Genomic DNA, 57,263 nt, shown 5'->3' with positions numbered 1-57,263 from the left:
CGATGATCTGCTTGGACGGCAGCTCTTGTTCCAGATCGATAGCACATACTGCCATACGGTGACCATCGGTCGCGACGGAGCGTAGGTGCTTACCCTCGGTTTCAAACAACATACCATTGAGGTAGTAGCGAACATCCTGATGCGCCATCGAGAACTGGGTGCTGTCGATTAGCTGACGCATCCGCCCCTGAGGCAGGGAAAGTTCAACCTCGCTCTGCCAGTCGTCAATGTTCGGGAAATCCGCCGCCGGCAATGTCGATAATGAATAGCGGCTACGGCCGGAGCGAATAATGACGCGATCACCTTCCAGCGTCACGACGATATTGGCGCTGTCTGGCAGACCACGGCAAATATCGAGAAACTTACGTGAAGGGACAGTTACTGCCCCCGGCTCAAAATCAGCTTCCAATGCCAGCTTAGCAACCAGCTCGACTTCTAAATCGGTACCTGTCATCGACAGGCAGCCTTCTTCCACCTGCAACAAGATATTGCCCAAGATCGGCAGAGAAGGACGACCGCCTAATGCACCTGAGACCTGTTGCAGCGGTTTTAATAAATGTTCGCGTTCGACGGTAAATTTCATATCAAGATGACAGCGTTCTAATTAGGTTTGAATAATCTTCTTTTATATCGTGGCTTTCTTCACGCAGCTGCTCGATTTTACGGCAGGCATGCAGCACCGTAGTATGGTCGCGGCCACCAAAGGCATCGCCGATTTCCGGCAAGCTGTGGTTGGTCAGCTCCTTCGCCAGCGCCATCGCCATCTGACGAGGACGGGCCACAGAGCGAGAACGGCGCTTCGACAGCATATCGGCCATCTTTATTTTATAGTATTCGGCCACGGTCTTCTGAATATTATCAATGGTGACCAGCTTTTCCTGCAGCGCCAGCAAATCACGCAGCGCTTCACGGACGAAGTCTATGGTGATGGCACGGCCGGTAAAGTTGGCATTGGCGATCACGCGATTCAACGCCCCTTCCAGCTCTCGCACGTTGGAACGCAGGCGTTTGGCAATAAAGAACGCCACTTCGTCAGCCAGACGAATGTGGTGATCTTCGGCCTTCTTCATCAGGATCGCGACCCGAGTTTCCAATTCTGGCGGCTCAATCGCCACCGTCAGGCCCCAGCCGAAACGTGATTTCAGGCGGTCTTCAACGCCGTTGATCTCGCGCGGATAGCGGTCGGAGGTCAGGATAATTTGCTGATTGCCTTCGAGCAGCGCATTGAAGGTGTGGAAAAACTCTTCCTGCGAGCGCTCCTTGTTGGCGAAGAACTGAATATCATCGATCAGCAGCGCATCGACACTGCGGTAGTAGCGCTTGAACTCTTCAATCGCATTATTCTGCAGGGCCTTAACCATGTCTTGGACAAAACGTTCCGAGTGCATGTAAACCACACGGGCATTCGGCTTGCGATCTGCGATCGCATTGCCGACAGCATGCAGCAGGTGCGTTTTACCGAGGCCAGTCCCCCCATAGAGGAACAGCGGGTTGTACGCCGCTCCTGGGTTGTCCGCCACCTGACGACAGGCAGCTAATCCCAGCTGATTTGACTTACCCTCAACAAAGTTATTGAAGTTGTGTTTCGGGTTAACGTTGGACCGGTAACCGGCCTGAGACTCCGGCTGTACCGGTGACGGCGCGGGTTCCCAGGTACGGGAGGGCGCATCGGCACGGGACACGCTCGCCGGCTCGACCACGGGTGCGGCTGCCACCGGTTGCGGTGGTGGCGCGCTGACCGGGCGGCTTCCCACTTCAAAGCGCAGGATCGGCAGGTCGTTGCCGCAAAATTCATTCAGCAGCCGGTTGATATTATTGATGTACTTATCGCGTACCCAATCAAGCACAAAACGGTTAGGCGCAAACAGGGTCAGCGTATTATCGTTTAACTCGGCCTGAAGCGGTCGAACCCACATACTGAATTCTGTCGCAGGGAGTTCTTCCTGAAGGCGTTGAAGGCACTGCAACCAAAGCGAAGATGACAAGCTCGACTCCACACTGAATAACAAAATACGAAAAGGGATGCAATTTTATACCTGCTGGCTCAGGATCGCCAGCAAAGAGATCGCAGATCCGGTGAATAAGATCCGACTTATTCACATAGATCGCACAACCAAGCCCTAGATCAGCACAATTTTACCAACCCTTACCCACAAAGCTATTAACAGCTCTGACATCCTCGATGCAAACAAATAGTTATTTGAAATAACTCCAAGTTATTTAAAAAAGTCAGATATAACCATATAGGATGAAGAAAACAGAGAATCATCACAGCTATCTGAGGAGTAAACAGGATGAAAAGCTGGGTAAAAACAACATTCGCCGCTGTTGCACTAACATTAACTGCCAGTCAGGCTGCTATGGCTGCAACTGACGTGAAAGTTGGCATGTCAGGACGCTATTTCCCGTTTACTTTTGTGAAACAAGATCAGCTGCAGGGATTTGAAGTTGATTTGTGGAACGAGATCGGTAAGCGCAACGACTATAACGTCGAATTTGTCACGGCAAGCTTTTCAGGCCTGTTCGGCCTGCTAGAGACCGGCCGCATTGATACGATTTCCAACCAAATCACCATTACCGAAGAGCGCCAGTCCAAATACTTATTTTCACAGCCATACGTAATTGATGGTGCGCAACTTGTCGTCCGTAAAGGCAATGACAGTATCAAGACAACGGCAGATCTCGATGGCAAAACCGTCGGCGTCAACCTCGGTTCGAACTACGAGCAGCTGCTGCGTGAACTGGACAAGGACGGCAAGATCAACATCAAAACCTACGATACCGGTATCGAACACGATGTCGCCCTGGGCCGTACCGATGCCTTTGTCATGGACCGCCTGTCATCTGTCGAGCTGATCAAGAAGGCCAACCTGCCGCTACAGCTAGCCGGCGAACCGTTCGAAAAAATTGAAAACGCCTGGCCGTTTATCGACGGGGACAAGGGCAAGAAACTGCGCGACGAAGTCGACCAGGCCCTCGAAGCCATGCGCAAAGACGGCACCCTAGCTGAAATCTCGGTGAAGTGGTTTGCTGCCGATATCACGCAGTAACCTGCCGATGTAAGCATTGTTCGCTAAACATCCATATACTTAAAGGCTCACCGCAAGGTGGGTCTTTGTCGCTTATTCACCCTGAAAACGGAATGCTTATCCACTATGGGTTTTGATTTTGACTACATGCTATCGCTGTTGCCCATTCTACTGAAGTACCTGGGCACCACACTCAGTATGGCTATCTGGGGCCTGCTGTTTGCCTTGGTCATCGCCATCACACTGGCGTTGCTTCGAGTTTACAAAGTACCGGTCCTGGACCAGCTAAGCCAGCTCTATATCAGCTTTTTCCGCGGCACTCCGCTGCTGGTACAGCTGTTCTTGCTCTACTATGGCCTGCCCCAAGTGTTCCCGGTATTTATCGGCCTGGACGCCTTCAGCGCTGCCGTCATCGGCCTGAGCCTGCATTTCGCCGCCTACAAAGCCGAAAGCATCCGGGCAGCCATTATTGGCGTCGATCGCAGTCAAATGGAGGCCAGCCTGTCTATAGGGATGACGGAGATGCAGGCAATGCGCCGGATCATCCTGCCCCAGGCCACCCGCGTTGCCCTACCATCGCTGATGAACTACTTCATCGACATGATCAAATCAACCTCGCTGGCCTTTACCCTAGGGGTAGCCGAAATTATGGCCAAGGCGCAGATGGAAGCCTCCTCGAGCTTCAAGTTTTTTGAAGCCTTCCTGGCAGTAGCCTTGGTGTACTGGGCAATGGTACTGGTACTGACCCGTATCCAGAACTGGGCAGAAATGAAACTGAATAAGGCCTATACACGATGATCAACATTACGAATCTCGCCAAGCGCTTTGGTGACGCCACCATTTTTTCCGGGATCGATCTGACAATCGACAAAGGGGAGATCGTGGTGGTTATCGGCCCATCCGGGACGGGTAAATCAACCTTGCTGCGCTGTATCAACTTTCTCGAAACAGCCAACCGCGGCCAAATCACCATCGGTGATGTCTCAGTCGACAGTCAGCAGGCCAAAAAAAGTGATATTCTGGCACTGCGACGAAAAACCGGGTTTGTATTTCAGAACTATGCCCTGTTTGCCCACCTGACAGCGAAACAAAACATCGTCGAGGGCTTGGTTACCGTGAAGGGCTGGAAAAAAGAAGAAGCCAACCAACGCGCCCAGCAGATCCTTGACGATATCGGCTTGGGTGACAAAGGCGAGCACTACCCGGCAGCCCTGTCCGGCGGCCAGCAGCAAAGGGTCGGTATCGGCCGGGCTATGGCACTGGAGGCCGAGCTACTACTATTTGACGAGCCGACATCCGCGCTGGATCCCGAGTGGGTCGGTGAAGTGCTGACCTTGATGCAGAAGCTTGCCACCCGCCATCAGACCATGCTGGTGGTGACACATGAGATGCAATTTGCCCGCGAAGTGGCCGATCGGGTGATCTTTATGGCCGACGGCGAGTTTGTCGAGCAGGGAACGCCCGAGCAGATCTTCACTAAACCGCAAGATCCGCGGCTGAAAAAGTTCCTAAACAAGGTTGGGATCTTCGAAGGATCCTTGCACTCAGCGCCACAAGAAGTATAATTCAGCGCCCGTAGTTCTCTGCGGGTATTATTATTGACTATTTATGGGTCAGTGATTACAATTCCGCCTCTTTGTTTAGAGGTACCGATTGTTCGCAGTCGGAAACTCAGTAACAAACTTAAAAACTGATCAGTTAATTTAAGGTAAAACCATGAAACGCACTTTTCAACCTTCAGTTCTAAAGCGCAAGCGTAGCCACGGCTTCCGTGCTCGCATGGCAACTAAGAACGGTCGCGCAACAATCAATGCACGTCGTGCAAAAGGCCGTAAGCGCCTTTCTAAATAATCTCTGATTATTTTGAATAAGCTCGCTTTCTCTCGGGAGTTACGTTTGTTAACTCCCGAACATTATAAAAAAGTCTTCCAGCAAGCTCACCGTGCTGGCTCTCCCCATTTAACTATTCTTGCCCGCTCTAACGATCTCAATCATCCTCGTCTCGGTTTGGCTGTTCCCAAAAAACAGATCAAAACTGCTGTCGGCCGAAATCAGTTTAAACGCATTGTGCGCGAAAGCTTCCGTCTGAAACAAGATGATCTGCCAGCCAAAGATTTTGTCGTCATCGCCAAGAAAAGTGCCAGTGAGTTGAGCAACGAAGAGCTCTTTAAGTTGTTAGATAAATTATGGCATCGCCTGTCTCGCCCTTCGCGTGGCTAGTCGTCGGACTAGTCCGCTTTTACCAACTGACAATAAGTCCGCTCATTGGACCACGCTGTCGCTTTACCCCTACATGTTCTCAGTACGCAATTGAAGCAATAAAAGCGCATGGAGCGATAAAAGGTTGTTGGTTCGCGGCGAAACGTCTATTAAGATGTCATCCTTTAAACAACGGTGGTTACGACCCCGTTCCGCCAACCAAGCATAACGACAGAGATAATTAACGATGGATTCCCAACGCAATATTCTGTTAATTGCCCTACTGTTCGTCTCGTTCCTACTGTTCCAACAGTGGAATATGGACAACAGCCCACAGCCACAAGGCCAGGGCGTAGAGCAACAAGTCAACACAAGTGGTGATGTTCCTTCACATTCTGGTGACGGCCAGCCGATTACTGACCAAAGCACTTCCAACAACCTGATCACCATCGATACAGATGTACTGGCGCTAACTGTCGATACGCTTGGTGGTGATGTTATTGAAGCCAAACTGCTGGCGTACGATAACGAACTCGATTCTGAAGACCCATTCGTTCTTCTTAAAAACGAAGCGGGCCACAGCTATACCGCGCAATCAGGCCTTATCGGCGCTAACGGCATCGATACCACAGCAGGTCGTGCCCAGCTGTCTGTTGATGCATCCAGCTTCGCGCTAGCTGACGGCCAAGACGAACTACGTGTACCGATGACGTTTGAAAAAGACGGTATCTCATACACCAAAACCTTCGTTCTGAAACGTGGCAGCTACGCGGTAGATGTTGAATACAGCATCAACAACCAGTCAGACTCAGCGGCAAGCGTACAAATGTATGCGCAGCTTAAGCAGAATCTGATGGATGACGGCGGCAGCCTGACGATGCCTACCTACCGTGGTGGCGCATACTCTGCCGACGATACCAAATACAAGAAGTACAGCTTTGAAGATATGCAGGACAAGAACCTTAACCTGACTATCGCCAACCAGGGCTGGGCGGCAATGATGCAGCACTACTTCGTGTCAGCATGGATCCCGCGTACCGAAGAGGCGACGAACCTGTATACCCGTACCAGCAATGGCCAGGGCTATATAGGTGTACGCATGCCTGCAACAACGGTTGCTCCAGGTAGTGAGCAGACACTAACTGCAACGCTTTGGGTTGGCCCTAAGCTACAGGACCAAATGGAAGCGACAGCTGCTAACCTGAACCTGACAGTCGATTACGGCTGGTTATGGTTCATCGCTAGCCCGCTGCACAGCCTGCTTTCATTTATCCAGAGCCTGGTTACCAACTGGGGTATTGCGATTATGATGCTAACTTTCATCGTTCGTGGTGCGATGTACCCGCTAACCAAAGCGCAGTACACCTCAATGGCGAAAATGCGTATGCTGCAGCCTAAACTGCAAGCAATGCGTGAGCGTCTGGGCGACGACCGCCAGCGCATGAGCCAGGAAATGATGGAACTGTACAAGAAAGAGAAAGTGAACCCACTGGGTGGCTGTCTACCTATCTTGCTACAGATGCCAATCTTCATTGCCCTTTACTGGTCACTGATGGAGTCGGTTGAGCTACGTCACTCACCATTCTTTGGCTGGATCCACGATCTGTCGGCCCAGGACCCGTACTATATCTTGCCGATATTGATGGGTGTGTCGATGTTCATGATCCAGAAAATGAGCCCGTCGACGGTAACCGACCCAATGCAGCAGAAGATCATGACCTTCATGCCAGTGATGTTCACCTTCTTCTTCCTGTTCTTCCCGTCAGGCCTAGTGCTTTACTGGCTAGTCTCTAACGTGGTAACGCTGATCCAGCAAACGCTGATTTACCGTTCACTAGAGAAGAAAGGTCTGCATTCCAAGTAATGTGAATACCTGTCCCAAAAGGCGGCCTTAAGGTCGCCTTTTTTGTTTTCCTAATTTCTAACGCAAGTATCCTCCAGGCAGAATGCTTGCGGTGACTAGGTTTTCCCAACTAGTCTGTTTACAATTGCAGCGAATTTACCAAGCTAAGCCAAAATTATGATCGAACATACTGATACCATTGTTGCGCAGGCTACCCCTCCGGGCCGTGGCGGCGTCGGCATTATTCGCGTCTCGGGCCCCAAAGCCAATGAGGTCGCACAAGCGGTCGCTGGCCGTGAACTGAAAACACGTTACGCAGAATACCTACCTTTTAAAAATGAAGACGGGAGCGCACTGGATCAGGGCATCGCTTTATTCTTTAAAGGCCCGAATTCCTTTACCGGGGAAGATGTACTGGAGCTACAGGGCCACGGTGGCCCGGTACTGATGGATATGATGATCAAGCGTATCCTGAAAATCGACGGGATACGTCCGGCGCGTCCGGGGGAGTTCTCCGAGCGCGCATTTATGAACGACAAGCTCGATCTCGCGCAGGCTGAGGCGATTGCCGACCTGATTGATGCCAGCTCCGAGGAAGCCGCCAAAAGTGCCTTCCAATCGCTCCAGGGCGCCTTCTCGACCCGAGTCAATGAGCTGGTGGAAGCCCTTATTCACCTGCGTATCTATGTCGAGGCAGCAATCGACTTCCCGGAAGAAGAAATTGATTTCCTGTCTGACGGCAAGGTTAGCGGCGATCTCAACGGTATTATCGAACGGCTGGATGCCGTGCGCCGTGAGGCCAACCAGGGCGCGATCATGCGCGAAGGAATGAAGGTTGTTATTGCCGGCCGCCCGAATGCCGGCAAGTCGAGCCTGCTCAATGCCCTGTCAGGCAAGGACTCCGCCATTGTGACCGACATCGCCGGTACCACCCGTGATGTCCTGCGCGAGCATATCCACATCGATGGCATGCCACTGCATATTATCGACACCGCCGGCCTGCGTGAGGCCTCTGATGAAGTTGAGCGTATCGGTATCGAGCGTGCCTGGGAAGAAATCCAGCAAGCCGACCGCGTGCTATTTATGGTCGACGGTACCACCACCGACGCCACTGATCCCAAAGAAATCTGGCCGGACTTTATCGAGCGCCTGCCGGAAAACATGGGGCTGACGGTGATCCGTAACAAGGTCGAGCTAACAGGCGAGGAAGCCGGGATCTGCCACGTCAACAACCCAACCCTGATCCGCCTGTCGGCCCGAACCGGCGCAGGTGTCGAGAACCTGCGCGAGCACCTGAAGGAATGCATGGGCTTTGCCGGCACCACAGAAGGTGGCTTCATGGCTCGTCGTCGCCATCTAGAGGCCCTAGAACGCGCTGCAGGCCACCTGGAGACAGGCAAAGACCAGCTTGAAGGGTACATGGCCGGAGAAATCCTGGCAGAAGAGCTACGTCTGGCTCAGCAGCACCTGAGCGAGATCACCGGCGAGTTTACCTCCGATGATCTTCTTGGCCGGATCTTTACCTCGTTCTGTATCGGCAAGTAACCGGATCCACCGCCGATCACAGCACAGGGCCGGAGCCGGGATCCCATTCCCGCCTCCGGCCCTGTTGCTTTTCTAACCTGTGAATAAACCTACCATTTGTCTCTTTCATCTCACAGAGCAGCCAGTACAATCAGGGGAAAACCACTCTGTTTACTCTGAGGATACTATGAGTCATATCACTCTCATTACCGGCAGCACCCTTGGCGGCGCCGAATACGTTGCCGACCACCTTGCCGATCTGCTAGCACAAGAAGGCCATCAGACCGATATCGTTAACCAGGCGGATCTCAGCGAGCTACGCCTTGATTCAGTCTGGCTGGTGGTCTGTTCAACCCATGGCGCCGGTGAGTTTCCGGATAATATCCAGCCATTTGTCCAGCAACTCAGCGAGCTGAAACCAGACTTGTCATCGCTACAATATGGCATCATCGGGCTGGGTGACAGCAGCTACGACACCTTCTGTGCAGCAGCCAAAAACCTCGAACAACAGCTAACTTCACTCGGTGCAACTCGGCTTGGAGAACGGCTGGATATTGATGTTTCGCAGGATCCGGTCCCTGAAGATCCCGCGGAAAACTGGCTGGCAGAGTGGAAAAACAGCCTCTGTGAATAAAAATCAGGCCAAAATTACTCCAAATTTTGGCTTAATTTAAACTTTTTTCTGTGGATAACTATAGATCTAAACGGTGATCAACCCATAGTTATCCATTGAATAAGTTTATACGCCCTCCCCCCCTGTTGATAAGTACCCATTTTGATCCCAGCTAATCCTTGTAAAGATCCAAGCTGCTCCACAGCTAATGATCCTCTCTAAAACCATGATCATTAAGATCATTTATCACTTATCCACATGATCGTGCGATCTATATAATAGATCTAACAGAAGATCTCTTTAAAAGATCTTATATATATTTAAAGAACCCTTTTTTCATGATCAAATGATCTTCACTAAAGATTCTCTCTTCCTCAGAAAAAGGATAGAATGATCCACCTTTGCTCGCAGATACGCACTGGCAATTTCGAATACCTGAGGTAGTTTCATGTTTTACCAGGAAAATTTTGATGTCATCGTGGTAGGTGGTGGTCATGCCGGCACAGAAGCCGCACTCGCCGCTGCCCGAATGGGACAAAAAACCTTACTTTTGACGCATAACATCGATACGCTGGGACAGATGTCTTGTAACCCAGCCATTGGCGGGATCGGGAAAGGACACCTGGTTAAAGAAGTGGATGCTCTGGGTGGCTTAATGGCTCAGGCGATCGATAAAGGCGGGATCCAGTTTCGAACCCTAAATTCATCCAAGGGGCCAGCGGTACGCGCAACTCGTGCCCAGGCCGATCGTGCACTGTACAAGGCTGCAGTACGCGAAAAACTGGAAAACCAACCAAATTTAATGCTGTTCCAGCAATCGGTTGATGATCTGATCGTCGAAAATGATCGTGCGGTCGGCGTTGTCACCGAGATGGGCCTGAAATTCCGCGGTAAGACCGTCGTTTTGACAGTTGGTACTTTCCTTGGCGGTAAGATTCACATTGGCCTGGAAAACTACAGCGGTGGCCGCGCCGGAGATCCACCTTCGATCGCATTGGCATCACGCTTACGTGAACTGCCGTTCCGTGTTGATCGTCTAAAAACCGGTACCCCACCACGAATTGATGCCCGTACGGTGGACTTTAGTCAGTTAGAGGCACAGCACGGCGATAACCCTACACCGTTATTCTCGTTCATGGGCAAAGCTTCGGATCACCCACGTCAGATCCCGTGTTTTATTACTCATACCAATGAGAAAACCCATGATGTGATCCGTAACAATCTGGATCGTAGCCCAATGTATTCTGGGGTTATCGAGGGGATTGGCCCGCGTTACTGTCCGTCGATTGAAGACAAGGTAATGCGTTTTGCCGATAAGAACAGCCACCAGATCTTTATTGAGCCGGAAGGCCTGACAACCCATGAGCTATATCCGAACGGCATCTCCACCAGCCTGCCGTTTGACGTTCAGATGCAAATCGTCCGTTCGATGAAAGGCTTCGAGAATGCCGCCATCGTCCGTCCGGGTTATGCTATTGAGTATGATTTCTTCGATCCGCGTGATTTGAAGCTGACCTTTGAAACCAAGTTTATTGATGGCTTGTTCTTTGCGGGGCAGATTAATGGTACGACTGGTTACGAAGAAGCCGCTGCCCAAGGCCTGCTGGCTGGTATGAATGCCGCGCTGCAGGCACAGGACAAAGAAGGCTGGAGCCCGCGTCGCGATCAGGCATACATGGGCGTACTGATTGATGATTTGTCGACCATGGGAACCAAAGAACCGTACCGTATGTTCACCTCCCGTGCCGAATACCGTTTATTGCTGCGTGAAGACAACGCCGATTTGCGCCTGACCGAAATCGGTCGCGAGTTTGGCCTGGTTGATGACGAGCGCTGGGCACGTTTCAATCAGAAGATCGATAACATGGCGCAAGAACGCCAGCGCCTGAAAGATATCTGGATCACCCCGACCTCGGATCATGCCGAGGCGTTGAACAAGATCCTGAAAACCCCGATCACTCGTGAAGCGAATGGCGAGGATCTTTTACGCCGTCCGGAAGTTACTTATGATCAACTGACGGCATTGGATGCTTTCACTCCTGCGCATGATGATGTCCAGGCACGCGAGCAGGTCGAAATTCAGGTGAAATACCAAGGTTATATTGATCGCCAGAAAGACGAAGTGGAAAAATCACTGCGTCATGAAAAAACCAAGCTGCCATTTGAATTGGATTACAGTCTGGTGAAAGGCCTGTCTAATGAAGTCATTGCCAAACTGAACGATGCGAAGCCAGAAACCATTGGTATGGCATCTCGAATCTCAGGCATTACCCCAGCGGCTATCTCTCTGTTGCTGGTGTATCTGAAAAAACAAGGCATGCTAAAGAAAGGCGAATAGGAGTCACCTGTGAAACAACGTTTAGCGCAATTAATCGCGCAAACTGACCTTGAGGTCACAGAACAGCAAGCAGAGCAACTGGTTGGCTATGTTGCCCTGCTGCATAAGTGGAACAAAGCGTATAATCTGACCTCTGTTCGCGATCCGCATGAGATGTTGGTGAAACATATCATGGATAGTATTGTGGTAAGCCCTCACCTTCGTGGTGAGCGCTTTATTGATGTCGGTACCGGCCCGGGGCTGCCGGGGATCCCGCTGGCCATCATGAACCCGGATAAAGACTTTACCCTGCTTGATAGCCTGGGTAAGCGTATTCGCTTTATTCGTCAGGTGATCCATGAGCTGGGGATCAGCAATGTGACGCCAGTTCAGAGCCGGGTTGAGGAATTTCAGCCGGAAGTTGGTTTTGATGCGGTACTGAGTCGGGCGTTTGCCTCGATGAACGATATGGTGTCCTGGTGCCATCACCTGCCTGCCGAGCATGGCTGCTTTTTGGCGCTGAAAGGGCAATTTAATCAACAGGAAGTGACAGAACTACCTGAATGGTGTTCTGTGACTGAGGTCAAATCTTTGCAAGTCCCTGAGCTTGATGGCGAGCGCCATCTAGTAGTCTTGACTGCAAAGGGTTAATTGATGAGGTTTTTTCGTGGGAAGAGTCATAGCTGTAGCCAATCAGAAAGGAGGCGTGGGTAAAACCACCACTTGCGTCAATTTAGCTGCCTCACTGGCCGCGACGCAACGTAAAGTTTTAGTGATTGATCTGGATCCGCAGGGAAATGCCACTATGGCCAGCGGTGTCGATAAATACCAGGTCGATGCAACAGCCTATGATCTTCTGGTTGAAGAAACCCCGTTTAATGAAGTGGCGATCACCGACACCACTGGCGGCTATCATCTGATAGCTGCCAATGGCGATGTGACTGCCGCTGAAATCAAGCTGATGGAAGTTTTTGCCCGCGAAGTACGCCTGCGTAATGCTTTAGAGGTAGTTCGTGATAACTATGATTTCATCTTTATCGATTGTCCTCCTGCCTTAAACCTTCTTACAATCAACGCTATGACAGCCGCAGATTCTGTGCTTGTCCCTATGCAGTGTGAATATTTTGCGCTGGAAGGTCTGACCGCATTGATGGATACCATCAGCAAACTCACCGCCGTGGTGAATGCCGACCTGAAAATTGAAGGTTTGCTTCGTACCATGTATGACCCGCGTAACCGGTTGGCGAATGAAGTCTCACAGCAGCTTAAAAAGCACTTTGGTGAGAAAGTCTATCGTACCGTGATCCCACGTAATGTCCGTCTGGCCGAGGCACCGAGTCATGGTCGTCCAGCAATGTACTATGACAAGTATTCCAGCGGAGCCAAAGCATACCTGGCTCTGGCCGGTGAAATTATTCGCCGTGATGAACTTGAGCGCAGTGCCGGCGCTGTGGATGCATAAGGGAAAACAATGAACATGAATAAGCGAGGCCTGGGAAAGGGCCTTGATGCGTTGTTGGCTACCAGCTCGGTGGCACAGGCAAAACAAAAGAGTGCCGACCAGGCCCAGTCACTGTCAGCAGACGGCCGATTGCAGGAGTTATCGGTTCAGCAGCTGCAGGCTGGTCAGTTTCAGCCACGTAAAGATATGTCGGACGAAGCCTTGGCTGAGCTGACAGATTCAATTCGTGCCCAGGGCGTAATCCAGCCTATCGTGGTAAGAGAAATTGCGCCACAGCAGTATGAAATTATTGCCGGAGAGCGGCGCTGGCGGGCATCCCGTCAAGCTGGGCTTCAGAAAGTGCCTTGTATCATCAAGACGGTTGACGACCGCGCGACCGTGGCAATTGCACTGATTGAGAATATCCAGCGTGAAGATCTCAACGCGATTGAGGAAGCGCAGGCACTGGAGCGGCTACAGAACGAGTTTTCACTGACCCATCAGCAGGTCGCTGAAGCCGTTGGAAAATCTCGGGCTGCTGTCTCTAACTTACTGAGACTGAACCAATTAGAGTCGCCGGTTAAGCGAATGGTTGAACTAAAACAGCTGGAAATGGGTCATGCCCGTGCCCTGTTGCCACTTGACCCGGAAATGCAGCTAGAAGCGGCTCAAACGATTGTGGCGAAAATGTTAACGGTTCGTGATGCCGAAAGGTTAGTGAAGAAATTATTGGCACCCGAAGTGGAGCCGAAGGTAAAGGCTGTCGATCCCAACGTGGAAGCGGCTGAAAATCACCTAAGTGAACACTTTGGCACCCAGGTGGCGATAAACCAGCAGAAAAACGGTAAAGGAAAGATCGTTATCAGCTTTGATGAAGCTCACAAATTGAAGCAGTTTATTGCAATGTTTGGGCATGAAATGTGACATAAAACGTAGGCGTTATGTTGCAAAAATTACAATGACGTGATCAGGTTATTGTGTTGTAAAATCTTACTCTTTTTTTTGCTGCGATTAGATTGCATTCAATCTAATCCGCCGTATAATTTTCGCAGTTTTCCCAGCACGACGTTTGTGTAGTGGAATGGACTCGAGGAACGAATACATGGTATCGGCGCTAGTTAGACCGGGACGCCAATTGGCAAAGCGGTTACTGTTGCTACAATCTGGCGTCGTTTTAACAACGGCATTATTGGCAGTGTTTGCTGTCAGTATTGACTGGGGAATCTCTGCATTAATCGGTGGCGGCATTTTTGTGATTGCCAACGCTGTCTTTGCTATGTGCGCTTTCCTGTTCAGCGGAGCCCGTAAGGCCCGGTTGATCATGGCGTCATTCTATGGCGGGGAAGTGCTGAAAATTCTCATCACGGTCATCTTATTTGCCATTGTTTACCTGTATGTAGAGGTGGAACTTGTTCCCCTCAAACTGACCTATTTGCTGGTTCTCGGTATTAATATCTTTGGGCCGGTTTTATTCATTAACAACAACAAATAGGATGAGTTATGAGTGCGCCAGGTGAAGCGCTAACGCCGTCAGGCTACATTACTCACCACCTGACTAATTTGTCGGTAGGTGATGGTGGCTTCTGGACGGTTCATATAGATAGCCTGTTTTTCTCTGTCCTGACGGGACTGCTCTTTCTAGGGCTATTCCGCAAGGCGGCGAAAACAGCGACATCAGGAGTTCCTGGAAAACTACAGTGTTTTGTGGAAATAATGGTCGAATTCGTTGATAACAGCGTAAAAGAGACCTTTCATGGCCGCAATAAACTGATAGCTCCGTTGGCTCTGACCATTTTCTGTTGGATCATGCTGATGAACATCATGGACTTAGTGCCTATTGATTTTCTTCCGTACCCGGCAGAGCACTGGTTAGGTATTCCTTATCTTAAGGTAGTACCAAGTGCTGATGTCAACATCACCATGGCAATGGCGTTGGGTGTTTTTGCTTTGATGCTTTATTACAGCATCAAAATCAAAGGCCTTGGCGGATTTGCCAAAGAACTGGCACTTCACCCGTTCAATCACCCGGTAATGATTCCGTTCAACCTGCTACTTGAAGTTGTTTCGCTGCTAGCGAAGCCTATTTCACTTGGTATGCGTCTGTTCGGTAACATGTTCGCCGGTGAGGTGGTGTTTATCCTAATTGCGGCATTAATGCCGTGGTGGGCACAATGGCTGGGCTCGCTCCCGTGGGCAATTTTCCACATCCTGGTCATTACAATTCAATCATTCGTGTTTATGATGTTGACTATTGTGTACCTGTCTCAGGCGCATGAAGACAATCATTAACGATTTTTGTAAATTTTAATTTTTTACTGGCACTTTAGCCGACAACTATAAACTGGAGATAGTGATGGAAACTTTACTAAGCTTTTCTGCAATTGCCGTGGGCATCATTGTAGGTCTTGCTGCACTGGGTACAGCGATCGGCTTCGCACTTCTAGGTGGTAAATTCCTTGAAGGTGCTGCGCGTCAACCTGAGATGGCTCCAATGCTGCAAGTTAAGATGTTCATCATTGCAGGTCTGCTTGATGCGGTTCCAATGATCGGTATCGTAATCGCTCTACTATTCACATTCGCAAACCCATTCGTTGGCCAACTAGCTGGTTAATAAAAATAAACGAACGGACCCATAGCAACCCTTTTTAAGGAGATGCGTTGTGAATATGAATGCAACTTTGCTGGGTCAGGCAATCGCCTTTTTCCTATTCGTGGTGTTCTGCATGAAGTATGTATGGCCACCAATTATGGAAGCGATTGAAGAACGTCAGAAGAAAATTGCTGACGGTTTGGCAGCCGCTGATCGCGCTACCAAAGACCTGAACCTAGCGCAGGCAAATGCTTCTGAGCAACTAAAAGAAGCGAAACACACTGCAACTGATCTTATTGAGCAAGCAAATAAACGCAAAGCTCAGATCATCGACGAAGCAAAGGTGGAAGCCCTTGCTGAGCGTGACAAAATTCTGGCTCAAGGTCTTGCTGAGATCGAAGCAGAACGTAACCGCGCACGTGATGATCTACGTAAACAAGTTGCAACTCTAGCTGTGATTGGTGCTGAGAAAATCATTGAGCGTTCTATCGATAAAGATGCTCATGCTGATCTTCTTAACAAAGTCACTGCAGAACTGTAATTAAAGGGGCAAGCACATGTCTGATATGACTACTATCGCACGCCCCTACGCTAAAGCAGCCTTTGATTTTGCGGTTGAGAAAGGTGAGCTGGCCCAATGGGCTGAAATGCTCACCTTTACTGCTGAGGTAGCCAATAACGATACTATCCAAGATGTCTTGGACAGTGGTTATGCTGCTGAAAAGCTAACTGAAATTTTTATTTCGGTATGCGGCGAGCAACTCAACGAATTCGGCCAGAACTTAATTAAAGTGATGGCTGAAAACGGACGCCTGAAAGCGCTACCTGATGTTTGTGACGAGTTTCTGTTCCTGAAAAATGAACATGAAAAGACTATCGATGCAGAAGTAACCTCCGCGGTTGCCCTGGACGATAGCCAACTTGCCGCGATCAGCGCGAAACTGGAAGAGCGTCTGGAACGTAAGGTTAAGCTGAATTGCAGTGTAGACGAGACCCTGATTGCCGGGGTTGTGATTAGAGCTGGAGACTTAGTCATCGATAACTCAGTACGCGGAAAACTAAACCGCCTGAGCGATACTTTGCAGTCTTGATTTGGGGAATTGGAGCATGCAACTTAATTCCACGGAAATTAGCGCACTGATCAAGCAGCGTATTGAAAAATTCAACGTTGTAAGTGAAGCGCGTAACGAAGGTACTATCATTTCGGTAAGTGACGGTATCATTCGTATCCATGGCCTTGCAGACGTAATGCAAGGTGAAATGATTGAATTACCTGGTGGCCGTTTTGCACTAGCACTTAACCTTGAGCGTGACTCGGTAGGTGCGGTTGTAATGGGCCCATATGCTGACCTACAGGAAGGCATGAAAGTAACGGGTACTGGTCGTATTCTTGAAGTACCAGTAGGCCCTGCTCTACTTGGCCGTGTTGTAAACACGCTAGGTGAGCCTATCGATGGTAAAGGTCCAATTGAAACGGAGACATTCTCTCCGGTAGAAGTCATTGCACCTGGCGTTATCGATCGTAAGTCCGTTGATCAGCCAGTACAGACTGGTTATAAATCAGTTGACTCAATGATCCCAATCGGCCGTGGCCAGCGTGAGCTAGTTATCGGTGACCGTCAGACTGGTAAAACAGCGATGGCGATTGATGCGATCATTAACCAGAAAAACTCTGGTATTTACTCTGTTTATGTTGCTATCGGCCAGAAAGCGTCAACTATCGCTAACGTAGTTCGCAAACTGGAAGAGCATGGTGCACTGTCAAACACGATTGTGGTTGTTGCATCAGCTTCTGAAGCGGCAGCTCTGCAATACCTTGCGCCATACGCAGGTTGTGCAATGGGTGAATACTTCCGTGACCGCGGTGAAGATGCCCTGATCGTATACGATGACCTGTCTAAGCAGGCTGTTGCTTACCGTCAGATCTCACTACTGCTTAAGCGTCCACCTGGCCGTGAAGCATTCCCTGGTGATGTTTTCTACCTTCACTCTCGTCTACTAGAGCGTGCAGCTCGTGTTAACGAAAACTACGTAGAAAAATTCACTAACGGTGAAGTGAAAGGTCGAACTGGTTCTCTAACTGCGCTTCCGATTATCGAAACGCAGGCTGGTGACGTATCTGCATTCGTACCGACTAACGTTATCTCGATCACTGATGGTCAGATCTTCCTGCAGACAGAGCTGTTCAACGCCGGTATTCGTCCAGCCGTTGACCCAGGTATCTCTGTATCGCGTGTAGGTGGTTCTGCGCAGACTAAGATCATCAAGAAGTTGTCTGGTGGTATTCGTACTGCACTGGCACAGTACCGTGAACTAGCGGCGTTTGCCCAGTTCTCGTCTGACCTTGATGAAGCAACCAAGAAGCAGCTTGACCACGGTCAGAAAGTAACAGAGCTGATGAAGCAGAAGCAGTACGCGCCAATGTCTGTCTTCGAGCAAGCGCTTGTTATCTTTGCTGCGGAAAAAGGCTACTTGAACGATGTTGAGCTAACTAAGCTCGCTGACTTCGAAGCTGCGTTGCTTTCATATGCCAAAGCTCACTATGCAGAGCTTGTATCTCAGGTAGATGAAACGGGTGCTTGGAACGATGAAATCGAAGCCCAGTTTGTGAAACTGGTTGAAGATTTCAAAGCGACCCAGACTTGGTAATTGGTTGGTGATCGCTTGCGATCACCTACTAACGGAGAGTAACGATGGCCAGCGCAAAAGAGATTCGTAACAAGATCGGCAGTGTGCAAAACACACAGAAGATCACAAAAGCGATGGAAATGGTGGCCGCGTCTAAAATGCGTAAAACGCAAGACGCGATGGAATCATCACGTCCATACGCACAAACTATGCGCAAAGTGATCGGTCATATCGCCCTTGGTAGCCTCGAGTATAAGCATCCTTATCTCGAAGAACGTGAAGCCAAGCGCGTAGGTTACATCATTGTTTCTACTGACCGCGGTCTGTGTGGCGGTTTGAACATTAACCTGTTCAAGCAAGCCATGAATGACATTCAAGGTTGGTCAGACAAAGGTGCAGAAGTTGATTTGGCGCTTGTTGGCGCGAAGGCTACTGCATTCTTTAACAACTATGGCGGTAATGTTGTCGCTCAGGTGTCAGGTTTGGGTGACTCCCCAACGGTTGACGAACTGATCGGTACCGTTGGCGTGATGCTGAAGAAATATGATGAAGGCCAATTGGATCGCCTGTACTTGGTTTACAACCAGTTTGTAAACACTATGGTTCAGGAACCAGTGATTGATCAATTGCTGCCTTTGCCTAAGTCAGAAGACGAAGAAATGCAGCGCAACCACTCTTGGGACTACATTTATGAGCCCGAGCCGAAAGCCCTGCTGGATACTTTGTTGGTTCGCTATGCCGAATCACAGGTTTACCAGGGTGTGGTCGAGAACCTTGCCAGTGAGCAAGCCGCTCGAATGGTTGCGATGAAAGCAGCAACAGATAATGCAGGAAACTTGATTGATGATCTGCAGCTTGTGTACAACAAAGCCCGTCAGGCGGCGATCACACAAGAACTGTCAGAAATCGTTTCTGGTGCAGCTGCTGTTTAAGGCAAAGAATTAATAAGTTTAGAGGATTAACGATGGCTACAGGTAAGATCGTACAGATCATCGGTGCGGTAGTCGACGTAGAGTTTCCGCAGGACTCTGTACCACAGGTATACGACGCCCTTCACGTTGATGCGAAAGAGAACGGCACGCTAGTTCTTGAAGTTCAGCAGCAACTAGGTGGTGGTGTTGTACGTGGTATCGCAATGGGTACTTCTGATGGCTTACGTCGTGGTTTGTCTGTTGAAAACACAGGCCGCCCAATTGAAGTTCCAGTTGGTACTGCAACTCTAGGACGTATTATGAACGTTCTGGGTCAGCCAATTGATGAGTGTGGTGAGATCGGTGAGCAAGAGCGTTACGCGATTCACCGTGAAGCGCCAAGCTACGAAGACCAGTCTAATGTAACTGAGTTGCTTGAGACAGGTGTTAAAGTTATCGACTTGATTTGTCCATTCGCTAAGGGTGGTAAAATCGGTCTGTTCGGTGGTGCCGGTGTAGGTAAGACCGTCAACATGATGGAACTTATCAACAACATCGCCCTACAGCACTCAGGTCTGTCGGTATTTGCTGGTGTTGGTGAGCGTACTCGTGAAGGTAACGATTTCTACTACGAGATGCAGGAAGCCGGTGTTGTTAACATCGAAAAACCTGAAGAATCGAAAGTAGCAATGGTTTACGGCCAGATGAACGAGCCACCGGGTAACCGTCTGCGTGTTGCTCTGACGGGTCTGACTATGGCAGAGCGCTTCCGTGACGAAGGTCGTGACGTACTACTGTTCATCGATAACATCTACCGTTATACCCTTGCGGGTACAGAGGTATCGGCACTTCTTGGCCGTATGCCATCTGCGGTAGGTTACCAGCCAACTCTTGCAGAAGAGATGGGTGTACTTCAGGAGCGTATCACGTCAACGAAGAGCGGTTCTATCACCTCTGTACAGGCGGTATACGTACCTGCGGATGACTTGACGGATCCATCTCCGGCAACAACGTTTGCTCACTTGGATGCGACCGTTGTACTTTCTCGTCAGATCGCTTCTCTGGGTCTATACCCAGCGATTGACCCACTAGATTCTACATCTCGTATGCTAGATCCACTGGTGGTTGGTCAGGAGCACTATGACATCGCTCGTGGCGTACAGAGTATTCTGCAGCGCTATAAAGAGCTGAAAGACATCATCGCAATCCTAGGTATGGACGAGCTGTCAGAAGAAGATAAGCAAGCCGTATCTCGTGCCCGTAAGATTGAGCGTTTCCTAACTCAGCCTTACCACGTTGCTGAAGTCTTCACAGGCGACCCAGGCATCTACGTATCGCTGAAAGATACGCTACGTAGCTTCAAAGGTCTTCTAGCGGGCGAATACGACGACATTCCGGAGCAGGCATTTATGTACTGCGGCGCGATCGAAGACGTATTGGAAAAAGCGAAGAAGCTTTAAGCTGAGTAGGAGGCGACATGGCAGCGATAACCTTCCATCTAGACGTAGTAAGCGCAGAGAAAAAACTGTTCTCTGGTCGTGCTGAGAACGTTCAGGTGACCGGTAGCGAAGGTGAACTGGGTATTCACGCAGGACACACACCGCTGCTGACCGCTATTACGCCGGGTATGATCCGAATCATTAAGCAGCATGGCGAGGAAGAAGTTATCTATCTTTCTGGCGGTATGCTGGAAGTTCAGCCAAGTTCCGTTACGGTTCTGGCTGACACCGCGATCCGTGGTGAAGATTTGGATGCAGCTAAGGCGGAAGAAGCGAAACGTCAGGCTGAGGAGAATATCCACAACCAGCATGGCGATATCGACTTTGCTCAAGCGGCCAGTGACCTGGCTAAAGCGATCGCTCAGCTACGTGTTATCGAGCTGACGAAAAAAGCGCGTTAATCAGGCGCATGACGCAAAAAAGCGACCCTAGGGTCGCTTTTTTTATACCCAACTACAATTGATTGACTGTATGAATGGTTTCTCGGGCGGGAGATGGGGAAAGTTATGCGATTGGGCATAAGCCCGGCGTTGTGAAATGGCGTTATTACTCGCAAAAAATAATCTATTTCCCTTAAACCTTCAGTGCTGAACCGATACAATGCTGGCAGTTGAATTTTTATATATGCATCAAGAAGGATAATCCATCATGAGCTTTAGTGCTGTGATTCTGGCGGCGGGCAAAGGAACCCGTATGTACTCTAACCTACCCAAGGTGCTCCATACGCTGGCCGGCAAGCCGATGGTCAAGCATGTGATTGATACCTGTGGCGGTGTGGGCGCAAGCAATATTCATCTGGTATATGGCCACGGTGGCGACCAGATGAAAGCTGTGCTGAGTGATGAGCAGGTCAACTGGGTGTTGCAGGCAGAGCAGCTGGGTACCGGCCATGCGGTTAACCAGGCCTGCCCGGATCTGGCTGATGATGAAAAAGTATTGATTCTATATGGCGATGTGCCGCTGATCAGCGCTGATACCCTAACTAACCTTCTTGATGCCCAGCCAGAGGGCGGTATTGCCCTGCTGACCGTCGTATTGGACGATCCGACGGGCTATGGCCGCATTGTGCGCCGCAACGGCCCGGTGGTAGCGATTGTCGAGCAGAAAGATGCGACGGAAGAGCAGAAGCTGATCAAAGAAATCAATACCGGGGTAATGGTCGCCAATGGTGGTGATCTGAAGCGCTGGTTAGCATCCCTGAAAAATGATAATGCGCAGGGTGAATACTACCTGACGGATATTATCGAGATTGCTCATAACGAAGGCCGTGCTGTTGAAGCGGTACATCCGGTTAAAGCCATTGAAGTTGAAGGCGTGAATAACCGCATTCAGCTGGCGAAACTTGAGCGTGCCTTCCAGACGATGCAGGCCGAGCGTCTGCTGGAGCAAGGTGTCATGCTGCGCGATCCGGCGCGCTTTGACCTTCGTGGCGAGCTGCAGTGCGGCACAGACGTTGAGATCGATGTTAATGTGATCATTGAAGGGTGTGTGTCACTGGGCGACAACGTCGTGATTGGGGCGGGTTCGGTGCTGAAAGACTGTGAAATCGACGACAACAGTGTCATTCGTCCGTACAGCGTGATTGAAGGCGCGACGGTCGGTGAAGATTGTACTGTGGGTCCGTTTACCCGTCTGCGTCCTGGCGCAGAGCTGGTGGGCGATTCGCATGTCGGCAACTTCGTAGAAATGAAGAAGGCGCGTCTGGGTAAAGGCTCAAAAGCTAACCACCTGACTTACCTGGGTGATGCCGAAATTGGCGATCGCGTGAATATCGGTGCCGGAACGATTACCTGCAACTACGACGGTGCCAATAAGTTCAAGACTGAAATTGAAGACGATGTGTTTATTGGCTCAGATACCCAGCTGATTGCTCCGGTCAAGGTGGCAAAAGGGGCGACTATCGGTGCCGGTGCAACCATCAACCGTGATATTGGCGAGGGTGAGTTAGTTATCACTCGCGCTCCAGCCCGTACTATCAAAGGCTGGAAGCGTCCGGTTAAGAAAAAATAACCGTCGCGTCGAATGATATGCAAAGGCAGGGGCTCTCCCCTGCCTTTTTTGATCCGGACACTTTTGTATCAGCAACCAGCCTTCTTTTTTATAAAAAATTAATTGCACAATCTTGATCAAGAAAGTTTTGATCTGCTACCATTTCTTTCAAATCGAAACTTTACAGTATCAGTTCGTAACTCATGTCGAAGCGAAATACCCAGCAGCGCCGTCATACCATTGTCTCGATGGTCAATGACAAGGGCGAAGTCAGCGTTGATCAGCTGGCTAAGTTTTTTACCACCTCCGAAGTGACCATTCGCAAAGATCTCGCAGCCTTGGAAAAAAATGGTTTATTGCTACGCCGTTACGGCGGGGCGATTGCGATGCCGTCTGAAATGGTCAGTGAGGTGGAAGAAAATGTTTCGGTTCGTAAGTTAGCAATTGCCAAAGCGGCTGCGGCACGGATCCGTGACCATAATCGGATCATTATCGACAGCGGCAGTACTACCGCCAGCCTGATTGGTCTGCTGGGGGGCAAGCAAGGGCTGATAGTGATGACCAACTCGCTGAGTGTCGCCAATGCGCTGAATGAACTGGAAGACGAACCAACCTTGTTGATGACGGGCGGTACCTGGGATCCGCACTCGGAAGCGTTCCAGGGCCAGGTGGCCGAATCGGTGCTGCGCTCGTATGACTTCGACCAGTTATTCATCGGTGCCGACGGCATCGATATTGCACGTGGTACAACGACGTTCAACGAACTGATTGGACTGAGCCGAGTGATGGCCGAGGTCTCTCGTGAGGTGGTAGTGATGGTTGAGTCGAGCAAGGTGGGGCGCAAGATCCCTAACCTCGAGCTGCCATGGAGCAATATCAGCACCCTAATCACCGACGATGGCTTGAGTGACGAAGCAAAGCAACAGATTGAACAGCATGGCGTACAGGTGATCTGTACGGCATCAGAATAAAACTTTTGGAGAGATACGAATATGTGTGGAATTGTTGGTGCGGTAGCGCAGCGTGATGTCGCTGAAATCTTAGTGGAAGGGCTACGCCGTCTTGAGTACCGTGGTTATGACTCTGCCGGTGTGGCGGTCATTGATAGCAACAGCAACCTGAAGCGCGTACGTCGTTTGGGTAAGGTCCAAGAGTTGGCCGATGCTGTGGACTGCTCACCGATCACGGGCGGTACCGGTATTGCGCATACACGCTGGGCGACGCATGGCGAGCCGTCTGAAGCTAATGCCCACCCGCATATGTCTGGTGACAATATTGCACTGGTACACAACGGCATTATCGAAAACCATGAAGAATTGCGTGAGCTGCTGATTGAACGTGGCTATGCATTTGTCTCGCAAACTGACACCGAAGTGATTGCTCACTTGGTGGAGTGGGAACTACGCACATCGGCAACTTTGCTGGAAGCGGTTCAAAAAACAGCAGCCCAGCTGGAAGGTGCCTACGGTACCGTTGTGATGGATCGCCGTGATCCTGAGCGTGTGGTTGTGGCGCGCTCTGGCAGCCCGTTGGTCATTGGACTGGGTGTCGGCGAGAACTTCTTAGCTTCTGATCAGCTAGCCCTGCTGAATGTAACCCGTCGCTTTATGTTCCTTGAAGAAGGCGATGTAGCTGAAATCACCCGCCGTGAAGTGAATGTCTTCGATATCGATGGCCAGCCGGTTACTCGTGAAGTCCACGAGTCGAACCTGCAGCAAGATGCGGCTGATAAGGGTCAGTACCGCCACTACATGCAAAAAGAGATTTACGAGCAGCCTAGCGCGCTGATCAATACGATGGAAGGCCGTATCAGCAGCGACTCTGTTGTCGTGGAAAGCATTGGTAATGGCACGACGGATATTCTGGAAAACGTCGAGCACGTGCAGATTGTTGCCTGTGGTACGTCTTACAATGCCGGTATGGTGGCACGTTACTGGTTCGAGGCTATGGCTGGTGTGAGCTGTGACGTCGAGATTGCTTCTGAGTTCCGTTACCGTAAGTTTGTCACTCGCCCAAATAGCCTGCTGATCACCCTTTCCCAGTCGGGTGAAACAGCTGATACTCTGGCGGCACTGCGCCTGGCAAAAGAAAAAGGCTACATGTCAGCAATGACAATCTGTAACGTTGCAGGCTCGTCCCTGGTCCGTGAATCAGATTTGGCCTTCATGACCCGTGCCGGTACCGAAATTGGTGTGGCATCAACTAAAGCCTTTACCACTCAGCTAGTTACCCTGCTAATGTTCGTAACGGCTCTGGGCAAGGAAAAAGGTCTGATTGATGCGGCAAAAGAGAAAGAGATTGTAGATTCTCTGCATCAGCTACCGACACAAGTGGAAAAAGCACTGGCATTCGACAAGCCGATTGAGCAGCTGGCTGAAGACTTTGCCGACAAGCACCATGCATTGTTCCTTGGCCGAGGCGAGTTCTACCCGATTGCGGTGGAAGCCTCGCTGAAACTGAAAGAAATCTCGTACATTCATGCCGAAGCTTATGCAGCGGGTGAGCTGAAACATGGTCCGCTGGCGCTGATTGATGCCGATATGCCGGTTATCGTGGTAGCCCCGACCAATGATCTGCTTGAGAAGCTGAAGTCAAATATCGAGGAAGTTCGTGCCCGTGGTGGCCTGCTGTATGTCTTTGCTGATAGCGAAGCTGGCTTTGAAGCGTGCGAGGGAATGAAGATCATCACTATGCCGCGTGTTGATGACATTATTGCTCCGATTTTCTACACCGTACCAATGCAGCTGCTGTCTTACCATGTTGCCTTGATTAAAGGAACCGACGTGGATCAGCCGCGTAACCTAGCGAAAGCTGTTACGGTTGAATAAAGTCGTCATCTGACTTGTCTCAAAAATGAGAAAAGGCGCCTACTCAGGCGCCTTTTGTCGTTTTAGAGCATCAGAGAGTCTACTCTCTAGACATTAGTGACGAACTTATTGCGAAATAGGAAAACAAGTCAGGATCGTAACGAACTGCAACTCAAAATAAAAACGGCGTGCATTGCATCATAGTTAAGTCTTTGATTTTTAGTGTGCGTATGTTGAGTGGCAAAGTTGGCTTATGTTGTGCAACTCTAGGATTGAAAGTTAGGCAGTCTTCATTTAAATCTGTATTGGAGGTTAGACATGACGGATCCCAAAGCGAAAATCGCTGCACGTATCAAGGAAGCACGTGAGTGGAAAGGGCTTACTCAGGTTCACATGGCGCAGCAGTTGCAGGTAGCGCGGCAGACTTATCTGGATTTGGAGACGGGGAAAACAGAACCCAAAGTACGGCTATTATCTGAGATCTCGGAAATTACCGAGCGTCCGCTGACTTGGTTTGTCTATGGCGATGAAGGAATAGAGATCCTGGAAAGTGAATACAAAGAGGAAATTGACCGCCTGCTGCAGTATTTCAGCCGTCTTCCCCACTCGGCCAGAAATGTGATCTTGCAGCAAAGTATTAACCTGGCAGGTTTTATGGCCGAATATACCCGAGCACTGACGCAGAAAGATAAATAATAACAGTGCATCGTTAAGCACCTAGGTACTGTGTTATTGCTGTATGCAATTGCTTACAGTGATAATTTTATATGCCTGCTTTGCCTTACATTAATTGTGTGGTATCACGTTTTCACTTTGTATGCCGTGAACTGATACGATTCTGCTGGATAATTTATTATTCTCCGGCGATTTGAGCCTTAATTTCAAGTGATTGATATCTCAGGGCGAGAGTGGCCATCGATGGTGAACAGCAGATGGTGTGAGATGGAAACCTTAAAACCACAAATAGCGGCTAGGATTCGAGAGGCCAGAGAGTGGAAAGATATTTCGCAGGTTGCCATGGCAAAGTGCCTCGATGTCGCGAGACAGACCTACCTGGACTTGGAGTCCGGAAAAACTGAGCCGCGGGTAACCACCTTGATGAAGATTGCGGAGATCACCGGGCGACCACTGACCTGGTTTATTTATGAGGAAACAGTCTCCCCGCCAGTAGAGCAAAACTATGATTTTTCTCAGTTGCTAGCGCTTTTTTCCAGAGTCCCTGAGCCGACAAGAACGGCGTTGCTCACTCACCATATCGGCCTGATGCGTTGTTATGTCGAGCAGTCGAGCTGATGGAAAGACAAAAAAAAGCAGCCAGAGGGCTGCTTTTTTTGTTGATGTTGCTCCGCCCTGCATTGCCTTATTGGGCGAGAAAAAATTGATAGGCAGGATTATCGGTTTCATCCTTCCAGTGGTAACCCAGTTCACGCAGGTGGCTGGTGAACGACAGCAAGTCCTGTTCTTCCAGTTCGAAACCGCATAATACCCGGCCGTAATCCGCGCCATGATTGCGGTAGTTAAACAAGCTAATATTCCAGTGGGTGCCAAGGGTGCTCAAAAACTTCAGCAGTGCCCCGGGGTATTCCGGAAACTCAAAGCTGTATAACCTCTCTTTGAGCGGTTTGGAAGGTCGTCCGCCAATCATATAGCGAACGTGGACTTTGGCCATTTCATCGTCAGACAGATCCACCACCGGATAGCCGCCTTTGCGCAAATCATGGATGATGCCTTCCAGCTCCTCCTGACCCTGCATGAGGCGGACACCGACAAACACATTCGCCAGGGTATCGTCATTGTAACGGTAGTTGAACTCCGTGACGGCACGACCACCAAGGATATGGCAGAAGTCGAGGAAAGCCCCCGGGCGCTCCGGGATCGTCACGGCCAGTAAACCCTCGCGCTTTTCACCCAGCTCGCAGCGTTCAGAAATGTAGCGCAAGCCGTGAAAGTTGAGGTTTGCCCCTGAGAGAATTGCCGCCAGCTGCTTGCCTTGCAGCTGGTTGTCTTCCGTATACTTCTTGAGCCCGGCTAACGACAGGGCGCCTGAAGGCTCGGCAATGGCACGGGTATCTTCGAAGATATCTTTGACTGCCGAGCAGATTTCATCACTGCTTACCGTGATCACATCATCGATATACTGCTGGCACAGACGGAAGGTCTCTTCACCGATCCGCTTCACCGCCACACCGTCGGCAAACATACCGACCTGATCCAGTGTCACTGGTTCTCCGGCATCTAAGGCGGCACGCAAACAGGCCGAATCCTCAGCCTCAACCCCGATGATCTTGATCTCCGGCATCAGCTGTTTTAGCAGTACGGATACCCCGGCCGCCAGGCCCCCGCCTCCGACGGGGAGAAACACATAGTCGAGGTGGCCGTTTTGCTGGACCAGCTCGATACCGATAGTACCTTGCCCGGCAATCACCGATGGGTGATCAAACGGTGGGATAAAGGTATAGCCATGCTGCCTGGCCAGTGTTTCGGCATGGGCCTTGGCTTCGTCAAAGTTACTGCCGTGCAGGACCACCTTGCCGCCGAAACTGCGCACCGCATCGACCTTGATATCCGGTGTGGTGCGCGGCATCACGATAGTGGCGCTGACGCCGAGGTGCTTGCCAGATAGCGCCAGACCCTGGGCATGGTTGCCTGCCGAGGCGGCAATCACGCCAGCCTGGCGCTGTGCTTCTGTTAGCTGGGCCATCATATTGTAGGCTCCACGCAGCTTGAACGAGTGGACGGGCTGGCGGTCTTCCCGTTTAAGCTGGATGCCGTTACCCATCCTGGCGGTAAGTCGGCTCATGGTTTGCAGCGGAGTAACCTGCGCAACTTCGTAGACCGGCGCCCGAAGAATATCGCGAAGGTAGTCGGCTCCGCTTAATCGCTCAACATCCATGGCCTGTTTCACTTCGCTCATCGTTATTATCCTTCCAGCTTGGTTTTATCTCGGACAGCCCCTTTGTCGGCGCTGGTGGCAAGCAGTGCGTACGCACGTAGCGCGTAAGAGACTTCACGGTGGCGATCGGTTGGCTGCCAGCCTTGTTGATTGTTCACATCACGGCGCTGTGCCAGCTCTTGCTCGTCAACGTGCAGCTCAATGCTGCGGTTTGGAATGTCGATATCGATAATATCGCCATCTTTAATCAAACCGATGGTCCCGCCACTGGCCGCCTCTGGGGAAACGTGCCCGATAGACAGCCCACTCGTCCCGCCGGAGAATCGCCCATCAGTGATCAGGGCACATTCCTTGCCTAGACCCATCGATTTGAGGTAGGTGGTCGGATACAGCATTTCCTGCATACCTGGCCCGCCTTTAGGACCTTCATAGCGAATAACCACCACATCGCCAGCTTTGACTTTGCCGCCAAGAATACCTTCTACGGCGGTGTCCTGGCTCTCGAATACGACGGCTGGGCCGCGGAACGTGAGGCAGCTTTCATCCACCCCGGCGGTTTTAACAATGCAGCCATCCAGTGCCATGTTGCCTGATAGCACGGCAAGGCCCCCGTCTTGGCTGAAAGCATGCTCTTTGCTGCGGATACAGCCATTTTCGCGATCGTCATCGACGCTATCCCAGCGGCAATCTTGTGAGAAGGCTTTGGTGGTACGAATACCGGCAGGGCCGGCACGGTAAAAGTCCCTGACTTCTTGCGAATCGGTAACGGCAATATCGAATTGTGCCAATGACTCTGCGAAGGTCTGTCCTAAGACGTTATGGCAATCGCTATGCAATAAACCGGCACGGTCGAGTTCGCCTAGAATGCCGTAGACGCCCCCGGCACGATGCACGTCTTCCATATGGTACTGCTGGGTCGACGGAGCGACCTTACACAGGTGCGGTACCCGGCGTGACATGCGGTCGATGTCTTCCATGGTAAAATCAACCTCACCTTCCTGTGCCGAAGCTAGGAGGTGCAAGACCGTGTTGGTCGAGCCGCCCATTGCGATATCGAGTGCCATCGCATTCTCGAAAGCTTTCTTACTGGCGATACTGCGCGGCAGGGCGCTGGCATCATCTTGCTCGTAATAGCGTTTGGTCAGTTCGACGATGCGCTTGCCGGCATTGATAAACAGCTGTTCCCGATCGGCGTGGGTTGCCAGCATTGAACCGTTGCCCGGCTGGCTGAGGCCGAGCGCCTCGGTCAGACAGTTCATCGAGTTGGCGGTGAACATGCCTGAACACGAACCGCAGGTCGGGCAGGCGGAGCGCTCAATCTGCTCGCTCTGCTCGTCAGAAACCGTTGGATCCGCCCCCTGGATCATGGCGTCGACCAGATCCAGTTTGAGGATCTGATCGGACAGCTTGGTTTTTCCCGCTTCCATCGGGCCGCCGGAAACAAAGATCACCGGAATATTGATCCGCAGGGCTGCCATTAGCATCCCCGGGGTGATTTTGTCACAGTTGGAAATGCATACCATGGCATCGGCACAGTGGGCATTGACCATGTACTCGACGGAATCGGCGATCAGCTCACGTGACGGCAGAGAATAGAGCATGCCGCCGTGGCCCATGGCGATCCCATCATCAACCGCGATGGTATTGAATTCTTTGGCAATACCGCCCGCTTTCTCGATCTCACCTGCAACCAACTGTCCCATATCTTTTAGATGGACGTGGCCAGGTACAAATTGGGTAAATGAGTTCACCACCGCGATGATAGGTTTGCCGAAATCTTCATCTTTAACGCCAGTCGCTCGCCATAAAGCACGCGCCCCTGCCATATTTCGTCCATGAGTTGTCGTTGCACTACGATATTGAGGCATTGTTGAGTCCTTTATTTAGCTGATGGTGCATTTTCTGAGTATACGTAATCTAGCCAGCCCCACTTATCTTCTGTGGTGCCGTTAAACAGGCCGAAGTAGGCCGCTTGGATATCTTTGGTGACGGGGCCGCGTTTACCTTCGCCTACGGCGATTTGGTCTACGCTACGTACTGGGACGATTTCGGCCGCAGTACCTGTCATGAAGACTTCATCAGCCAGATATAACGCTTCGCGGGCAATGTTTTCTTCACGGACTTCGTAGCCCAGCTCTTTTGCCAGCACCATAATCGAGTCGCGGGTAATACCCGGCAGAATAGCGCTGGTGGCCGGCGGTGTTGAAAGCACACCATTACGTACCACAAAGATATTCTCCCCGGCACCTTCTGAGAGGTAGCCGTCCACGCTGAGAGCGATCCCTTCGGCATAGCCGTGACGACGGGCTTCGCTGCCAACCAGTAGCGACGAGAGATAGTTCCCTCCGGCCTTGGCGGCGGTAGGAATCGTGTTTGGCGCGGCGCGATTCCAGCTGGAAATCATGGCATCGACACCATTCTCGAGGGCTTCTTCACCCAGGTAAGAACCCCACGGGAAGGCCGCGACGATAAGATCCATTTCGGTATCAACCGGCGGGCAGACACCCAGGCCGACATTGCCGACATAGCCCAATGGGCGGATATAAGCGGATTCTAGCTTGTTGACGCGAATAGTTTCGCGGCAAATTTCCATCAGCTCTTCAGAGGAATATGGGATGGGAAAACGATAAACTTTTGCTGAGTTTTTCAGGCGATCCATATGTTCCTTATGGCGGAAAACGATCGGACCTTTTGGCGTGTTGTAGCAGCGAATCCCTTCAAAAACCGATGTACCATAGTGCATAGCATGGGTTAGGACGTGTACGTTCGCCTCTGCCCAGGGAACTATTTCACCATTAAACCAAATATAATCTGCTGTGTTTGCCATATCGTGTTCCTTCCTTATGCGCTAATCTCGGTTTTCCAATATTGTTGTTTCGACAGTACGAATATCCCAAAGCTTTTCTATTTGATTGATCAGCGTACTGATCGGGCGGTCACTGTCGACGATTATTTCTACACTGGCTATCTTGCTTTCATGATTCTGGGTTGCCGTCACTTGCTTGATAATAAAACCACGGTGACGAATGACGCGCAGCACGCGCTCTAGTAATACTGGCTTATCATCCGCTTTGATGTCGAGTAAATATCTTTCCATTAAGTGTTCTCCAGCATATCTTGGTTTGCAGCACCGGGCGGAACCAGAGGCCATACATTTTCTTCTTCTGAGATCAGCACGTGGAGCAGGTATGCCGTTTTGCTGGCCAGCATCTCCTTGAGGGCGGGCTCAACCTCTGCCTTTGTCGTGATTGTCTTACCCGGAATACCGAAAGCACTCGCCAGGGTGACGAAGTCCGGGTTGTCATCGAGGATGGTTTCGCTGTGGCGGCCGTCAAAGAACAGTGATTGCCACTGCCTTACCATGCCAAGGCGCTGGTTGTTGATCAGTACCATCTTCACCGGGATTTGCTTGCGCTTGAGGGTGCCCAGCTCCTGAACATTCATCATGAACGAGCCATCGCCCGAGATCAGAATCGACTCATCGTCAGGTCTTGCCACTTTGGCGCCCATAGCCGCCGGCAAGCCAAAGCCCATCGTCCCCAGGCCGGCCGAGGTGATATAGTTTTGCGGCTCACGCGGCTGGGTATGCTGCGCGGCCCACATCTGGTGCTGGCCGACATCGGTTGAGATCATCGCACTGTCAGGCATCATGTCCGACAGTTGCTTCAGCAGCAGCGGGGCATAGATAAGATCGCCCGGATGGTCATATCGCCATTTGAAATCAGAGCGTAAGCTTTCACTGTGCTGTACCCAGTCCGTGATGTCCTGTGACAGCTCAAGCTGCGGCAGGATCACATTGATATCGCCGCGCAGCGGCGCGTGGGCGTGGCGTAGTTTGCTGAACTCTGCGGCATCGATATCGAGGTGGATCACTTTGGCATGCGGAGCAAAGGTATCCAGCTTGCCGGTCACCCGATCATCAAAACGGGCCCCGACGACGATCAGCAAATCCGCTTCCTGTACCACCAGGTTGGCGGCTTTGGTGCCGTGCATTCCCAGCATCCCAAGGTAGTGCGGGTCATGGCGCTCTATGGTGCCCAGTCCTTTCAGCGTACTGACTGACGGCATTGGGTTTATCTTGAGGAAGCTGCGTACCGTGTTGGTGGCTTTGGCCAGCTGGACGCCACCGCCGACATAAAGTACCGGGCGCTGGCTTTCAGATAAGATTTGCTGGGCTTTCGTGACGGATTCTGCCGTGGTTACGGGGATCGCAGGCGGTTCAAAACGAGGCAGTGCCTCGACGGGAGCCTGGGCTAGCTGGACATCTTTGGCGATATCAACAATAACAGGACCGGGGCGGCCGGTTTTGGCGACTTCAAAGGCCTCGGCCAGGGTTGGGGCAAGCTCGTCGATATCAGTGACGAGATAACTGTGCTTGGTACAGGAGAGCGACATGCCGATCACATCCATTTCCTGGAAGGCATCGGTACCGATGTGCGAGCTGGCGACTTGTCCGGTGATTGCCACCAGCGGCACCGAATCAAGAAAGGCATCGGCCAACCCTGTGACCAGATTCGTCGCTCCCGGGCCTGACGTAGCCATGCAGACGGCGACATCCTGGGTGGCTCGGGCCATGCCGATGGCGGCCATTGCCGCCCCTTGTTCGTGGCGGCAAAGAATGTGCTCGACTCCCCCATCATAGAGCGCGTCATAGATGGGCATGATTGCGCCACCCGGATAACCAAATACCGTTGCTATCCCCTGCTGCTGCAGCGCTTTAACAACTAACTCTGCTCCTGTCATCGCTGCTCCCCTGTTCCTTGCTTGCGAGTTGCTGAAACCTGTGTTGGTGATTCTTTCAGCATATTTACGTCCAGTGTTTAAAAAAAAGCCCCCGAACCGGTTTGGTGCGGGGGCTTTTCTGCGTGTGTTGTGTTTGTTGCTACCTTACGCCTGCCAGCCCCTCTCGCGGTGAAATAATCACCACGATGACGTTGATAATGAGTGCAATAGCTTTGGCGTTAAATGGCATCGACTGTCTGTCCAGTTTTATTGTTTATTTGTTGCTCTTCTTAAGTGGTAACACAGACATGAGTCGCATGACAAGCAAAAAGTGAAGATTATTTTGCAATCCATCTGCATAAATAGGCTATTTGTGAAACGATTTTAATAACTTTTGTTAACGTGTTTGTGTGAAATATCATCAAAGGTGATTAATTATGAGCCTTGCAATTGTTCACAGCCGAGCTTGTGTTGGTGTTGATGCCCCGCCTGTGACCGTGGAAGTGCATATTAGTAACGGGATGCCTGCCCTGACTCTCGTCGGGCTACCGGAAACGACTGTCAAGGAGGCTCGGGACCGGGTACGCAGTGCGATCGTTAACGCCAATTTCGAGTTTCCCTCCAGGCGGATCACAGTGAACCTGGCTCCGGCTGATTTGCCCAAGGAAGGAGGGCGTTTTGACTTGCCAATAGCACTTGGGATCTTGGCTGCTTCCGAGCAGATACCCGCAAAAAAGCTACAAAATTATGAATTTTTAGGAGAGTTGGCCCTTTCTGGCGAACTGCGATCGGTGAAGGGAGCATTGCCGGCAGCACTGGCGGCGAAACAGGCCGGACGTTGCCTGATTGTTCCGGATAACAATGGGGAACAGGTTGCCCTGGTGGGAAAGGCGATCCATAAGTCAGCGCCGGATCTTCTGGCCGTATGCGGCCAGTTGTGTGATCAGCGGCAGCTGGATCTGTACTGTGGTAGGACGGTGATGGGCGAGGAAAGGCAACCTGGTGTGTCCCGTGACATGCAAGATATTATTGGCCAGCAACAAGGCAAGCGGGCACTGGAAATTGCCGCAGCGGGTGGCCATAACCTGCTATTTCTTGGCCCACCTGGTACCGGTAAGACGATGTTGGCCTCGAGATTGGGTGATCTCTTACCGGAGATGGCCGTGGAAGAAGCATTGGAAACGGCAGCGGTGGCTTCGCTGACCCAGCAGGCATTGCACGAAGGTAATTGGCTCAAAAGACCATTCCGTACCCCACATCATTCGAGCTCGATGGCGGCGTTGGTAGGTGGCGGCTCGGTGCCTAGACCGGGAGAGATCTCGCTGGCCCATAATGGCATCTTGTTTCTGGATGAAATGCCGGAGTTCGAACGCAAGGTACTGGACTCACTACGTGAACCTCTGGAGTCCGGCGAAATCGTGATTTCCCGCGCCACCAGCAAAACCTGTTTTCCGGCGCGGTTTCAGTTGATCGGCGCACTAAATCCCAGTCCGACGGGGTATTACGAAGGCAATCAGGCTCGTACCAACCCGCAGGCGATCCTGCGCTACCTCGGGCGATTGTCCGGTCCGCTGCTCGACCGCTTCGATATGTCGATAGAGATCCCTTTGCTGCCTCGCGGCACACTGGCGGAAGGGGGAGACCGTGGAGAGTCAAGTGCTGTTATCAAAGCGCGAGTCCTGCGGGCCAGAGATAGTATGCTCGCCCGTTCAGGGAAGGTTAACGCCCTGTTGACGACCCGGGAGCTCGACTCGCACTGCGCGCTGGCCAAGGCCGATGCGCAGTTTCTTGAAACTGCCCTGCACCAGCTTGGGTTGTCAATCCGTGCCTATCACCGGATCATCAAGGTCGCGAGGACGATTGCAGATCTGGCCGGCCAGGAACAGATCGAGCGGGGACATCTGGCGGAGGCGTTGGGTTACCGCGCGATGGATCGGTTGCTGAAGCAGCTTACGGCCCAGGTTGTTTAGGAAAAAGTCTGGATCCTAGTTCCTGGGGTTGAGGGCTTCCAGGGTGGAAAGAGCGGCTGTCAGCTCGTCAATCTGGTGCTCGCTGAATACTTGTATATCGTTGTCCTTCAGGGCGGCGGCGGTAAGGCCTTGCCCTGGTATTTTTGTTCCGCTGAACTGGCCATCGTAGATGAAATGGCTGCCGCAGGACGGGCTGTTTTCTTTGAGCAATGCCAGCTTGATATGGTGCTGACGGCAAAGCTCGACCGCCTGTTGTGCCCCGGCCTGAAATGCGGCAGTACAGTCATCACCTACTATGCTGATCACTTGGCCATTGGGCTGGCACTCCGCTGGTGGCCTGGGCGTCGGAAGACCGCCGCTGACTTCGGGACAGAGTACCACCAGCCGTCCCTGCGCCTTCCAGGTCTCAAGCTGCGGATGATTGATGAGGTTGTCCTGGCCATCGTAACGGACGGCATGGCCGTACAAGCAGGCACTGATCAGGATTTTTTCCACGGAAAGGGCTCCTTGTGGGGAAAAAAAGTCTTAGGTAAAAAATAAGGGCCACATAGGCCCTTATCAATCAAATCTGACAACTTACTTTTTCAGCAGGAAGTTAACCAGCTCGAAGTACTCATCGGCCGATTTGATCTTGCCGGTCTGTACCAGGTATTTGTTGTTGACGATAACGGCTGGTACACCTGTTAGCCCGCTGTCCTTGAAGGCTTTGTTTGAGCGGTTGACCATCGAGTTCACCGCAAAGCTATTGTAGGCACCGTCAAAGTCTTCGGCTTTAACACCTTCATCGATGAAGATCTGACGCAACTCTTCGTCGTTGCGTGGTGGTTTTTGCATATTGTGAACACGGCCGAACAGTACCGGCACCATCTTGTCTTCGACATCCAGCACCACCGAGGTCGCATAGGCTTTACTCATAGAAGGTCCCATAGCGCCTCCCATGAAAGAAACATGGTTTTTCTGGAGCTTGGCATTGTCAGGCAGTTGTTTTTTTAGCTGCTGAATCATCGGTTCGAAGGTATTACAGTGCGGGCAGAAAAACGAGAAATACTCCGAGACCACAGGAGTGCTGGATTTAGGCAGATCCAGTACTTTGTAGTAGTCACCTTCGGTGAACTTGGCTGCCTGTACCGAGAAAGACAGTAGGGCAACGCTTGCCAGCGCGATTAGTTTCTTAAACATGTTACGAGTTACTCCCTGATAGAAGGACTGAAATAACCGGAGGTTATTAGTTCCGTTAGTGTTTTTGTGTTGTTACCACTGCGGCATCAGTTGCAGTGGTGGTTCATTAAGTGCAGCCAGTTGTTCTTTGAATGCCAATACCTGCCCTTCCCAATATTTGTTATCCGCAAACCAAGGGAAGGCGCGAGGAAACGCCGGATCCTGCCAGCGTTTGGCCAGCCAAGCCATGTAGTACACCATTCTAAGACCGCGCAAAGGCTCGATTAGTTGCAATTCTTTCTGATTGAAATCGGCAAACTCGCTGTACGCTTCCAGTATGGTATCTAACTGGGCCAGCTGATCGTGGCGCTCGCCGTTCAGCAGCATCCACAAATCCTGCACGGCCGGGCCGTTGCGGGCATCGTCAAGATCGACAAACAGCGGACCGTCACGCCATAAAATATTGCCCGGGTGGCAGTCGCCATGCAGACGCAGTGACTGCCAGTCGTTATGCCAGCGCTGATCAAGCTCCCTGATCAGCAAGTCGAGATCGGCAAAGAAAACATTTTTCAGGTGTTCAGGGATGAAGCTGGCGTTTTCCAGGATCTGACGGGGCTGGTGGAGGTACTCCTCCAAACTGATCGTCGGGCGGTGCTGAAATGGCTGACGTTGACCGACCTGGTGAATACGTCCGAGATAACGTCCTACCCATTCCAGTTGGTCAAAGTTATCGACCTCAAATTGGCGTCCACCGAGGCTTGGAAACAAGGCAAAACGGTGTTCCTGGAAGTGATGCAAGGTCTGGCCGCCATGGATAATTGGGGCGGCGACGGGAATATCTTGCTCGATCAGTTCCTGGGTAAAGTCATGCTCTTCCTGGATTTGCTCATTGCTCCAGCGGTGAGGGCGGTAAAATTTGGCGACATAACGGGCACCGTCCTCGGCGCTAAACTGATAGACCCGGTTTTCATAGCTATTTAGGGGCAGTAATCCTGACTCTGCGCGTACACCGATGCTGTCGAGGGCATCGAGCAGCAGATCGGGAGTCAGATCAGAAAAACTAAAACCATCTTGTTGTGTCATATGACAAATTCCGCAGCCAGTGATTTGAGCCAGCCAGTATATACCCAAGCTACCTCAAGATGCTCGTTTCAGCGAGATTTACTTGGATATAGCATCATAATGAAAAAGGACCGTTATCGGCCCTTTTTTACATAACTTTGCTTAACGCACAGCTTAGCTGTTTAATCTCTTCGCTAGCGGAGTTCGCCAATGAAGCGGCTTTCGGTTCTTAGCTCGGTTTTCTCATCCCCTTTGCCTTTCTCCATGATGAAGGTGATATCGGCAATCGGAGACTGCAACAGATAAGGGTCAACCCCAAGGCTGACTGGCAGGGTATAGACTTCACCAGCTGCTACCGTGACTTGCTGCGGGCCGTACCACTCAATCTCCTCCAGACCTTCTACAGTCAGGGTGTAAACGGCTTGCTGCTGGGTTTTGTTGAGAAGCTTCAAGGTATAGGTATTTTCGACCAGCCCCTCGGCATTTATCCTGAACAGTTGATTGCGGTCACGGATCACATCCAGCCCCATTGGCTGTACCGAGGCCAGCAAGAAGAAGAACAGGCCGATCATGGCTATCATAACAGCACCGTAGCCGAGCAGTTTCGGACGCATAATATGGGTTTTGTGGCCTTCCATCTTATGCTCGGTGGTATAGCTTATCAGACGTTTTTCATAGCCCATTCGCTCCATGGTTTGGTCGCAGGCATCGACGCAGGCACCGCAGTTGATGCACTCGTACTGCAGACCGTCACGGATATCAATTCCGGTCGGACAGACCTGAACGCATAGGTTGCAGTCGATGCAGTCGCCGAGGCCGAGCACCTTCGGATCTTTCTTGCGCGGACGCGGCCCCCTCGCCTCGCCACGAGCAACGTCGTAGCCGACGATATAGGTGTCTTTATCAAACATCGCTGACTGAAAGCGGGCGTACGGACACATGTGAATGCAGACAATCGAGCGCATCCAACCGGCGTTGGCATAGGTACAGCCGGTGAAGAACAGTACCCAGAATCCGGCCCAGAAACTGGCATTGAAAGTGAAGAAATCGCTCACCAGTGTCTGGATCGGGAAGAAATAGCCGACAAAGGTCAGGCCAGTCGCGAGGGCTACCGCCAGCCATGCCGCATGTTTGGCTATTTTCCTGCCGAGCAGCTTACCCGTCAGCTTCATGCTGTCTTGTTTGCGTCGCTTATTGGCAGAGCCTTCGAGTTTTTCTTCAAACCAGATATAGATAAAGGTCCACACGGTTTGCGGGCAGAAGTAGCCGCACCAGACCCGGCCCAAAAAAGTGGTGACAAAAAAGAGGGCAAAGGCCGCGATCATAAACAGGGTCGCCAGCAGAGTAAGATCCTGAGGCCACAGTGTGGTGCCAAAAAAGTTGAATTGCTGCTGACCGATATCCAGCAAGATAGCCTGGCGGTCGCCGTAGGGGATCCAGGGCAGGCCTATAAAGAGCGCCATGAGCAGCCAGCCCATCTTTTGTCTTAGCTTTTGGTAGATCCCTTTAACTGCTCGGACATAAATACGGTTGCTGGGGTTGAAACGGTCGGAATTGCCTTTGTGGGTCCTGGGGTTGAATTGTTGCGGTGTGACATCCTTTATTTTGATTTTCTCTTGGCTCATGACATTACTTTCCTTGGGTGCCTCTACTTTAAATATAGTTAGAGGTGTCGGCCGGTACATTGCCTGACCGATAATGTTGTAATTAGCAAACAGATGTTATCAGGAGATTATATAACAGGTGCTTTTGTTATTACTCTAACAAGGTCATAGTTTGAGTAACAGGTACAGATGGAGTGTTGGCAGGCTATAACAGATTGGAAAGCAGTGACCGAACCCATGAGCATTGGGCTCGGCCATTGGGGGGATTACTTGATGATGCCGCGAGCACGCAGGATAGCGGTTTTGAAGTCATCTTCGCAGTCTTTGGCGATACCCGGGATCATTGCTTCTTTATCGCTATTGCGCATTTTCAGGTGGTAGATCAGCACGTCATCGGTCAGCTCTTCCAGTTTGCCTTGGTATTTTGCTTCTTCAGCCAGTTTCAGCAGGAACTCGACGAGGTTGAGATCCGGATCTTTTTGCCATTCAGGATGTAATAGTTCAATCAGTTCGTTGACGCGATGGGTTTTCATTCTTAACTCCACAATTTGGGCTGAGTGAATCGCTGGCGATTCTATAGTCATAGTTTTAGTACGGGTAAACTACCCCAAACCGGGCATTGATACAAACTGCCTTCGGGAATAAAAGAAAAGGCAGCCTGTCGGCTGCCTTTGAGCAAAGTATGTGAACCGTTAAGCAGCTTGTTCGTTGTCTGAACGGGCTTCGGCAATCACAGGTCCTGGGGCTGGCATCGTATGAACATCTGCAGTGTGTAGTGGCGCTTTCTTTGTCTTGAAAGTGGGCGCATGGGAGGTTGCACGTAAACGTGATGGACTACGAGGGGTACTTACATACCTGACGGAAGATGCTGGGCGCATTATTCACCTATTGTCAGGCGCATCCGTGGCCATAATTAAATTAAATATATCCGCAGTGCTTGTTTGTTGGCAAAGCCGATCCTATGCGGAAATATTGGGCTGTTTGATTATTTTTCGCCGGCGAGGATAGCAGCAAGCTGATCTGAAGTCGAGTGAATATTAATCAGTATTAATTTATCCCTTAATGGTACTTTTTCACCTGCTGGAAACGAAGGGAAAGCAAGAAAGTGTTAGTTAAATCGGCAACTGTGAAGATAAGCCGTTTCACAACGGTGGCTTTGTGGTCTAATGCGCGTAGTTGGCAAAAATACCCAATGACCTCAAGGTGCTTGTTTCTGCAACTTGAAATTACTTGGGTATATTATAAGAACAGCCTTGGAGGGAATGAATGGATCGGGATCAGCAGCAGTTGGTAACCAAGCGCAACTTATCTTATAAACTGGCAGAATCTATTGGCCAAGGAATTTTACGTGGTGAAACGGTGCCGGGTGATATCTTGCCGGGGGAAGTCGAGCTGGGCGAGATGTATGGGGTGAGCCGTACCGCCGTCCGTGAAGCGATCAAAATGCTGGCGGCAAAAGGCATGGTACTTCCGCGCCCGCGTATTGGAACCCGGGTGTTACCCAAAAGAAACTGGAACTATCTCGATCAGGACTTACTGGCATGGCTGAATTTTGATCAGCATGCTGAACTGGTCAATGAGTTCCAGCAGGTACGAATGACGTTAGAGCCGGAAGCGGCAGCTTTAACCGCTATTAATGCCAGTGACGAAGACCGCGCTGAGTTACAGGCGTTGATGGAAGAAATGTATAATCTGGGTGAAGAATTCGATCAGGAAAAGTGGATTGAAGTGGATACCCGCTACCATCAGCTGATCTATTTCGCTTCGGGTAACCACTTTATTAGCCCGTTCGGTAATTTGTTCAAGGCGGTGTTTGAAAGCTATTTCCGGATCATTACCCGTGATCGCCTGCTTAAGCTCGATATCCACCAGCGGATTGTCGACGGTATCTTGGCCAGAGATCCAGAGATGGCGCGCCAGGCAACAATAGACTTGCTGAAATAATATTGATGTTAGTGAAAACGGAGCAGAGGCTCCGTTTTTTTATGTCTACTCATCCAGACCTTTGACTGTTTACTACTTGCAGCTGAATGTCATTCACTGCACTATAAACTAGTTTCATAGCTTGGTTTGTGGATAGAGGAGTCAGTATGTCTTTGTTTAGAAAAAGTCTTGCCAGCCTCGGAATCGGGGCGGCGAAGGTGGATACTGTATTGCAGCGTGACGTGTTGATCCCTGGCGAGAGTTTGCCTGTGGTGATTCAGGTCAAGGGAGGAAAAACAGCACAAACGATCGATAACATTCACTTGTTCCTGTGTTGTAGTTATGAAGAGGAAGTCGAATCCAGCCGGGGTGATAGCCAACACCGCAAAGAAATCGTCCAGCAGACCTGTACCCTAGCAAGCTGGTCGCTACCCTACGCGTTTACCCTCGAAGCCGATGAGGATCGTCATTTTGATGCTGAGCTGGCACTGCCGTTAAATACCCCGATCACTATAGGTGATGCCAAGGTATGGCTGGAAACCCACCTCGATATTCCGTTGGCCTTTGATCCCAAAGATAAAGATATTTTGACTGTAAGACCGGATCCGTTGATGGATGGCATATTCTCGGCGCTGGAGCAGGCCGGTTTGCGCATTCGCCTGGTGGAGTGCGAAGCGGCCAGCGGTTTTGCCCTGCCCTTTGTTCAGGAGTTCGAGTTCGTTCCGGTATCGGGCCCTTACCACGGACGCTGGCGAGAGCTGGAAGTCGTGGCCTACCGTGACAGTGACGGCCTCCAGTTGTGGTTCGAGGTTGATCGTCGCCTCAATGGTCTTTCCGGCATGTTATCTGGCTTTCTTGGTCGCGGCGAGCTTGAGCGCTACTGTCATGTCCCGGCGACGGCCAGCCCGGATCAAGCTGGCAAGCAAGTACTGGATTTCCTGGATCAGACCACTTGATACGATGTGAAAGTATCGAGCGCAGCCGGTATCCGCAATATTAGTGACTGCCTTGGTTAATTTCGGCTTACACTTGTACGCCAAACTGTGCCATACTTGGTTATATGTTGAGCTTTAACTCTATTGTGGGAAGGCAAAGATGGCTAAGAGTATGGCATCAGAATCCGGGTATTCTGTAGCTGAAGAAGTGGCGAACAGTATCAGCCATGGATTAGGGATGGTGTTTGGGATCGTCGGGCTGGACTTGCTCTTGAAGCAGGCCATCGATGCCAATGCTGATTTACTGAGCATCACCAGTTTGAGTATATATGGCGGCAGCATGATCCTGCTGTATCTTGCCTCAACCTTGTATCATGCAATCCCTTTCGAGCGGGCCAAGCGCGCTCTTAAAACACTTGACCACTGTGCAATCTATTTGTTGATTGCCGGTACCTATACCCCGTTTTTGCTTATTTCGCTGCGTACCCCGCTGGCTATCACCCTGATGGCGGTGATCTGGGGGCTGGCGTTTATCGGTATTGTGCTGAAGATTATCTTTGTCTATCGGTTCAAGCGGCTGTCCTTGGCTACCTATCTGACCATGGGGTGGCTGTCGCTGGTGGCGATTTACCAGCTGGCCCTGTCATTGTCGACTGGTGGGCTGATCCTGCTGGCCGCCGGTGGCATTATCTACTCGCTGGGCGTTGTGTTTTATGTCAATGAGCGACTTCCCTACAACCATGCTATTTGGCACTTGTTTGTACTGGGCGGAACCGTGTGTCATTTCCTGGCGATTTATTATTACGTCCAACCGATATAGGTCGATAAGCACAATTAAAAAAAGAGAGCCAATGGCTCTCTCTTTTTTTTTGCTATCAACCTACAGACTAGTTGCGCCAGAAGGCGGGGAAAAACACCACCAGCACGGTCAAAATTTCCAGCCTACCCATCAGCATCCCAAAGCTCAGGGTCCATTTGGCCAAGTCTGGCAGGGTGGCAAAGTTACCGGTCGGGCCGATCACATCCCCCATCCCCGGGCCGACATTGGCCACGGCGGTGACTGCCCCGGTAATGCTGGTCACAGCATCAAGTCCTTGCAGGCCGAGTATCGCAGCCACAATCACTATGGTAATGATGAATGTCAGGGCGAAGGCGACAACCGAGCGGACGATCCCGTCGGTGACCGGGCGGCCGTTATAGCGCTGGATAAATACCCCTGATGGATGGATCAGCTGCATCATCTGCTTGCGCAGCAGGGCAAAAGCGACCTGAAAACGGAATATTTTAACCCCGCCTGCCGTCGAGCCGGAACAACCGCCAACTAGCATCACGAAGGCAAAAATGATGGTCGGGAACGGGCCCCAGGCCGTGAAGTCCTCGAGACCGAATCCGGTAGTGGTTACCACCGAGATGATATTGAACAGCGAGACCCGGAAGGCATCTATGAACCGGTAGTCAAGCTGCCAGGTTAGCCACAGCGCAACGGCGAGCCCGGCACTGAATACCAGCAGGGTGAAACCGCGTACCTGGGCATCGCTAAGCAGCGCCGTCGGCTCTTTCTTTCTAAGTGCCTGGACGAACAGCAAGAATGGCAGGCCGCCGGCAAACATGAACACGATTGCAACCCAGTGGGCACTGTTGGAAAAGTGATTCATTGAGCCGTCGGAGGTGGAGTAGCCACCTGTCGACAACGTGGTAAACGCATGGTTGATGGCATCGAAGGTATTCATCCCCGCCAGCATGAAGCCGAGAATACACAGCCCGGTTAGGGTTAGGTAGACATTGACGATGTTCTTGGCCACGCTCTTGGTTCGCGGTGAGCTTTTATCGGACCAGTCGGAAGACTCGGTCTGGAATAGCCGCATACCACCGACATTCAGCATCGGTAAGATAGCAACTCCCATCACGATAAAACCGATCCCGCCTAGCCACTGCAAGGTGGAGCGCCACAGCAGAATACTCGGTGCCATATTATCCAGTCCGCTGAGCACGGTGGAGCCAGTCGTGGTGATCCCCGACATGGTCTCGAAATAGGCATCGGTAAAGCTGATATGGTTAATGAACACAAACGGCAGGGCGGCAAAGGCGCTGGCAATGGTCCATACCAGGGTAGTGATCAGGAACATATCCCGTACCCCCAGTTTGAACTCGGTAGTCCGGCCAAACGTCAGGCACAGAAAAGCGACTGAATGGGTGATCAGCACTGCAGCGGCAAAATCAATGAACCCCCCGGTCCCGGTGAAAAAAGCTACCAGGGTCGGTACGTACATAAACAGGGCGATCTTGGATAAGACCAGCCCTATGACAAATAAAATGGGACGGTAATTGACCATAATTTTTTACAGGAAGAACGGGCTTGGTTGGAACAGGCGCTCTACGTCTGGGATATATTTCTTATCAACCAGGAACATCACGACGTGATCGTCCTGCTCGATAACTGTACGGTCGTGGGCGATAAGTACTTCATCACCACGAACCACGGCACCGATGGTGGTACCCGGTGGGAGCTTGATCTCACCAATGGCCTTGCCAACTACTTTCGAGGTGCTCGAATCGCCGTGGGCGATGGCTTCAATGGCTTCTGCCGCACCGCGACGTAGTGATGATACATTGACGATATCAGCTCTGCGCACGTGGGTTAGCAGCGCGGAAATGGTGGCTTGCTGTGGCGAGATCGCAATATCAATCGTACCGCCCTGAACCAGGTCGACATAGGCGCCTCGCTGGATCAGTACCATGACTTTCTTGGCACCCATCCGCTTGGCCAGCATCGCCGACATGATGTTGGCTTCGTCGTCGTTGGTGACGGCAATGAAGACATCAATCTGCTCGATGTGCTCTTCGCTTAGCAGTTCCTGATCGGAGGCATCGCCACAGAAGACAATGGTATTTTCCAGCATCTCTGACAGGTTCTCGGCCCGCTCCGGATTGCGCTCTATCAACTTCACGCTGTAGCTCTGTTCCAAGCGGCGAGCCAGGCCGGCCCCAATGTTACCGCCGCCAACAATCATCAGGCGTTTGTAAGGCTTCTCCAGGCGTTGCAGCTCGCTCATTACCGAGCGGATATGGTTGCTGGCCGCGACGAAGAAGACCTCGTCATCGGCTTCGATAATGGTGGTACCGCGTGGACGGATTGGCCGCCCCTGACGGAAAATCGCGGCAACTCGGGTATCGACATGCGGCATATGCTCGCGAAGGGCCGAAAGCGCATTACCGACCAGCGGTCCCCCGTAATAGGCTTTTACCGCAACCAGGCCGACCTTGTCTTCGGCAAAGCTGACAACCTGCAGGGCTCCCGGGTATTCAACCAGGCTTTCGATATAGTCCGTCACCAGCTCTTCCGGTGCGATCAGGTGATCGACTGGAACGGCATCAGATTGGAACAGCTGTTCTTTTTCTTTCAGGTACTCGGGAGAGCGAATACGTGCCACTCGGTTCGGGGTATTGAACAGGGTAAAGGCAATCTGGCACGCGATCATATTGGTTTCGTCAGAGTTGGTGACCGAAACCAGCATGTCAGCATCCTGAGCTCCGGCTTCCCGCAAGGTACGGGGGTGGCTGGCAAAACCCTGTACTACGCGCAGGTCATATTTGTCCTGCAATTCGCGCAGACGCTCGGGATCTTTATCGACGATGGTTATATCGTTGTTTTCACCGACGAGGTTTTCGGCCAGTGTGCCACCGACTTGTCCCGCGCCAAGGATGATAATTTTCATAGCATGTGCCTGATTGTTTTCTGCCTTAGGGCCTGTTTATCTTTCAACACCAGAAAAGGCGAGGAAAGGTTAACTGGCCCTAGATTACTACGCTTCTCGTCAGAGGCTATACACAAAGCCTCTGATTTAGAAGGATTTAGTTTTTTCTATTAGGCTTTACGTAATACGGCGTAGTAAAAGCCATCCATATCATGTTCGCCAGGCAGGATCTGACGACCTGGCTGGGCGATATCGCTGCCAATTAGCTCGGCGTCAGCCGTGCGGCTGAGGAAGGCTTTGACCTGCTCGCTGTTTTCCTGTGGGGTGATTGAGCAGGTCGCGTATACCATAGTGCCGCCAGACTTTAGCTGCTGCCACATTGCATCGACAATTTCTGCCTGCAGTTGAGCCAGCGCATCAATGTCATCGGCACGGCGTAGCCATTTGATATCCGGATGACGGCGGATCACGCCTGTCGCGGAACACGGCGCATCCAGGAGAATACGGTCAAACTGCTCGCCCTGCCACCATTGTTCTGGGTGACGCGCGTCGGCACACAGCACCTGGGCTTCTAGGTTAAGGCGCTGGAGGTTATCGTGTACGCGGGCCAGACGGTGTTCGTCACAGTCAATGGCGACCACCTGGGTATCCGGCTGGCGCTCCATGATATGGGCGGTTTTGCCACCCGGGGCGGCGCAACAGTCGAGGATCAGTTCGCCGGCTTGCGGGGCTAGGTACTCGACCGAAAGCTGTGCAGCCGCATCCTGAACCGAAACCCAGCCATCGGCAAAACCAGGTAGCTTGCTGACATCGCACGGGCGGTGCAGGCGCAGTGCGTCCTGTGCCTCGGGGTGAAGATCTGTGTCGATACCTTCGGCATTCAGTAGTTCGCGGTATTCGTCGCGGCTGTGATGACGACGGTTTACCCGCAGCCACATCGGCGCCTTGGTGTTGTTGGCGTCAACGACGGACTCGAATTGCTCGGGGTAGCTTTGCTTCAATAGTTTCAGCAGCCAGCCTGGGTGGCCGTATCGACCTGCATCATGGCTGATTGCCTGTGCATCGAGGCTTTCCTGCTGACGCTGGTAGTTACGCAGTACGGCATTGATCAGACCGCGAAGCTGCGGTTTTTTCAAATCCTTGGTGGCATTTACCGTTTCGGCAACAGCGGCGTGGGCAGGAATACGCATATAGCCCAGCTGATACAGGCCGACCAGGATAAGGTGGTGGAAAACCCGTTGCTTGCCCTTGAGCGGTTTGTCCATCAGTTGGTTGGTGACTGATTCCAGGCGAGGCAGCCAGCGTAGTACGCCATAACAGATTTCCTGTAGCAGGGCGTGGTCACGCTCTCTGATATCTTGTTGGGCTGCCGGCAGGGCATTAGAAAGGGATTGGCCCTGATCAACAACCTGATAGACCACCTTGGCTGCAGCGGCTCTTACATTCATTCGGATTTCCTGATGTTGTTTCCGGTAACGTCTTGGGCAGTTTGCACTCGATGTGACCGACAGAATAGTTGCGTTTCCGTGAGGCGGAAAAGAAAAGCCAGTGCAGGCACTGGCTTCGGCATTACAGTACGGTGCCGGGTTCGAACCAGTCGCGGCGCGAATTTAATAAATCCTGCGCTTTCATGGCTTTCTTTCCCGGTGGCTGTAGCTCGATCAGGCGAAGTGCGCCTTCTCCGGCAGCAACCAGGATCCCTTGCTTGTCAGCTGCCAGAATAGTACCCGGTGCTTTGCCCTGGTTGTCTGTTTCGACACTTGCCTGCCATACCTTGACGTTTTGCTCGGCAACGACAAAGTAGCTCATCGGCCAAGGGTTAAAGGCACGGATACAACGCTCAAGCGCCGCGGCATCCATCGACCAGTCAATTTTGGCTTCTTCCTTGCTAAGCTTCTTGGCATAGTTGGCCTGGGCATCATCCTGCTTAACCGGTACCGCAGTACCTGCCGCGATGTCAGCTAGACAGTCAACCAGCGCACCCGGACCCAGTCCAGCCAGTTTCTCATACATGGTGGCACTGGTGTCGGTTGCCTCGATAGGCAAGGTCGCAATTTTGAGCATATCGCCGGTATCCAGGCCTTCATCCATCTGCATGATGGTGACGCCGGTTTCCTGATCTCCAGCCCAGATAGAGCGCTGGATCGGGGCCGCACCACGCCAGCGTGGCAGGATTGAGCCATGGACGTTGATACAACCCAGTTTTGGTGTTTCCAGCACTTCGGTTGGCAGCAATAGGCCATACGCGACGACGACCATGATATCGGCATTCAGTGCAGCAAGCTCCTGCTGTGCTTCTTCGTTGCGCAGCGAGGCCGGCTGGTACACCGGAATATCGTGTTCAAGGGCGATATTTTTTACCGGGCTGGCGGTTAATTTTTTGCCGCGGCCTGCCGGACGATCCGGTTGGGTGTAGACGGCAATAACTTCATGCTGTGAAGACAACAACGCCGCCAGGTGACGGGCGGCGAAGTCTGGGGTACCAGCAAATACAATACGTAATGGTTTGCTCAAGGTAGCCTCGATTATTAGTGTTTGTCGTTAAAACGCTTAATTTTTTCCAGCTTTTGCTTAATGCGCTGGCGCTTCAGTGGCGACAGGTAATCAACAAATAGCTTGCCTGCCAGGTGATCGAGTTCATGCTGGACACAGATAGCCAGCAGATCATCGGCTTCAAAACTGAATTCGTTGCCGTCGCGGTCAAGAGCTGTGACGCTGACTTCCGCAGCTCGCGGAACCAGAGCTCGGGCACCAGGTACAGACAGGCAGCCTTCTTCAATACCGTCTTCGCCGCGTTTCTCGGTGATTTCAGGGTTGATAAGCACCATTGGCTGATCGCGTTCTTCCGACAGGTCGATCACTACGATACGCTGATGAATATCGACCTGGGTTGCCGCTAGGCCAATGCCTTCCTCGTCGTACATGGTTTCCAGCATGTCATCGACGATTTTTTGGATTTCAGGTGTTACTGCTTCGACCCGTTTAGCAACGGTACGCAGGCGCTCATCAGGGAATGTTAATACTTGCAATACAGACATAGGTACTCGTAAAAATAGACAGTGCTGAAAACTAACGTAGCTTATTTGCTCTAATTCTAGTCATTTTAAAGATCAAATAACAGCACTCGACGGGATTTGGTGACTGTTGGCCGGGTGACTGGCAACCAATCTTTGCACTCGATGACGTCTTTTTATAACAACGGAATTGTTAGTCCGGAGCAAAATTGTTTTCCGGCAAATGAAAGGAAGGTCGTTGAAAAGTGAACTGGGCCGAAAAAGTCAGGTGCTGCTTTTATGTGACCGTAGACATATACAGAGGGCGGTGACAACCTGCTAGCTTTAGCCTTTCTCGGTTGTTTGGCTCGCTCACCGGCCTGCGACTGGGAGCTATCAATCCGTAGGCTGGACTCGGGTTCAGTTGGTCGTGCCACTATGATGTCCAAGGAAGGCATAACATGAGGCTGCTTGTCTTATTCTTTGCACTTGTGTGCTCTATTCCCGCCAGCTGGGGCAGCTCTGCTCAGCCAATCATCAAGAAAGATATCCCGTCGGTCTATACCGTAAAAAAGGGAGATACCTTGTGGGATATCTCGGCTCATTTCTTGTCGAACCCTTGGCTATGGCCCAAATTGTGGCAGGCCAATTCCTATATCAAGAATCCGCATTTAATCTATCCAGGTGATCTGCTACATCTGGTCTGGGTTGATGGACAGCCGCAGCTAAGGTTAAAGAGAACCGTCAAACTGTCCCCGAGCATTCGTATTAAGCGTTCACCGATCACCACCTTGCAGGAGTCGCTGATTTTTCCCTACCTGGCCGAGCATAAGTTGCTGGCCCCAGCCAACCTCGATCGCTTGCCGCGGGTATTGGGGGAAAGTGATGAAAAAGGTTATATGGCACCGAGAGACACGGTGTGGGTGGATACCGTATTGGAAAGTGGTGAAGAATGGTGGGTGTTTCGGCCGGATATTCCGTTTAGCCGCACCGAGAAACTGGGCGATGGGGTGAAGCAAGCTGAGGTACTGGCTCTGAAGGAAATCGCCAAGGTCAAAGTTGCCGTGGCGGAGGGTGGTACCTCCCGGATGACGGTGCAGTCACTTCGCCAGGAAATCCGCCAGAATGATGTGTTGTTGCCAGCCCCCTTGCCGGGAGTTGAAATGGATTTGAGCTTTGCGCCGTCAGAGCCGCCGGTAGAGATTCAGGCCACCGTACTGGGACACCTTGAGGGGCAGGCTTATATCGCGACTTCGGAGGTTGTGGTTCTCGACCGCGGCCATCTGGATAGGGTGTCTGCAGGTCATGTTTTTCAGCTATACCGTCCAGGAGCCAAAATATTAGGTGATAAGGGCGATTATCAATACCAGCAAAACAGCTATCGCTCGGAACAATATCAGTTGAGCGATGTGCCAATTGGCGAAGTGATGGTGATTCGAGCATATGAGTATTTCAGCTTGGCGGTCGTGACGAATGCGACGGAGCCGTTTCGTCCCGGAGTTTTTGCTTTGCCACCCCATATTTCGTCTTTGGCTACAGTCTCGCGATGAGTGAGCTGGAAAGCTGGCTGGTACTGGCCGCCGTTCCCTACTTGGGGGGTAACCGTATCAGTCAGTTGCTGCAATATGCCTCTCCTCGCCAAGTGCGCCAGATGACGGCGGAGCAACTGCAAGCGATAGGGCTTAAGCCTCAGCAAATTGCTAGTCTGTTACACCCGTGCTACCAACGCATTGATGCTTGTCTGAAATGGGCGGAGCATGAGCATCAGACGATTTTGACGCTGGACTCGCCTGGCTATCCATCCCTGTTGAAAGAAATTTCGTCGGCCCCGCCCCTGCTGTTTGTCCGTGGAGAGCCTCATTGGTTGTGGGAGCCGCAGTTGGCGGTCATAGGTAGTCGTTCGGCAAGTATTGATGGTCGTGAATCCGCCTATGAATTTGCCGCTTCGCTGGTGGCCGCCAATTATGTGGTAACCAGCGGATTGGCACTGGGGGTCGATGGCCAGGCACATTATGGTGCTTTGAAAAATGGTGGTGCCACGATCGCCGTGCTCGGTTCGGGGCTGGATCAGGTCTACCCTGCCCGTCACCGTGAGCTGGCCAGTAAAATTGTTGAGCAGGGAGCGTTGGTATCGGAGTTCTGGCCCGATGAAAAGCCGCGGCCACAGAATTTCCCGCGGCGTAATAGAGTGATCAGCGGACTGTCGGTTGGCGTATTAGTGATCGAGGCGGCAGAAAAAAGTGGCTCTTTGATCACTGCGCGTTATGCCCTGGAGCAAGGTCGGGAGGTTTTTGCCCTCCCCGGCTCTATTCATTACCCCGGTAGCCGAGGTTGTAATGCATTAATCAAATCTGGTGCTAAATTGGTAGAAAGCCCGGTCGATATCTTTGAAGAGGTAGGTAGCCTTACGGAGTGTGTGAAAAATAACCAGTTAGACTCGTCGTTGCCACAACCTGAAAATGAAGAATTGCCATTTTCAGCGGTGTTGGCTAACGTAGGCAATGAAGCAACACCCGTAGATGTGGTTGCTGAACGCTGTGAACAACCCGTACATGAAGTAATGATGCAATTGTTGGAATTGGAATTGCAAGGTGTTGTCACTACAGTGCCCGGTGGCTATATCAGAACGAGGAGGAGCTAGTTATGATGGATATCCTTATGTATCTGTTTGAAACCTATATCCACAGCGATGTGGAGTTGCTGGTTGATCAGGACGAACTTTCTGAAGAACTGCTACGTGCAGGTTTTCATCAGGAAGATATCTATAAAGCTCTGACATGGTTAGAGAAACTGGCTGCATTGCAAGAAACTGAAGATACCCCGTACATGAATAACAGCGCAGTGACGTCTATTCGTGTATATACCTCACAAGAAATGGCTCGGCTGGATACGGTTTGTCGTGGCTTTCTTATTTACCTTGAGCAAATCCATGTCCTCAGCGCTGATACCCGTGAAATGGTGATTGACCGGGTGATGGAGCTAGATACCGCAGAGTTTGTACTTGACGACCTGAAGTGGATCATTTTGATGGTGCTATTTAATGCGCCGGGAAATGAAAGTGCCTATAGCCAGATGGAAGAGCTACTTTACGGTGCTGAAGACGGTTATATTCATTGATAAAATCCTCTTGGTAGGCGAATGAAAGAGTTGTATGTCTGGTAAAATTAACGAGCAATTGTTTTCAGCTCATGAACATGCGCTGGAGCAGGAAAGAAGCTGCCCTCAGTGTGGCGCTGAGCTGGTCATTCGCAACAGTAAGCGTGGCCCTTTTCTGGGCTGTGCCGGCTACCCTGAATGTGATTATATCAAGCCGCTGAATCACAATGACGGCCATGTGGTTAAATATTTAGGCAAGCCTTGCCCTGACTGCGGTGACGAGCTGCTTCTACGCCAGGGACGATACGGTATGTTTATCGGGTGTGCGGGTTATCCTGCTTGCCAGCATATCGAGTCGCCGGAAAAAAAAGCCGAAGATACCAAGTTGACCTGCCCTGCTTGCGGCAAGGGGCATCTGATGGAGCGAAAGTCCCGCTACGGTAAGATTTTTTATGCTTGCGATCAGTACCCTGCCTGCCGTTTTGCGGTTAATAACCCGCCGATTGCCGGGGAGTGCCAGCAGTGCGGATTTGGCCTACTGATCGAGAAGAAGTTGGCAAGCGGCATTAAGCGCCAGTGCGCCGATAGAAAGTGCCACGCCTATCAAGACTAATCGCCTCGTTCCGATCATTGTCACGCAAAGAAAAAGCCAGCATCAGCTGGCTTTTTCTGTTTATGGGTGGGGGATCCGCAACGTTACTGGTTAAGCGCAGGAAATGCCGCTGGGTCTAAATAACCGGCTAATTCTGTGAGGGTTGTTTTTAGTTCCGCTGAAGAACTGGCGCAAACATTAATATGGCCCATTTTACGGCCCGGACGTTTCTCTTTGCCGTACCAGTGAAGATGGCACTGTGGCAGGGTCATCACGGCTTCAGCGAGGCTGTCCTCACCAAGAATATTGACCATGGCCGTTGGGCGTATCAATGCCATGCTGCCAAGCGGCATGCCGCAGACCGCCCTTAGGTGGTTCTCGAACTGACAAGTCTCGGCCCCTTGCTGGGTCCAGTGGCCAGAGTTGTGTACACGGGGAGCAATTTCATTGACCAGCAGCTTGCCTTCAACTTCAAAGAACTCAATGGCCAATACGCCAACATAATTCAGAGATCCCGCCAGTGCCCGGAACATGCTTTCAGCTTGATCTTGTAGAGCCTGGTTTTCTTCTTGAGCGACAGATAAACCGAGTACCCCATTGCAGTGAATATTTTCCGTTAAAGGATAGATTGCGATACTGCCGTCTTTGCCGCGGGCCCCGATCAAGGAAACTTCACGGTCAAAAGGGACAAACTCTTCAGCCACAATGGCCTGGTCAGGTGTTGCCGTTAGGAAGGTTTCGATTTCCTGCCAGGCAGGCTCGATATCTTGGGAAGATTTTAACCGCCATTGTCCTTTCCCGTCATAACCGCCCAGTGCACTTTTCAGCACCATCGGTATGCCGACGGTCTCAATAGCGCGCTCAAGGTCGTCACGGTTGTTGATCAGCTGGTACTTCGCATTGGCAACCTCGGCACGATCAAGCAGTTTTTTTTCCAAACGCCGGTCACCACCGGCTTTGATTGCCGTGGTGGTGGGGAGCAGCTTGCCGCTCGCTTCGCAGGCATCGAGGATATCGTGAGGGATATGTTCAAATTCTGCGGTGATCACATTGGCGTAGGTAATGGCGGTGTTCAGTCCTTTCAGCATCACCTGTTGGGTCAACGGGTGGACGACATGACCAGTACCAACGTCGTAGGCCAGCACTTCAATATTTAACGGAGCCCCGGCCAGTGCCATCATTCGCGCTAGCTGCCCGGATCCAAGCACCAATACTTTCATCTATGCGTCCTCGGCCGGATTCGGGTTGCTTAGTACCGTATCGGTCTGCTCTTTACGGAATGCATCAATAGCAGTCATCACGTTAGTGTCTTGCGTGCCGATGATTTGGGCTGCCAGCAAGCCGGCATTGGCCGCTCCGGCTTCACCAATTGCCAGGGTACCGACCGCGACACCTTTTGGCATCTGCACGATGGAAAGTAGTGAGTCCATACCTTTTAAGGCGCGGGATTGAACGGGGACGCCAAGTACTGGCAGGCTGGTAAAGGCTGCCGTCATTCCTGGCAGGTGCGCAGCCCCGCCAGCGCCGGCAATAATGACTTTGATCCCACGCTCTTGGGCTGATTCTGCATATTCGGCAAGTAAGTGTGGAGTACGGTGAGCGGAAACCACTTTGGTTTCATAAGGCACATTGAAGCGGTCTAGCATCTCTGCGGCATGCTGCATGGTTGGCCAATCAGACTTTGAGCCCATGATAATCCCAACTTTCATCCCGATCTCCTTAGGGTTGCATAAAATAAAGGCATGATTTGAATCTCGTGCGGTGCATTATACGATGTTCAAACACTAACGCAAACGTTTGCCTTGGTGGTTTTGTTTCATTCTATTATCAACGTAGAGTTAAGGGACTTGACTCGGTATGATAGGTAAACAAATAGTTAAATCTGGCATTTGCTGGGATCACGAATGAGGAAATTGTGGAAAATCTAGCGCAAGTGATTGCTGCTTTGCAGCAAGGTGAGGTCATTGCTTATCCGACTGAGGCAGTATTTGGAGTGGGTTGCGACCCTGACAATGAACAAGCCGTTCAGAAACTCTTGGCGTTAAAACAGCGTCCAGTTGAAAAAGGGTTGATCTTAATCGCTGCTGATTATGAGCAATTGACACCTTATATCGATGACAGCCAGTTAACTGCTGAACAGCTCCAGCGTATTCAGGCTAGCTGGCCAGGCCCTGTAACTTGGGTAATGCCAACCAAGCCGGGGGTGCCAAGCTTTCTAACCGGGCAGTTTGATACTATTGCTGTGCGTGTTACCGATCACCCGCTGGTGCAGCAGCTGTGTCGCCAGTTTGGCAAGCCGCTGACCTCGACCAGCGCCAACCTGACCGGTCAGGAGCCGGGACGTACGGCTGAAGAAGTAGAAAAGCAGCTCGGTCAGTATTTACCGGCGATTCTGCAGGGGGAAACAGGAGGTCGAGAGAATCCTTCTGAGATCCGTGATGCCAAGACCGGGAAAGTTTTCCGTCAAGGATAAAAACAATATGCAAGATGTCAGTAAACAAGCGGTGAAGGCGTTTCTGTTAGATCTTCAGGATCGCATCTGTCAGGCTGTTGAACAGCAAGACGGCAAGGCTGTGTTCGAACAGGAACAGTGGGAGCGAGAGCAAGGTGGGGGTGGCCGGAGCCGGGTACTTCGTCAGGGCCGGGTTTTTGAACAAGCCGGGGTTAACTTTTCCCATGTTTTTGGTACTAAAATGCCGGCATCGGCGACAGCGCACCGCCCTGAGTTGGCGGGACGTAGCTTTGAGGCAATGGGCGTTTCTTTGGTGATCCATCCCAATAACCCTTATGTGCCGACGTCACATGCCAATGTCCGTTTCTTTATTGCCGAAAAGGAAGGAGAAGCGCCGGTCTGGTGGTTCGGTGGCGGTTTTGATCTGACTCCTTTCTATCCGTTCGAAGACGATTGCCAGCATTGGCACGATACCGCCAAAGCGCTGTGTTCCCCTTATGGTGAGGATGTTTACCAGCAGCACAAAGACTGGTGTGATAAGTATTTCTTCTTGCCACATCGCAACGAAACCCGCGGTGTGGGGGGGCTGTTCTTTGATGATCTCAATGAGTGGGGCTTTGAAAAGAGCTTCGACTATATGCAGGCTGTGGGTAATGGTTATATCGAAGCCTATCTACCAATTGTTGAGAAGCGCCACCCTACCCCATATGGTGAGCGTGAGCGGGAATTCCAGCTCTACCGCCGCGGACGTTATGTTGAATTTAACCTGGTTTATGATCGTGGCACCTTGTTTGGTTTGCAAAGTGGTGGCCGGACAGAGTCTATTCTGATGTCGATGCCGCCTCTGGCACGCTGGGAATATTGCTATGAGCCTGAGCCAGGAACACCGGAAGCCGATTTGTATGAAAATTATCTCAAGCCGCGTGATTGGTAACACTGGCGACGAAAGGTTTGAGCTTGCTTAACAGCAATGATAGGGTCGATTTATCGACCCTGTTTTATTTGGAATGCATAGCCACATGGACAAGTACGTTGTTTTCGGCAATCCGATTGCCCAGAGTAAATCCCCTTTGATTCATACCTTGTTTGCCCGCCAGACTTCACAATCGATGAGCTATACTGCGGAGCTGGCCCCCGTCGATGGCTTCAAGGTTGCGGCGGATAACTTCTTTGCCATGGGAGGCCGTGGTTGCAATATTACCGCACCGTTTAAAGAAGATGCCTACCAGTATGCCTCTCAGCTGACAGAACGGGCAAAGTTGGCGGGAGCGGTCAATACACTGAAAAAACTCGATGACGGTGCCGTTCTAGGAGATAACACCGATGGCGAGGGGTTGGTACAGGATCTGCTGCAAAATCAGGTTGAGTTATCTGGAAAGCGTATTCTGTTGATTGGCGCTGGTGGTGCAGCGCGTGGTGTCATTCTGCCTCTATTGGCACAAGAGCCAGACAAGTTGGTGATCACCAACCGTACATTAGAAAAAGCCGAGCAGTTGGCCGAGTTATTTGCCGCTTATGGCAATATTCAAGCGGTAGGATTATCTGAACTTGAGCAGCCTGAGTTTGATGTGATCATAAACTCGACTTCAGCGGGATTAAGTGGCCAGCTGCCCGATATCTCCGAGCGAATCATAAAACCAGAGGTCACCTGCTATGACATGGTGTATGGTTCGCAGATTACGGCCTTTAACCAGTGGGCGCGTGACTTGGGAGCCGGAAAGACCTTAGACGGATTAGGTATGCTGGTGGGTCAGGCGGCGGAAAGCTTTATGTTATGGCGAGGTATCCGTCCTGGCGCCAAACAGGTTAAAAATGAATTACGTCGTTTATTGCAGGAATAATAATGAATCAAGATATTTTATTTGCTGATATCCAGCTATGGGATGACCAGAGGCAAGCCGTTAACTTTCCTGCCCAGCAGGCCGGCGCCCTGATCACATGCTGGGTAAGCTTATCGTGGCTACAAAAGAGATCAGAACAGACACTGATCGAAGAAGCCGATATTCTTGCGGCCTTTTCTGCCAACCGGTTTGACTTAGAAGAGCTGGCAGAAGCAATGATTGAAGAGGAAGCGTTCAATTCCGAAGGCGACATCGAGATAGGCTAAGCTTTACTGCTCAGCGAGATATTCATTTTTAAGTCGAACATAGTTATCAGCCGAGGCTGCTAAGAAAGCACGTTCTTTATCTGTTAAGGGACGTGCTTGTTTTATCGGACTGCCTATATATAGATAACCACTTTTCAACCGCTTCCCTGGTGGAACAAGACTCCCTGCTCCAATGATGACATCCTCTTCTATAATCGCATCATCTAATAAAATTGCCCCCATCCCCACCAAAACACGATTGCCCACCTGGCAACCATGTAGCATTGCCTTATGGCCAATCGTCACATCCTCTCCGATAATTAAAGGGTGGCCATTCGGGTTATCTGCGGTTTTACGGGTAACGTGTAAGACTGAACCGTCTTGTACATTACTCCGCGCACCAATGATTATTTGGTTAACATCACCTCGAGCTGCAACAAGAGGCCAAATGCTCGCATCATTCCCTAGTTGAATATCACCGACTAATACGGCGGAGTCGTCAACGTACACATTATTTGCGAGTGTCGGGTAAATCCCCTTATAGGGACGGAGTGAAGATGACATGGTAGTGCCCTTTTATTATTTATATGAATGAGAATAGCGAAGCTATGGTGTGATTTGCATCAAAAAACGCGTGATTGTTCGATAATTGCGCGCTTGAACGTAAATGACAGATTTATTTCAAAAAGCCT

At 51.3% G+C, this 57,263-nt stretch carries 60 protein-coding genes (1 of these 60 running past the window's edge); 39 read left to right on the top strand and 21 right to left on the bottom strand.

What is annotated here, in order from left to right; all coding sequences use genetic code 11:
• Together dnaN and dnaA are read right to left on the bottom strand one after the other, a co-directional pair.
• Positions 1-583, bottom strand: the 5' portion of a protein-coding gene (gene dnaN, locus MD588_RS22215) for a DNA polymerase III subunit beta (protein ID WP_265699953.1). Its footprint begins 518 nt before the window's first position; only the first 583 of its 1,101 coding nucleotides appear in the window; its start codon is at positions 581-583; the stop codon falls past the left edge of the window.
• 1 nt (position 584) lies between these two features.
• Positions 585-1,985 (bottom strand): chromosomal replication initiator protein DnaA, encoded by a 1,401-nt coding sequence (gene dnaA, locus MD588_RS22210; RefSeq protein ID WP_265699951.1) that lies wholly within the window; start codon positions 1,983-1,985, stop codon positions 585-587.
• Positions 1,986-2,294: 309 nt separating this feature from the next.
• On the opposite strand from dnaA, the gene MD588_RS22205 reads away from it, so the two are divergent.
• The 27 genes from MD588_RS22205 (at position 2,295) to MD588_RS22075 (ending at position 26,683) form a co-directional block, all read left to right on the top strand.
• Positions 2,295-3,050 (top strand): amino acid ABC transporter substrate-binding protein, encoded by a 756-nt coding sequence (locus tag MD588_RS22205; protein WP_265699950.1) that lies wholly within the window; start codon positions 2,295-2,297, stop codon positions 3,048-3,050.
• Positions 3,051-3,155: 105 nt separating this feature from the next.
• A complete protein-coding gene (locus MD588_RS22200; RefSeq protein ID WP_265699978.1) occupies positions 3,156-3,827 on the top strand; it encodes an amino acid ABC transporter permease in 672 nt (223 codons plus the stop codon).
• Positions 3,824-4,594, top strand: coding sequence for an amino acid ABC transporter ATP-binding protein (locus MD588_RS22195; protein ID WP_265699949.1), 771 nt, complete (start codon positions 3,824-3,826; stop codon positions 4,592-4,594). The genes MD588_RS22200 and MD588_RS22195 overlap by 4 nt, the downstream gene beginning before the upstream one ends.
• A 151-nt stretch (positions 4,595-4,745) precedes the next feature.
• On the top strand, positions 4,746-4,880 hold the full coding sequence (gene rpmH / locus MD588_RS22190) for a 50S ribosomal protein L34 (RefSeq protein ID WP_006233350.1): 135 nt from the start codon (positions 4,746-4,748) through the stop codon (positions 4,878-4,880).
• Between the two features lie 12 nt (positions 4,881-4,892).
• Positions 4,893-5,249, top strand: a complete 357-nt coding sequence (rnpA, locus tag MD588_RS22185) for a ribonuclease P protein component (protein WP_265699940.1) — start codon at positions 4,893-4,895, stop codon at positions 5,247-5,249.
• Positions 5,216-5,473, top strand: coding sequence for a membrane protein insertion efficiency factor YidD (gene yidD / locus MD588_RS22180; protein WP_265699939.1), 258 nt, complete (start codon positions 5,216-5,218; stop codon positions 5,471-5,473). Before rnpA ends, yidD begins: the two co-directional genes overlap by 34 nt.
• A gap of 2 nt (positions 5,474-5,475) precedes the next feature.
• On the top strand, positions 5,476-7,092 hold the full coding sequence (yidC, locus tag MD588_RS22175; RefSeq protein ID WP_265699938.1) for a membrane protein insertase YidC: 1,617 nt from the start codon (positions 5,476-5,478) through the stop codon (positions 7,090-7,092).
• A gap of 156 nt (positions 7,093-7,248) precedes the next feature.
• Positions 7,249-8,616: a tRNA uridine-5-carboxymethylaminomethyl(34) synthesis GTPase MnmE gene (gene mnmE / locus MD588_RS22170; RefSeq protein ID WP_265699937.1), complete on the top strand. Its 1,368-nt coding sequence runs from the start codon at positions 7,249-7,251 to the stop codon at positions 8,614-8,616.
• A gap of 166 nt (positions 8,617-8,782) precedes the next feature.
• Positions 8,783-9,229: an FMN-binding protein MioC gene (mioC, locus tag MD588_RS22165; protein WP_265699936.1), complete on the top strand. Its 447-nt coding sequence runs from the start codon at positions 8,783-8,785 to the stop codon at positions 9,227-9,229.
• Positions 9,230-9,656: 427 nt separating this feature from the next.
• Positions 9,657-11,546, top strand: coding sequence for a tRNA uridine-5-carboxymethylaminomethyl(34) synthesis enzyme MnmG (gene mnmG / locus MD588_RS22160; protein WP_265699935.1), 1,890 nt, complete (start codon positions 9,657-9,659; stop codon positions 11,544-11,546).
• A 9-nt stretch (positions 11,547-11,555) separates the two neighbouring features.
• The gene (gene rsmG / locus MD588_RS22155; RefSeq protein ID WP_265699934.1) at positions 11,556-12,176 is read left to right on the top strand and encodes a 16S rRNA (guanine(527)-N(7))-methyltransferase RsmG; all 621 of its coding nucleotides are present in this window, start codon (positions 11,556-11,558) and stop codon (positions 12,174-12,176) included.
• Between the two features lie 16 nt (positions 12,177-12,192).
• Positions 12,193-12,987 carry a ParA family protein gene (locus MD588_RS22150; protein WP_265699933.1) on the top strand — a complete coding sequence of 265 codons (795 nt, stop codon included), beginning with the start codon at positions 12,193-12,195 and terminating at the stop codon, positions 12,985-12,987.
• A 9-nt stretch (positions 12,988-12,996) separates the two neighbouring features.
• Positions 12,997-13,890, top strand: a complete 894-nt coding sequence (locus MD588_RS22145; RefSeq protein WP_265699931.1) for a ParB/RepB/Spo0J family partition protein — start codon at positions 12,997-12,999, stop codon at positions 13,888-13,890.
• Positions 13,891-14,068: 178 nt separating this feature from the next.
• The gene (locus tag MD588_RS22140; RefSeq protein WP_265699930.1) at positions 14,069-14,458 is read left to right on the top strand and encodes a F0F1 ATP synthase subunit I; all 390 of its coding nucleotides are present in this window, start codon (positions 14,069-14,071) and stop codon (positions 14,456-14,458) included.
• Positions 14,459-14,466: 8 nt separating this feature from the next.
• Positions 14,467-15,255 (top strand): F0F1 ATP synthase subunit A, encoded by a 789-nt coding sequence (gene atpB / locus MD588_RS22135; protein ID WP_265699929.1) that lies wholly within the window; start codon positions 14,467-14,469, stop codon positions 15,253-15,255.
• A 64-nt stretch (positions 15,256-15,319) separates the two neighbouring features.
• Positions 15,320-15,577 (top strand): F0F1 ATP synthase subunit C, encoded by a 258-nt coding sequence (gene atpE, locus MD588_RS22130; protein WP_005302247.1) that lies wholly within the window; start codon positions 15,320-15,322, stop codon positions 15,575-15,577.
• A gap of 49 nt (positions 15,578-15,626) precedes the next feature.
• Positions 15,627-16,097 (top strand): F0F1 ATP synthase subunit B, encoded by a 471-nt coding sequence (gene atpF, locus MD588_RS22125; protein WP_265699928.1) that lies wholly within the window; start codon positions 15,627-15,629, stop codon positions 16,095-16,097.
• A gap of 16 nt (positions 16,098-16,113) precedes the next feature.
• Positions 16,114-16,647 carry a F0F1 ATP synthase subunit delta gene (atpH, locus tag MD588_RS22120; RefSeq protein ID WP_265699927.1) on the top strand — a complete coding sequence of 178 codons (534 nt, stop codon included), beginning with the start codon at positions 16,114-16,116 and terminating at the stop codon, positions 16,645-16,647.
• Between the two features lie 16 nt (positions 16,648-16,663).
• Positions 16,664-18,205 carry a F0F1 ATP synthase subunit alpha gene (atpA, locus tag MD588_RS22115; RefSeq protein WP_265699926.1) on the top strand — a complete coding sequence of 514 codons (1,542 nt, stop codon included), beginning with the start codon at positions 16,664-16,666 and terminating at the stop codon, positions 18,203-18,205.
• Between the two features lie 44 nt (positions 18,206-18,249).
• Entirely contained in the window at positions 18,250-19,116 is an 867-nt protein-coding gene (gene atpG, locus MD588_RS22110; RefSeq protein ID WP_265699925.1) for a F0F1 ATP synthase subunit gamma, read from the top strand.
• Between the two features lie 32 nt (positions 19,117-19,148).
• Entirely contained in the window at positions 19,149-20,555 is a 1,407-nt protein-coding gene (gene atpD, locus MD588_RS22105) for a F0F1 ATP synthase subunit beta (protein ID WP_265699924.1), read from the top strand.
• Positions 20,556-20,572: 17 nt separating this feature from the next.
• A complete protein-coding gene (locus tag MD588_RS22100) occupies positions 20,573-20,995 on the top strand; it encodes a F0F1 ATP synthase subunit epsilon (protein ID WP_265699923.1) in 423 nt (140 codons plus the stop codon).
• Positions 20,996-21,242: 247 nt separating this feature from the next.
• Positions 21,243-22,604 carry a bifunctional UDP-N-acetylglucosamine diphosphorylase/glucosamine-1-phosphate N-acetyltransferase GlmU gene (glmU, locus tag MD588_RS22095; RefSeq protein ID WP_265699922.1) on the top strand — a complete coding sequence of 454 codons (1,362 nt, stop codon included), beginning with the start codon at positions 21,243-21,245 and terminating at the stop codon, positions 22,602-22,604.
• Positions 22,605-22,786: 182 nt separating this feature from the next.
• Complete coding sequence (locus MD588_RS22090; RefSeq protein WP_265699921.1) at positions 22,787-23,554, top strand: DeoR/GlpR family DNA-binding transcription regulator; 768 nt, start codon at positions 22,787-22,789, stop codon at positions 23,552-23,554.
• A 21-nt stretch (positions 23,555-23,575) separates the two neighbouring features.
• Positions 23,576-25,411, top strand: coding sequence for a glutamine--fructose-6-phosphate transaminase (isomerizing) (glmS, locus tag MD588_RS22085; protein WP_265699920.1), 1,836 nt, complete (start codon positions 23,576-23,578; stop codon positions 25,409-25,411).
• A 297-nt stretch (positions 25,412-25,708) separates the two neighbouring features.
• Complete coding sequence (locus tag MD588_RS22080) at positions 25,709-26,086, top strand: helix-turn-helix transcriptional regulator (protein WP_265699919.1); 378 nt, start codon at positions 25,709-25,711, stop codon at positions 26,084-26,086.
• A gap of 246 nt (positions 26,087-26,332) precedes the next feature.
• Positions 26,333-26,683, top strand: coding sequence for a helix-turn-helix transcriptional regulator (locus MD588_RS22075; RefSeq protein WP_265699918.1), 351 nt, complete (start codon positions 26,333-26,335; stop codon positions 26,681-26,683).
• Between the two features lie 67 nt (positions 26,684-26,750).
• Here MD588_RS22075 and ilvA read toward each other — a convergent pair whose 3' ends face one another.
• Genes ilvA through ilvG form a run of 5 tightly spaced genes read right to left on the bottom strand, consistent with a single transcriptional unit; the run spans position 26,751 to position 33,026 of the window.
• Positions 26,751-28,304 carry a threonine ammonia-lyase, biosynthetic gene (gene ilvA / locus MD588_RS22070; RefSeq protein ID WP_265699916.1) on the bottom strand — a complete coding sequence of 518 codons (1,554 nt, stop codon included), beginning with the start codon at positions 28,302-28,304 and terminating at the stop codon, positions 26,751-26,753.
• Positions 28,305-28,309: 5 nt separating this feature from the next.
• The gene (gene ilvD / locus MD588_RS22065) at positions 28,310-30,151 is read right to left on the bottom strand and encodes a dihydroxy-acid dehydratase (protein WP_265699914.1); all 1,842 of its coding nucleotides are present in this window, start codon (positions 30,149-30,151) and stop codon (positions 28,310-28,312) included.
• 11 nt (positions 30,152-30,162) lie between these two features.
• Complete coding sequence (locus tag MD588_RS22060) at positions 30,163-31,110, bottom strand: branched-chain amino acid transaminase (protein WP_265699913.1); 948 nt, start codon at positions 31,108-31,110, stop codon at positions 30,163-30,165.
• A gap of 21 nt (positions 31,111-31,131) precedes the next feature.
• Complete coding sequence (gene ilvM, locus MD588_RS22055) at positions 31,132-31,380, bottom strand: acetolactate synthase 2 small subunit (RefSeq protein ID WP_265699912.1); 249 nt, start codon at positions 31,378-31,380, stop codon at positions 31,132-31,134.
• A complete protein-coding gene (gene ilvG / locus MD588_RS22050; RefSeq protein ID WP_265699911.1) occupies positions 31,380-33,026 on the bottom strand; it encodes an acetolactate synthase 2 catalytic subunit in 1,647 nt (548 codons plus the stop codon). Before ilvG ends, ilvM begins: the two co-directional genes overlap by 1 nt.
• Positions 33,027-33,442: 416 nt before the next feature.
• Between ilvG and MD588_RS22045 the strand changes: the two genes are divergently transcribed.
• Complete coding sequence (locus MD588_RS22045; RefSeq protein ID WP_265699910.1) at positions 33,443-34,975, top strand: YifB family Mg chelatase-like AAA ATPase; 1,533 nt, start codon at positions 33,443-33,445, stop codon at positions 34,973-34,975.
• Positions 34,976-34,990: 15 nt separating this feature from the next.
• Here MD588_RS22045 and MD588_RS22040 read toward each other — a convergent pair whose 3' ends face one another.
• The 6 genes from MD588_RS22040 to MD588_RS22015 form a co-directional block, all read right to left on the bottom strand.
• Positions 34,991-35,470, bottom strand: coding sequence for a DUF523 domain-containing protein (locus tag MD588_RS22040; protein WP_265699909.1), 480 nt, complete (start codon positions 35,468-35,470; stop codon positions 34,991-34,993).
• 81 nt (positions 35,471-35,551) lie between these two features.
• Complete coding sequence (locus MD588_RS22035; protein ID WP_265699908.1) at positions 35,552-36,154, bottom strand: DsbA family protein; 603 nt, start codon at positions 36,152-36,154, stop codon at positions 35,552-35,554.
• A 72-nt stretch (positions 36,155-36,226) separates the two neighbouring features.
• Positions 36,227-37,216 (bottom strand): serine/threonine protein kinase, encoded by a 990-nt coding sequence (locus tag MD588_RS22030; protein ID WP_265699907.1) that lies wholly within the window; start codon positions 37,214-37,216, stop codon positions 36,227-36,229.
• A 173-nt stretch (positions 37,217-37,389) separates the two neighbouring features.
• Positions 37,390-38,820, bottom strand: coding sequence for a cytochrome c oxidase accessory protein CcoG (ccoG, locus tag MD588_RS22025; RefSeq protein ID WP_265699905.1), 1,431 nt, complete (start codon positions 38,818-38,820; stop codon positions 37,390-37,392).
• 245 nt (positions 38,821-39,065) lie between these two features.
• The gene (locus MD588_RS22020; protein ID WP_265699903.1) at positions 39,066-39,332 is read right to left on the bottom strand and encodes a YihD family protein; all 267 of its coding nucleotides are present in this window, start codon (positions 39,330-39,332) and stop codon (positions 39,066-39,068) included.
• Positions 39,333-39,491: 159 nt separating this feature from the next.
• Positions 39,492-39,677 (bottom strand): hypothetical protein, encoded by a 186-nt coding sequence (locus tag MD588_RS22015; protein WP_265699902.1) that lies wholly within the window; start codon positions 39,675-39,677, stop codon positions 39,492-39,494.
• A gap of 388 nt (positions 39,678-40,065) precedes the next feature.
• Between MD588_RS22015 and MD588_RS22010 the strand changes: the two genes are divergently transcribed.
• The 3 genes from MD588_RS22010 (at position 40,066) to trhA (ending at position 42,477) form a co-directional block, all read left to right on the top strand.
• Positions 40,066-40,743: a FadR/GntR family transcriptional regulator gene (locus MD588_RS22010; RefSeq protein WP_265699901.1), complete on the top strand. Its 678-nt coding sequence runs from the start codon at positions 40,066-40,068 to the stop codon at positions 40,741-40,743.
• Positions 40,744-40,889: 146 nt separating this feature from the next.
• Positions 40,890-41,678, top strand: a complete 789-nt coding sequence (locus MD588_RS22005; protein ID WP_265699900.1) for a sporulation protein — start codon at positions 40,890-40,892, stop codon at positions 41,676-41,678.
• Positions 41,679-41,817: 139 nt separating this feature from the next.
• Positions 41,818-42,477, top strand: a complete 660-nt coding sequence (gene trhA / locus MD588_RS22000; RefSeq protein WP_265699898.1) for a PAQR family membrane homeostasis protein TrhA — start codon at positions 41,818-41,820, stop codon at positions 42,475-42,477.
• Between the two features lie 67 nt (positions 42,478-42,544).
• On the opposite strand, the gene MD588_RS21995 is transcribed toward trhA, so the two are convergent.
• The 5 genes from MD588_RS21995 to def form a co-directional block, all read right to left on the bottom strand.
• Positions 42,545-43,990, bottom strand: coding sequence for a TrkH family potassium uptake protein (locus tag MD588_RS21995; RefSeq protein WP_265699897.1), 1,446 nt, complete (start codon positions 43,988-43,990; stop codon positions 42,545-42,547).
• Between the two features lie 6 nt (positions 43,991-43,996).
• Positions 43,997-45,373 (bottom strand): Trk system potassium transporter TrkA, encoded by a 1,377-nt coding sequence (gene trkA / locus MD588_RS21990; RefSeq protein WP_265699896.1) that lies wholly within the window; start codon positions 45,371-45,373, stop codon positions 43,997-43,999.
• Positions 45,374-45,522: 149 nt separating this feature from the next.
• Positions 45,523-46,800, bottom strand: a complete 1,278-nt coding sequence (rsmB, locus tag MD588_RS21985; RefSeq protein WP_265699895.1) for a 16S rRNA (cytosine(967)-C(5))-methyltransferase RsmB — start codon at positions 46,798-46,800, stop codon at positions 45,523-45,525.
• Positions 46,801-46,921: 121 nt separating this feature from the next.
• Positions 46,922-47,866, bottom strand: coding sequence for a methionyl-tRNA formyltransferase (gene fmt, locus MD588_RS21980; RefSeq protein WP_265699894.1), 945 nt, complete (start codon positions 47,864-47,866; stop codon positions 46,922-46,924).
• A gap of 14 nt (positions 47,867-47,880) precedes the next feature.
• Positions 47,881-48,390, bottom strand: a complete 510-nt coding sequence (gene def / locus MD588_RS21975) for a peptide deformylase (RefSeq protein ID WP_265699892.1) — start codon at positions 48,388-48,390, stop codon at positions 47,881-47,883.
• Between the two features lie 416 nt (positions 48,391-48,806).
• On the opposite strand from def, the gene MD588_RS21970 reads away from it, so the two are divergent.
• From MD588_RS21970 to MD588_RS21955, 4 genes are read left to right on the top strand one after another with little or no spacing between them, the layout of a single operon-like run.
• Positions 48,807-49,895: a LysM peptidoglycan-binding domain-containing protein gene (locus tag MD588_RS21970; RefSeq protein ID WP_265699890.1), complete on the top strand. Its 1,089-nt coding sequence runs from the start codon at positions 48,807-48,809 to the stop codon at positions 49,893-49,895.
• A complete protein-coding gene (dprA, locus tag MD588_RS21965; protein WP_265699889.1) occupies positions 49,892-50,986 on the top strand; it encodes a DNA-processing protein DprA in 1,095 nt (364 codons plus the stop codon). Before MD588_RS21970 ends, dprA begins: the two co-directional genes overlap by 4 nt.
• 2 nt (positions 50,987-50,988) lie before the next feature.
• Positions 50,989-51,462 (top strand): DUF494 family protein, encoded by a 474-nt coding sequence (locus MD588_RS21960; protein ID WP_265699888.1) that lies wholly within the window; start codon positions 50,989-50,991, stop codon positions 51,460-51,462.
• 34 nt (positions 51,463-51,496) lie between these two features.
• Positions 51,497-52,054 carry a DNA topoisomerase family protein gene (locus MD588_RS21955; RefSeq protein ID WP_265699887.1) on the top strand — a complete coding sequence of 186 codons (558 nt, stop codon included), beginning with the start codon at positions 51,497-51,499 and terminating at the stop codon, positions 52,052-52,054.
• 83 nt (positions 52,055-52,137) lie between these two features.
• Here MD588_RS21955 and MD588_RS21950 read toward each other — a convergent pair whose 3' ends face one another.
• Both MD588_RS21950 and purE read right to left on the bottom strand, forming a co-directional pair.
• Entirely contained in the window at positions 52,138-53,253 is a 1,116-nt protein-coding gene (locus MD588_RS21950) for a 5-(carboxyamino)imidazole ribonucleotide synthase (RefSeq protein ID WP_265699886.1), read from the bottom strand.
• Entirely contained in the window at positions 53,254-53,742 is a 489-nt protein-coding gene (gene purE, locus MD588_RS21945; protein WP_265699885.1) for a 5-(carboxyamino)imidazole ribonucleotide mutase, read from the bottom strand. It lies immediately after the preceding gene.
• 206 nt (positions 53,743-53,948) lie between these two features.
• Between purE and tsaC the strand changes: the two genes are divergently transcribed.
• The 4 genes from tsaC to MD588_RS21925 all read left to right on the top strand — a co-directional run bounded on the left by tsaC (position 53,949) and on the right by MD588_RS21925 (position 56,592).
• Positions 53,949-54,506: an L-threonylcarbamoyladenylate synthase type 1 TsaC gene (tsaC, locus tag MD588_RS21940; protein WP_265699883.1), complete on the top strand. Its 558-nt coding sequence runs from the start codon at positions 53,949-53,951 to the stop codon at positions 54,504-54,506.
• Positions 54,507-54,513: 7 nt separating this feature from the next.
• A complete protein-coding gene (hemF, locus tag MD588_RS21935; RefSeq protein WP_265699882.1) occupies positions 54,514-55,419 on the top strand; it encodes an oxygen-dependent coproporphyrinogen oxidase in 906 nt (301 codons plus the stop codon).
• Between the two features lie 73 nt (positions 55,420-55,492).
• Positions 55,493-56,326, top strand: coding sequence for a shikimate dehydrogenase (gene aroE, locus MD588_RS21930; protein ID WP_265699881.1), 834 nt, complete (start codon positions 55,493-55,495; stop codon positions 56,324-56,326).
• A 2-nt stretch (positions 56,327-56,328) separates the two neighbouring features.
• Complete coding sequence (locus tag MD588_RS21925) at positions 56,329-56,592, top strand: DUF1488 family protein (RefSeq protein WP_265699879.1); 264 nt, start codon at positions 56,329-56,331, stop codon at positions 56,590-56,592.
• A gap of 3 nt (positions 56,593-56,595) precedes the next feature.
• Here MD588_RS21925 and MD588_RS21920 read toward each other — a convergent pair whose 3' ends face one another.
• Entirely contained in the window at positions 56,596-57,135 is a 540-nt protein-coding gene (locus tag MD588_RS21920; RefSeq protein ID WP_265699878.1) for a gamma carbonic anhydrase family protein, read from the bottom strand.
• Positions 57,136-57,263 lie beyond the last annotated feature (128 nt).

This window comes from Photobacterium obscurum, assembly GCF_026191635.1.
Lineage (GTDB): Bacteria > Pseudomonadota > Gammaproteobacteria > Enterobacterales > Vibrionaceae > Photobacterium > Photobacterium obscurum.
This window is presented reverse-complemented; position numbering and strand designations above follow the sequence as displayed.

Bases quoted from the DNA above. Each gene is read 5' to 3' on its own strand.
- MD588_RS22205 (WP_265699950.1), top strand. From the start codon at position 2,295: ATGAAAAGCTGGGTAAAAACAACATTCGCCGCTGTTGCACTAACATTA.
- MD588_RS22200 (WP_265699978.1), top strand. From the start codon at position 3,156: ATGGGTTTTGATTTTGACTACATGCTATCGCTGTTGCCCATTCTACTG.
- MD588_RS22195 (WP_265699949.1), top strand. From the start codon at position 3,824: ATGATCAACATTACGAATCTCGCCAAGCGCTTTGGTGACGCCACCATT.
- rpmH (WP_006233350.1), top strand. From the start codon at position 4,746: ATGAAACGCACTTTTCAACCTTCAGTTCTAAAGCGCAAGCGTAGCCAC.
- yidD (WP_265699939.1), top strand. From the start codon at position 5,216: ATGGCATCGCCTGTCTCGCCCTTCGCGTGGCTAGTCGTCGGACTAGTC.
- yidC (WP_265699938.1), top strand. From the start codon at position 5,476: ATGGATTCCCAACGCAATATTCTGTTAATTGCCCTACTGTTCGTCTCG.
- mnmE (WP_265699937.1), top strand. From the start codon at position 7,249: ATGATCGAACATACTGATACCATTGTTGCGCAGGCTACCCCTCCGGGC.
- mioC (WP_265699936.1), top strand. From the start codon at position 8,783: ATGAGTCATATCACTCTCATTACCGGCAGCACCCTTGGCGGCGCCGAA.
- mnmG (WP_265699935.1), top strand. From the start codon at position 9,657: ATGTTTTACCAGGAAAATTTTGATGTCATCGTGGTAGGTGGTGGTCAT.
- MD588_RS22145 (WP_265699931.1), top strand. From the start codon at position 12,997: ATGAACATGAATAAGCGAGGCCTGGGAAAGGGCCTTGATGCGTTGTTG.
- MD588_RS22140 (WP_265699930.1), top strand. From the start codon at position 14,069: ATGGTATCGGCGCTAGTTAGACCGGGACGCCAATTGGCAAAGCGGTTA.
- atpB (WP_265699929.1), top strand. From the start codon at position 14,467: ATGAGTGCGCCAGGTGAAGCGCTAACGCCGTCAGGCTACATTACTCAC.
- atpE (WP_005302247.1), top strand. From the start codon at position 15,320: ATGGAAACTTTACTAAGCTTTTCTGCAATTGCCGTGGGCATCATTGTA.
- atpH (WP_265699927.1), top strand. From the start codon at position 16,114: ATGTCTGATATGACTACTATCGCACGCCCCTACGCTAAAGCAGCCTTT.
- atpA (WP_265699926.1), top strand. From the start codon at position 16,664: ATGCAACTTAATTCCACGGAAATTAGCGCACTGATCAAGCAGCGTATT.
- atpG (WP_265699925.1), top strand. From the start codon at position 18,250: ATGGCCAGCGCAAAAGAGATTCGTAACAAGATCGGCAGTGTGCAAAAC.
- atpD (WP_265699924.1), top strand. From the start codon at position 19,149: ATGGCTACAGGTAAGATCGTACAGATCATCGGTGCGGTAGTCGACGTA.
- MD588_RS22100 (WP_265699923.1), top strand. From the start codon at position 20,573: ATGGCAGCGATAACCTTCCATCTAGACGTAGTAAGCGCAGAGAAAAAA.
- glmU (WP_265699922.1), top strand. From the start codon at position 21,243: ATGAGCTTTAGTGCTGTGATTCTGGCGGCGGGCAAAGGAACCCGTATG.
- MD588_RS22090 (WP_265699921.1), top strand. From the start codon at position 22,787: ATGTCGAAGCGAAATACCCAGCAGCGCCGTCATACCATTGTCTCGATG.
- glmS (WP_265699920.1), top strand. From the start codon at position 23,576: ATGTGTGGAATTGTTGGTGCGGTAGCGCAGCGTGATGTCGCTGAAATC.
- MD588_RS22080 (WP_265699919.1), top strand. From the start codon at position 25,709: ATGACGGATCCCAAAGCGAAAATCGCTGCACGTATCAAGGAAGCACGT.
- MD588_RS22075 (WP_265699918.1), top strand. From the start codon at position 26,333: ATGGAAACCTTAAAACCACAAATAGCGGCTAGGATTCGAGAGGCCAGA.
- ilvA (WP_265699916.1), bottom strand. From the start codon at position 28,304: ATGAGCGAAGTGAAACAGGCCATGGATGTTGAGCGATTAAGCGGAGCC.
- ilvD (WP_265699914.1), bottom strand. From the start codon at position 30,151: ATGCCTCAATATCGTAGTGCAACGACAACTCATGGACGAAATATGGCA.
- MD588_RS22060 (WP_265699913.1), bottom strand. From the start codon at position 31,110: ATGGCAAACACAGCAGATTATATTTGGTTTAATGGTGAAATAGTTCCC.
- ilvM (WP_265699912.1), bottom strand. From the start codon at position 31,380: ATGGAAAGATATTTACTCGACATCAAAGCGGATGATAAGCCAGTATTA.
- ilvG (WP_265699911.1), bottom strand. From the start codon at position 33,026: ATGACAGGAGCAGAGTTAGTTGTTAAAGCGCTGCAGCAGCAGGGGATA.
- MD588_RS22045 (WP_265699910.1), top strand. From the start codon at position 33,443: ATGAGCCTTGCAATTGTTCACAGCCGAGCTTGTGTTGGTGTTGATGCC.
- MD588_RS22035 (WP_265699908.1), bottom strand. From the start codon at position 36,154: ATGTTTAAGAAACTAATCGCGCTGGCAAGCGTTGCCCTACTGTCTTTC.
- MD588_RS22030 (WP_265699907.1), bottom strand. From the start codon at position 37,216: ATGACACAACAAGATGGTTTTAGTTTTTCTGATCTGACTCCCGATCTG.
- ccoG (WP_265699905.1), bottom strand. From the start codon at position 38,820: ATGAGCCAAGAGAAAATCAAAATAAAGGATGTCACACCGCAACAATTC.
- MD588_RS22020 (WP_265699903.1), bottom strand. From the start codon at position 39,332: ATGAAAACCCATCGCGTCAACGAACTGATTGAACTATTACATCCTGAA.
- MD588_RS22015 (WP_265699902.1), bottom strand. From the start codon at position 39,677: ATGCGCCCAGCATCTTCCGTCAGGTATGTAAGTACCCCTCGTAGTCCA.
- MD588_RS22010 (WP_265699901.1), top strand. From the start codon at position 40,066: ATGGATCGGGATCAGCAGCAGTTGGTAACCAAGCGCAACTTATCTTAT.
- MD588_RS22005 (WP_265699900.1), top strand. From the start codon at position 40,890: ATGTCTTTGTTTAGAAAAAGTCTTGCCAGCCTCGGAATCGGGGCGGCG.
- trhA (WP_265699898.1), top strand. From the start codon at position 41,818: ATGGCTAAGAGTATGGCATCAGAATCCGGGTATTCTGTAGCTGAAGAA.
- MD588_RS21995 (WP_265699897.1), bottom strand. From the start codon at position 43,990: ATGGTCAATTACCGTCCCATTTTATTTGTCATAGGGCTGGTCTTATCC.
- trkA (WP_265699896.1), bottom strand. From the start codon at position 45,373: ATGAAAATTATCATCCTTGGCGCGGGACAAGTCGGTGGCACACTGGCC.
- rsmB (WP_265699895.1), bottom strand. From the start codon at position 46,800: ATGAATGTAAGAGCCGCTGCAGCCAAGGTGGTCTATCAGGTTGTTGAT.
- def (WP_265699892.1), bottom strand. From the start codon at position 48,390: ATGTCTGTATTGCAAGTATTAACATTCCCTGATGAGCGCCTGCGTACC.
- MD588_RS21970 (WP_265699890.1), top strand. From the start codon at position 48,807: ATGAGGCTGCTTGTCTTATTCTTTGCACTTGTGTGCTCTATTCCCGCC.
- dprA (WP_265699889.1), top strand. From the start codon at position 49,892: ATGAGTGAGCTGGAAAGCTGGCTGGTACTGGCCGCCGTTCCCTACTTG.
- MD588_RS21960 (WP_265699888.1), top strand. From the start codon at position 50,989: ATGATGGATATCCTTATGTATCTGTTTGAAACCTATATCCACAGCGAT.
- MD588_RS21955 (WP_265699887.1), top strand. From the start codon at position 51,497: ATGTCTGGTAAAATTAACGAGCAATTGTTTTCAGCTCATGAACATGCG.
- MD588_RS21950 (WP_265699886.1), bottom strand. From the start codon at position 53,253: ATGAAAGTATTGGTGCTTGGATCCGGGCAGCTAGCGCGAATGATGGCA.
- purE (WP_265699885.1), bottom strand. From the start codon at position 53,742: ATGAAAGTTGGGATTATCATGGGCTCAAAGTCTGATTGGCCAACCATG.
- hemF (WP_265699882.1), top strand. From the start codon at position 54,514: ATGCAAGATGTCAGTAAACAAGCGGTGAAGGCGTTTCTGTTAGATCTT.
- aroE (WP_265699881.1), top strand. From the start codon at position 55,493: ATGCATAGCCACATGGACAAGTACGTTGTTTTCGGCAATCCGATTGCC.
- MD588_RS21925 (WP_265699879.1), top strand. From the start codon at position 56,329: ATGAATCAAGATATTTTATTTGCTGATATCCAGCTATGGGATGACCAG.
- MD588_RS21920 (WP_265699878.1), bottom strand. From the start codon at position 57,135: ATGTCATCTTCACTCCGTCCCTATAAGGGGATTTACCCGACACTCGCA.